We start from the raw sequence: 57,671 nt of genomic DNA on the forward strand, positions 1-57,671 counted from the left end.
ACGATTCGCCATGCGAACCTCACCCCCATTCCGCGCCGACCACGTCGGCAGCCTGCTGCGACCGGCCGCGTTGCTCCGCGCCCGCGACGACCTGACCGGTGAGGCGCTGCGGGAGGCGGAGGACGAGGCCGTCAGGGAGGTCGTACGCAGGCAGGAGGAGGCCGGCCTGCAGAGCGCGACGGACGGCGAGTTCCGCCGGGCCTCCTGGCACATGGACTTCATCTACCGCCTCGGCGGCATCGGGGCGGCCACCGACGAGAAGATCACGGTGCGCTTCCACAACGAGAGCGGGGACATCCAGTGGTCTCCCGCCGCGCTGAAGGTACACGACCGGATCAGGCTGCCCGAGCCGATCTTCGCCGACGACTTCGCGTTTCTGCGTGACACCGTGACCACGGCGGTGCCGAAGCTGACCATCCCCTCGCCCAGCATGGTCCACTACCGGGGCGGCCCGGCGGCCATCGACCCGAAGGTCTATCCGGACGTGGAGGAGTTCTGGCGGGACCTGAGCGCGGCCTACGCCGAGCAGGTGCGCAAGATCGGCGCGCTGGGCTGCACATACCTGCAGTTCGACGACACCAGCCTGGCCTACCTCAACGACCCCTCGCAGCGGGCCGAGCTCGCCGGGCGCGGGGACGACGCGGACCACATGCACCTGCGCTACATCAAGCAGATCAACGCGGCGCTGGCGGCCAAGCCGGCCGGGATGACGATCACGACGCACATGTGCCGCGGCAACTTCCGCTCCTCCTGGGCCGCCTCCGGCAGCTACGACTTCGTCGCCGAGGCGCTGTTCGGGGAGCTGAAGGTGGACGGCTTCTTCCTCGAGTACGACGACGAGCGCTCCGGCGGGTTCGAGCCGCTGCGCTACGTCCCGCCGGGCAAGATGGTGGTGCTCGGGCTGGTCACCACCAAGCGTGGCGAGCTGGAGTCGAAGGACACGCTGAAGCGCCGCATCGACGAGGCGGCCAAGTTCGTCGACCTCGACCAGCTCTGCCTGTCGCCGCAGTGCGGCTTCTCCTCCACGGTGGAGGGCAACGAGCTGACGGCCGACCAGCAGTTCGCCAAGCTCGCCCTGATCGTCGAGACCGCCCAGGAGGTGTGGGGCTAGGGCGGTTCATCCGGGGCATCGCCCACACCGGCGGCAAGGGCCGGCCGGGCGCGGACAAGAGCCAGGCCGGCACCCTGCCTGGGCTCTTGCGGCTCCGGTCAGCGCATGACGATCGTGGTGAGCGCCCGCGGCTGGAGCGTCACCGTACGGCCGCTCACGCGGGACGGGGTGAGTGAGTTGGCCTCGTCGGTGAGGTAGGCGGTGGCCCGGCCGTGCACGCCCCGCCAGGTGACCGGCGCGGTGCCGGTGTTGAGCACCTCGACGACCCGCGAGCCGTCCGGGTTGCGGAACGCCGAGACCTTCAGCGCCGGATCGGCCGCCGCCGCGTCCAGCCGTACCGCGCCGGGCCTGATGAACCTGCTGTAGGCCGCCAGCGCCCACAACCGCTTGGACACGCTGTACGTCCTGGCCACGTCGTCGAGCTGCAGCAACGCCCTGGTCGCGCCGCGCGAACCGCCCAGCCAGTAGATGTAGGCGCTGACGTTGCCGAGTGTGAGCGCGTCGTGCACGGCCTGCGCGATCGTGAAGCCGTCGTAGCCGCTGCCGTCGTCCCAGTTCACGTTCCAGGTCGTGCCGTTGGGGTTCCACTCCGACATCCAGGTCCGCCGGGCGGTCGGCAGCGGGCCGTCCACGGGGCTGGCGTAGGTGTGGCCGGTGTGCGTCTTCACCCAGCGGCGGGCCTCGCGGTCGGCCTCGATGGCCGCCGTGTACGCCTTCGACTCCGTCCAGCCGAACGAGTCGCAGCAGGCCACCTTGACCCCCTCGGCGATCGGGCCGAGCACCTTGGCGAAGTCGCGGGCCTGCTCGGGGGTGAAGCGCATGGAGGCGTACGTGGCGGTCCAGTCGGGCTCGTTCGTGAAGCCCAGATCGGTGATCTTGATGCCTTCCCTGGCGTAGAACTTCGTGTAGGCCACCAGGTATTTCGCGTAGGCGCGTTGCCACTCGGGTTTCAGCGTGCCGCCGTTCTTGTCGTCGCCGTTGTCCTTCATGTAGCCGGGCGCGCTCCAGGCGTCGGCGAAGAAACGCTTCACCCCGTACGCCTTGGCCTCCTTGGCCACCCACACCTGGCTGTTGTCGTCGCCGTCCCAGACGTACCGGGGCGGCGCGTCCGGGCCGCCCGGGTCCTCCGGCTGGATCGACACCATGTGGTCGTACGGGCTGCCGGCCGGGGATGAGCCGATGCCCAGGCGCAGGATGCTGAGCCCGGCTCCCTTGTCGCGGTCGAACCACAGGTCGAGGACTTCGCGCTGCTGCGCCTCCGGCAGGGCCTTGAGCAGCTCGTTGCGCCGGAATGCCTGGGAGATGCCGAAGCCGTCGATCTCCTGGTAGCTGACGTGCTCGCGGACGGTGACGGCCGGTTGGTCGGCCACCGGGAGGCCGAGCAGGGTGATCGCGACAAGTCCTCGTAACATGACGCCTCCGAAAGTTTCGGACATATGGCGATATGTTTCGCCTGTGGCCGGAACCGTAAGCGCCCGCACGGCCCGTCGTCAACCGATCGGGGCCGTACCGTCGAGATCGCGTCAACTTTTGGGTGGGGGCCTTATGGAAGCCGTCAAGAAGGGAAAAACCGCCCATTTCTGGGGGGCTGCTTTCCCTTCGGCCACCTGTCCTGATGGTCGGAGGGAATTCCTGAGCTGAGGAGTGGGGATGGCTGACGTCGTCTTCGTCGCCCTGACGATCGCGATCTTCGTGGTCTTCGGGCTGGTGGTGAGGGCGGTGGAGCGCCTGTGAGCGCGGTCAACGCCGCCGGCCTGGGGGTGGCCGTCGCCCTGGTGATCTTCATGGTCGTGGCGCTGCTGTCCCCGGAGCGGTTCTGATGAGCGCCACCGCCGCGGGGATGCTCTTCATCGCGTCCCTGGTCCTCGCCATGGTGCTGGTGCACAGGCCGCTGGGCGACTACATGTACCGCGTCTACACCTCCGCCCGGCACACCGTCGTCGAGCGGGTCGTCTACCGCCTGCTGGGTGTGCGGCCCGACGCCGAGCAGAGCTGGGGTGTCTACGCCCGTGGCCTGCTGGCGTTCTCGGTGGTCTCGATCCTGGTCGTGTACGGCATCCAGCGGCTGCAGGACAAGCTGCCGCTGAGTCTGGGCCGGCCCCCGGTGACCGATCACATCGCGTGGAACACCGCGATCAGTTTCGTCACCAACACCAACTGGCAGGCGTACTCCGGTGAGTCCACCATGGGCCACCTGACCCAGATGATGGCGCTGGCGGTGCAGAACTTCGTGTCCGCGGCCGTGGGTATGGCGGTGGCCATCGCGCTGGTGCGCGGGTTCGCCCGCCGCAAGTCCGGCACCCTGGGCAACTTCTGGGTGGACCTGGTCCGCGGCTCGGTGCGCATCCTGCTGCCGATCGCGTTCGTCGGCGCGCTGGTCCTGGTGGCCGGCGGAGTGATCCAGAACCTGTCCGGGGTGCACGAGGTCGCCACGCTGACCGGCGGCACCCAGTCGATCACCGGCGGGCCGGTGGCCTCCCAGGAGGCGATCAAGGAGCTGGGGACCAACGGCGGCGGTTTCTACAACGCCAACTCCGCCCACCCCTTCGAGAACGCCACCAGTTGGACCAACTGGTTCGAGATCTTCCTGATCCTGATGATCCCGTTCGCGCTGCCGCGCACCTTCGGCCGGATGGTCGGCCAGGTGCGTCAGGGGTACGCGATCGTCGCGGTGATGGGCATCCTCGCGCTGGCCAGCGTGCTGCTCACCAACGCCTTCGAGCTGGGCGGCGACGCCACCGTCTCGCAGGCGGCGGGCGCGGCGATGGAGGGCAAGGAGGTGCGCTTCGGCCTGTCCAACTCGGCCACCTTCGCCGCGGTCACCACCCTGACCAGCACCGGCGCGGTGAATTCCGCGCATGACTCGTACACGCCGTTCGGCGGCATGATGACGATGTTCAACATGATGCTGGGGGAGGTGGCGCCGGGCGGGGTGGGCGCGGGCCTGTACGGCATCCTCATCCTCGCCGTGATCACGGTGTTCGTCGCCGGGCTGATGGTCGGCCGGACACCGGAGTACCTGGGTAAGAAGATCGGCCCCCGGGAGATCAAACTCGCCTCGCTGTACTTCCTGGTCACCCCGGCGCTGGTGCTCACGGGCACGGCGTTCGCGATGGGCTCGCCGGAGCAGCGGGCGAGCATGCTCAACGGCGGCCCGCACGGCCTGTCCGAGGTGCTGTACGCCTTCACCAGCGCCTCCAACAACAACGGCTCGGCGTTCGCGGGCCTGACGGTCAACACCCCCTGGTACGACGTGGCGCTCGGGCTGTGCATGGTCTTCGGCCGGTTCCTGCCGATCATCCTGGTGCTGGCGCTGGCCGGTTCACTGGCGGCGCAGTCGCCCGTCCCCGAGGGCGCGGGCACGCTGCCGACGCACCGGCCGCAGTTCGTCGGCATGGTCGTCGGCGTGACGATCATCCTGGTCTCGCTGACCTTCCTCCCGGCGCTCGCGCTCGGTCCCATCGCGGAAGGACTGTCCTGACATGTCATCTCCGACGACGGGACGGGTGGGCGGAGGTCTGCTCGACCCCCGGCAACTGGTCAGGTCGCTCCCGGACGCGCTGACGAAGCTGAACCCGGCCACGCTGTGGCGCAACCCGGTGATGCTGATCGTGGAGGTCGGCGCGGTGTTCACCACCGTGCTGGCGATCATCGAGCCGTCGTTCTTCGCCTGGGCCATCGTGGTGTGGCTGTGGCTGACCGTGATCTTCGCCAACCTGGCCGAGGCGGTCGCCGAAGGGCGCGGCAAGGCGCAGGCCGCCACGCTGCGTGCGGCCAAGCGCGACACGACCGCCCGCCGCCTCAAGAGCCGCGCGTCCACCTCCGACTGGGACGTCGTCCCGGCCCCCGAGCTGCGGCCGGGCGAGCTCGTGATCGTCGAGGCGGGGGAGGTCATCCCGGGCGACGGCGACGTGATCGACGGCATCGCCAGCGTGGACGAGTCGGCCATCACCGGCGAGTCCGCCCCGGTGATCCGGGAGTCCGGCGGGGACCGGTCGGCGGTCACCGGTGGCACGAAGGTGCTGTCCGACCGGATCATCGTCCAGATCACCCAGAAGCCCGGCGAGAGCTTCATCGACCGGATGATCGCCCTGGTCGAGGGCGCGAGCCGGCAGAAGACCCCCAACGAGATCGCCCTGAACATCCTGCTGGCCGCCCTGACGATCATCTTCCTGGTCGCCACGGTCACCATGCAGCCGCTGGCCATCTACTCCAAGCTCATCAATCCGGGCGTGCCGGACTCCCCGGCCCTGAACGCGGACGGGGTCACCGGGGTCGTCCTGGTGTCGCTGCTGGTGTGCCTGATCCCGACCACCATCGGCGCGCTGCTGTCGGCCATCGGCATCGCCGGCATGGACCGCCTCGTGCAGCGCAACGTCCTGGCGATGTCGGGCCGGGCGGTGGAGGCCGCCGGTGACGTGTCCACGCTGCTGCTGGACAAGACCGGCACCATCACCCTGGGCAACCGGCAGGCGTCGGCGTTCGTGCCGGTGCCCGGGGTCAGTGAGGGGGAGCTGGCCGAGGCCGCGCAGCTGTCCAGCCTGGCCGACGCGACGCCCGAGGGCCGCTCGATCGTGGTGTTCGCCAAGGAGGCGTACGGGCTGCGCGAGCGGCAGGCGGGCGAGCTGGCGCGTGCCGAGTGGGTGCCGTTCACCGCGCAGACCCGCATGTCCGGAGTGGATCTCGACGGACGCGAAGTACGCAAGGGGGCGGCGACGGCGGTGATGAAATGGGTACGCGATCACGGTGGGCATCCCACCGACGAGGTCGGTCACATCGTGGACGGCATCTCCTCCTCCGGCGGCACCCCCCTCGTGGTGGCCGAGCGGGGCCGGGTGCTCGGCGTGATCCATCTCAAGGACGTGGTCAAGGCGGGCATGCGGGAGCGGTTCGACGAGATGCGCCGGATGGGCATCCGCACTGTCATGATCACCGGCGACAACCCGCTGACCGCCCAGGCCATCGCCAACGAGGCCGGGGTGGACGACTTCCTGGCCGAGGCCACCCCCGAGGACAAGCTGGCGCTGATCAGGAAGGAGCAGGAGGGCGGCCGGCTGGTCGCGATGACCGGCGACGGCACCAACGACGCCCCCGCGCTCGCCCAGTCCGACGTCGGCGTGGCGATGAACACCGGCACCTCGGCCGCCAAGGAGGCCGGGAACATGGTCGACCTGGACTCCAACCCGACCAAGCTCATCGAGATCGTCGAGATCGGCAAGCAACTCCTCATCACGAGAGGCGCGCTGACGACGTTCTCGATCGCCAACGACATCGCCAAGTATTTCGCGATCATCCCCGCGATGTTCGCGGCGGTCTATCCGGGCCTGGACGCGCTGAACATCATGCGCCTGTCGAGTCCGCAGTCGGCGGTCCTGTCCGCGGTGATCTTCAACGCGATCGTCATCGTGGCCCTGATCCCGCTGGCGCTGCGCGGCGTGCGCTACCGGCCCTCCAGCGCCGCCAAGCTGCTCTCCCGCAACCTCTACCTGTACGGCCTGGGCGGCATCGTCGCGCCGTTCATCGGCATCAAGCTCATCGACCTGCTGGTCCAGTTCCTTCCGGAGATGGGGTGAATGGACGGGATGCCCGGCTGGATCCGCCAGCACGTCGCCGCCGTCCGGGCGATCGTCGTGCTGACCGTGCTGCTCGGACTGGTCTACCCGCTGGTCGTCACCGGCGTCGCCCAGGTGCTGTTCCACGGCCGGGCCAACGGCTCGATGCTCGACGGCGGGCGTGGCGGCGCGCTGATCGGCCAGCGTTTCACCGGTGCCGACGGGAAACCGGTCAGAAAGTACTTCCAGTCCCGCCCGTCGGCCGGCGGCTACGATCCCCTCTCCACCGGTGGCAGCAACCTGGGTCCGGAGAGCGTGCTGGACACCCTGCCGCTGCCGGGTGCCAGAGGCAAGCGGTCGCTGCTCACCCAGGTCTGCGCCCGTTCCGAGGCGGTCGGCGAGTTGGAGGGCGTGAGCGGCGCCCGGCCGTACTGCACCTCCGACGGGGTGGGCGCGGTGCTGAAGGTCTTCCCCGACCGTGCCGTCAGCGTCAACCAGCCCTGCCCGACCGCCCCGTTCGTCGCCTCCTACCAGGGATTGCGGGTGGTGTGCGCGCGGCCGGGCGAGGACTACGCGGCCGGGCGCACGGTGCCGGTCCGGGGCGGGGCGGGAGTCCCGGCCGTACCCGCCGACGCGGTCACGGCCAGCGGCTCCGGGCTGGACCCGCACATCTCGGTCGCCTACGCCGATCTGCAGGCGCCCCGGGTGGCGCGGGAACGCGGGTTGTCGCCGGCTCGGGTGCGGGCGCTGATCGACGAGCACACCACCGGCCGGGCGCTGGGCTTCATGGGCGCGCCAGCGGTCAACGTGCTCGAACTCAACCTGGCGCTCGACCGCCCATGACTCGCCCCAGCGTCAGCGCGCTGATTCGGCCCGGGACTTGATCCAGCATCTGCCTGCGCATCGCCACGAAGTCGCTCAGGTCCATCGAGGCGAGGCAGGCGGTGCCGCGCAGGCCGGCCCGGGCGCGGATGCGCAACAATTCGCGGGTAAATCTGTTTTATGCGGATATGGCGGAAATGCCGCCCGTGCGAGGGTCAGATCTGGCTGGGCTTCCAGGCGGGAAGATCGTACGTTTCCGCGATGGGACGCCACGCCTCGGCGAACCGGCGCTTGGCCGTCTGCGCGGTCTCGGACCTGTCCAGGCCGCGCCGGTAGTCGCGGTCCTCGGTGATCTCTCCCGCGCAGTCCTCACTGACGTGCTGCCGTGCCCAGGTGAGGAACGCGGCGTCGGCGTCGTAGGAGGCGGACAGGGCGTCCACCAGGGCGTCCTTGAGCTCCGCGCCACCCGCCAGAGCGGTCACCGAGAGATCCTTGGCGGCGGCGAGCTGGTCGCGGCGGCTGGCGGTGATCTCCTGGATGGTGTCCACCCCGTCCGGCTCGCACCTGCTGGTGCTCGCGATGGCGAGGGAGAGGCTGGAACGGGCGGAGCTGCTGCTGGACAGCAGCTTGTTCATGTCCTGGGCCTGCCGGGCGGCGGCCGGCCCGGCCCGGTCCGGGGCCTCGTCGGTCTCCGGAGGGGTCTCGTTCGTTTCCGGGGCGGGGGATGCCGGGTCGGTGGTCGTACCAGGAGATTCCGCGTCGGTGGTCGGGTCGGGAGACGTCTCGTCCGTGACCGCGCCCGATGCGCCGTCGCCCTGCTGCGGGCCGGTGGTGGCGAGCACTGGTGCCTGGCCCTGCCGCGACTGGGCGGCCTCGTTCGCCGGGGCCGGGCGGACGGCGACGAACCACCAGGTGAGGGCGAGGGCGAAGGTGGCGGCGGCCAGACTGAAGAGCACCGATGGACGCCGCCAGGCCGGGGGGCGCGCCCGCAGCGTGGAGGGCTCCGGGTCCCAGCCGTCACCCGTCGCCGGTGAGGGTCCGGTGGGCGGGGGCGGCGCGGCCACGAAGGGCTCGAAGGTGGATGGCGCTCCGGCGCCGTAGGGCCTGGCGCGGGGCGGCGTTTCCCTGGGGTGAGGTGCCGCGGGAGGCGGCCACACCTGGGCGTATGGACGGCCCGTGGGGGAGTGCGGTCCTGCGGAGTGGGGCCCGTCGGCTGGCCGGGGGTTCGGGGGAGGAGCTGTGGGCGGGTGGGGGACGGGGGCCCGGCAGCGAGGACACTGGGGGAGGTTGCCGACGTGGGATCCGCAGCGCTCGCAGAGGCGGTTGGAGCCCGATCCGTGCACCAATGCACCCTCCCGGAAAAATCCAAGGATATTGGGACAAATCATCTATTTATGGACTCTCGGACAGCTCTTCGTTCTCCCTGCTGTGAACGAGACTATTTGCTGACAACCTACCTCTGACGTAATACTCGCCCATCGGTTCGGTTCGCACGTGAAAACGGTAGGAAAGAGTCAGGGCCCGCACCGCGGCACGGACCTGAGCCCGGCTCGGGATTCGCCGGACGGCCGGGACGGAGCCGCCCCGGCCGGAGGTGGCTGCTCGGGTTCGCGGACGGAGCCCCCCGGCCGGATCGGCGGCCGGGGCGGCGTGGTCAGCGGCCGAAGCAGATGGTGCTGCCCGCCTTGACCTGGTCCGGCTTGTACGTCACCCGGTCGATGAACGTGCCTCCGCGGTCCACCAGGATGATGGTGTCGCCCCGGTTGCCGAGCTGCACCTTCGCGTCCAGCGGCACCCGCAGGGTGGCCCCGCCTTCGATCGTGCCGGTCAGCGCCTTGCGGCCGCCGGCGGCGTCCGAGAGGGCCCAGCCCGTGAGGTCGATGCCGGTGGAGGTGACGTTCAGGAGGGTGACGGTTTCGTTGCCGCCGTCCGCACCCGACGGGTCCGGCAGGGCGGCGACGATCAGCAGGTCCCCGGCGGCGGCGAGCGGCGGCTGGGTGGGCGTGCCCGGCGAGGCCGGGTCGGGGCTGATGATGAACTCCTCCGGCCAGGTCGTGAGCTGGAGTTGCCGCCCGGCCCCCTTGACCACGTCGTGCAGGTTGCCCCGTTCGAGCCTGTCGATCAGGAACAGCTCGTCGTCCCGGTTGACCGCGTCGGCCCGCAGCCAGGCGTCGAAGCCGTCGAAGTCGGTGAACCCGGCCGCCAGGTACGGCACGATGCGCCGGAACAGTTTCGGCCAGATCACCAGTTGCTCGGCCGCGTCCAGGTCGGCGATCTCGGCCGGGCCGTCCGGGTCGGCGGTCGCGCGCGGCCAGATGCCGGTGGGCAGCGCCTTGGCCCTGGCCGCCTGCGACACCCCCGCCAGGTGCGTGCGCAACTCGGCGGGCAGCGTCGCGTAGAACGCCGGATAGACCAGCCCGGCCGCCATCAGCGTGGCGTTCACAGACGCGTCCACCAGTGGCGGGTCCAGGAACACCGTGGCCCCGTCGGGCCCCGTGTGGTCCCCGGCGTAGACGAACGCGATCAGCCGCCCGTTCGCGTCGATCCCGTTGGTGAGCACGTGGCCGCGGACGGAGTCCTGGTCGGCGGAGCGCACCTTGTTGGGGAGGTCGTCCCAGAAGCGTACGTTCGTGAAGCCGAGCAGCCGCAGCAGCTCGTCCCGCGCCGCGTTGGCTCCGGCCGGCTCCTGGTGGGTCTCCTCGAAGTGGGTCTCCAGCGCGTCCACGGCCTCCAGCCGTACGGAGATGCCGCGGTGGTTGATGTTCGGCGGCCGGCCGGAGCGCCGGGGCAGCCCCTCGACCAGGGCCGGAGAGTCGGGCAGGAACTTGACGGTGTCACCGTCGGGCTCGGGCCCCTGCCGGGGGAGATCCGGGTAGCGAATCACAAAAGTGCCGCGTAACAGCGTGTAACTCATTGAATTGCCCCCCATCTACGCGAAACAGCGTGAACTCAAGCCAGCGGAGCGTAACTCGCGTCGGGGGCATCGTCCATGTGTCGCGGCACATCACCGATAGACGGCGACGGCGGCCTCTCCGACCAGTGTGTCCACGACCGTGGTCACCTCTCCGATCGCGGGCGAGCCGTCCGCGGCGATCTGGCGCAGGCGGCCCACCAACCGGCTCGCCGGCTGGTCGAGATAGAGCTCCTTCTCCACCCGCAGCACCGCCACCAGCCCGCACAGCGCGGCGCACCGCGCGTCCGGCGGCTTCCATCCCTCGACCGCCGAGCGCACGCACGCCGAGGCCCGGACGACGGAGGCGATGTCGGCCGGGCGATAACGCGTGTACGGCAGCATGCCCAGGCGCCGCCCGCTCACCCGTACCAGCACGCCGGAGGTGACCAGGGCGTCGCGGACGCGCTCGTACATCCCGGCTGAGGCCCGCTTGATCAGGGTCCTGACGTCGACCGGGGCGCGCGCGAGGAGACCGGTCAGGCCGTCGGCGATCGTGTCGCCGGTACGGACGTGGCCACGGGCGGCGGCCCGGCCCTTCACGACGACCGCCTGGCCGCCGAGCGTCGCGTCCAGCAGCACGGCCCCGGTCAGTCCCAGCTCCATCGACGACTGGTGGATCAGCGGTTTGCCGGACTGGTCGTGGGCGATGAGGTACAGGTCGTGGTGGAGCGGCAGGGTCATGGGGGGTCCTTTGCTCGCTACACGCGTCGGGAGGGCATGCTCGGCCGGCGGCCCGTGGCGTACAGGCCGGTCAGCACCAGCGCGCCGAGGCCCAGCCAGATGAGGCCGGCCACCTGCGCCAGGAGGTTGGCGTTGATCACGACGAAGACCAGGACGCCCATCCCGATCAGCGGCGCGATCAGATGCGACCACATGTCGTCGGAGCCGAGCCGGAGCGAGTAGTGCACGATGACCGACGCGTGCAGCATCACGAACGCCACCATGGCCCCCATGTTGACCAGGCTCGTGAGCAGGTCCACGCCGTCGGCGCGGGTGGACGTCCAGAGCCCGGCCCCCACCGACAGCAGCGAGACCAGCACGATGGCGTTGGCCGGGACCGAGTGCCGGACCGACACCTTGGCCAGGAACGACGGCAACTGGCGGTCGCGCGCCATGGCGTAGAGCAGGCGAGACACGGCCACCTGGGCGACCAGGGTGTTGGCCAGTCCCCACGAGAGCGCGGTGGCGGTCGTGGTGACGTGCCTGAGCCACTCGCCGCCCGCGACGGCCGCGACGTCGTAGAACGCGGTGCCGCTGTCCTCGGCCAGCAGCCCGGCGGGGTCCGGCACGAGCAGGGCGGCCACCCAGACCTGCGCCACGAACAGCACCCCGGCCAGCACCAGCGCCACCCGCATGGCCCGGCCCACCTGGGCCGAGCCGCCGGTGGACTCCTCGACGAGCATGCTGATCCCGTCGAAGCCGAGGAACGACAGCACCGCCACGGAGACCGCGGCGAAGACGACCGGCCAGGAGAACGTCTCAGGATCGAACAGCGGAGTGAGGCTGAAGCCGCGTCCCTGGCCCTGCAGCAGCGCCCACCCGCCGACCCCGAGGAACGCCGCGAGCACGATCAGCTCGCCGGTGATCAACGCTCGGGTCAGCTTGACGGTCACCCTGATGCCACGCAGGTTGATCACCATGTTGATCAGTACGAACGCGACCAGCCAGGCCCAGACGGGCACCTGCGGCAGGCTGGAGTGCATGGCGAGGGACGCGACGAGGTACAGCAGGCTCGGGGCGAGAACGTAGTCCAGCAGGATCATCCATCCGGTCAGGAAGCCGACCGGCGGGGCGATGCCGCGCCCGGCGTAGTTGTAGACCGAACCCGACAGGGGGAACGCCTTGATCATCTGCGCGTAGGACGCGGCGGTGAAGAGCAGCACGACCATACCGACGAGGTAGGCCAGGACCGGCATGCCGCCGGAGCGGGAGTAGACGAGGCCGAAGATCGCGAAGGGCGCGATCGGCACCATGAGGACCAGACCGTAGGACACGAGGTCGGTGAGACCGACCCCGCGGCGTAACTCCTGCCGGTATCCGAACTGCTCGATGTTCTCTCGCGTGCGCACGACAGATCTCTCCAAGTCGCCATGCAGGTGCCGGGGGTTCGATGGGCGATCCTGCCGCAGCGCGCCCCCGCGTCGCAAGACCGGCCACACCCCTACCCGCACCTCCGACCGCCAAGGCGCCGCCCGGTCCCGCCCGGTCCCGCCGGGATGTCGCCCGGCGGGTCGCTGGGTCCCCGCCGATGGACCGCCCGATGGCGTGCCGCGAGGTGTCGCCCGGGTTCGCCGGGGCCTCGTCAGGTGGTGCCGGGGTCAGGGGAGGCGGGTTTGGAGGCCGTCGAGCACCCGCTGGAGGCCGTATTCGAAGGAGTCCTCGTTGGAGCGGGCCGGGTCGTCGCCCCGCTGCGCCGCGTACCGGGCGCGCAGCCTCGGATAGTCCTGGACGGCCCGCTCGGCGGCGGGCCACAGGCGTTCGGTCCACTCCCGCTGGCTGCCGCCGCTGCGGGCGATCATGGACAGCCAGGCGGCCTCGCTGGTCGAGACGCCGAGCACGTAGGCGACGAGCGTGCTCATCGCCTGGTCGGCCTCCGCGGGCGGGAACCCGGCCGCCTCGAAGAGACCGAGCAGGTGCTCGGAATGGCGCAGCGCGTTGGGCCCGAGGAAGGCCAGGCCCACCTCGGCGAGCTTGGCGGCGATCCAGGGATGGCGCAGGATGGTCGCGCGCAGGCCGCGGGCGACGTCGCCGGCCGACTCCCGCCAGCCGGCGGCGGCCGGGCCGGGCGGCGGCAACTCGCCGTAGATCGCGTCCACGGCCAGCTCGAACAGCTCGTCCTTGCTGGCCACGTGCCGGTAGAGCGAGGTGGCCCCGGCGTTGAGCCGGCTGCCCAGGCGGCGCATGCTCAGGGCCTCGGTGCCCTCCTCGTCGAGCAGCCGAACGGCCTCGGCCACGATGTGCTCCCGGCTCAGCGCCGGTTGCTCCCGCTCCCGGCGCGGTCGCGCCCACACCGAGGGGATCGGCTGCTCGTCTGCTGACATGCGGATCACCCTAGCGCACGGCGTACGCACCTGCGCACGCCGCACCTGGAATGCGCCGGGCACGTGCGGGTAGATGAAATCGGCTGGCTCAGGCCAGACGACCCCGAGTGTTTCTCCCGCCGCGGTGGCCGCCTCACTGCCTGGTGTGGGGGCGGCCCCCGGCCGCGGGCATGGTGGCCGCCGAGTTCCCCGGAACCCGTGCGGTCCCCGTGCCCCGCGTGCCCCCCGGAACCGAGCCTGCGCGGCGCGGCGTGCGGGGCGCGGCGGTGGATCCCCGGACCATCAGCGAGGCGGGGAGCAGGACGGAGCGGGCCGGGCGGTCCGGCTCGTCGATGCAGGCCAGGAGCATGCGCGCCGCCTCCGCCCCCAGCTCGTGGTGCGGCACCGCGACCGTCGTCAGCGGCGGGCGGAGCTTGTCCAGGAAGGGCATGTCGTTGAAACCGATGACGCTGACGTCGTCCGGGCAGGACAGGCCACGCTCGGCGAACACGTCGTAGCAGCCCAGCGCGATGAGGTCGTTCCCGGCCACGACCGCCGTGAAGTCGGTGGTCCGCGCCAGGAGCGCGCGCATGGCGGCGGCGCCGTCGGCCTCGCTCCAGTGGCCGCACTCCACCGTCAGGTCGCCGGGCAGGCCGAGATCGCGTACGGCGTGCCGGAAGGCCTGCGAGCGCACCCGGCCGGTGGAGGTGGACAGCGGCCCCGAAAGGTGGGCGATCCGGGTGTGGCCGAGGCCGGCCAGGTGGCGTACGGCCGCCGCCACGCCCGTGGCGTCATCGCCCGTGACCGCGGGGACGGACAGGTTCTCCACCTGGCGGTTGATCAGGACCATGGTGACGCCCTGCTCGTGGAGCCGCCGGAGCAGGGGGTGCTCCAGCTGGGCGGTGGCGATGATGAGGCCCTCGACCTGGCGGGAGCGCAGCGACTCGATCTTGGCGCGCTCGCGGTCCTCGTCGTTGTCGGTGTTGACGATCCACACGTTGTAGCCGTCCGACTCCAGCACGCTCTCCACGCCGCGCACGATCGGCGGGAACAGCGGGTTGGTGAGGTCGGGGATGACCAGGCCCACGGTGCTGGAGCGGGAGGTCTTCAGGCTGCGCGCGGCCGAGTTGGGCTGGTAGCCGAGGGCCTGCGCGGCCCGCATGACACGGCGCGCGGTCTCGGCGCTGATCTGCTGGCGGGTCTTGGGGTTCAGGGCGCGCGAGGCCGTGGCGGTGTGCACCCCGGCGGCCTCGGCGACGTCGCGCAGCGTCGGGGCCGGCAGCCGGTTGGGGTGGGTCATGGGCCGCGCTCTCCTCCTGGGTCGTCATCGGCCGCGCTCGCCTCCCGATCGAGGAGGCTGCTCGCCTCACGTGTCGAGGAGGCCGCGCGTGAGCAGGTCTCCGTCGGGGGCCGTACCGTAGCGCCGCCGCAGGTCTATGACCGTGGCGAGCGAGGGCGCGTCGGCGTGGCCGTCGGTGACGAGGCCCGCGTCGGGATCCGTCAACCGGTCAAGGTAGCGTGCCGCGGCGGCGCGCGGGAGGTTCAGCGCCGTCATGGCCTCCTCGACGACGACGTCGTCCGCCTCGCGCCGCAGGATCGCGCGGGCGGTCTCGCGCAGGTCGCCGGCCAGGGCCCGGACGGCCGGGTCGGCGCCCACCGAGCACACCACCGTCCCCAGGTACGGGCGCGGCACGCCGGCCAGCCGCACCGCCCCCGCGTCCTCCGCGCGCAGGTCGGACCCCGCGTTCAGCATGGTCGCCGCGCAGCGGCCGGTGAGCAGCGCGTCCAGGCGGCGTGGGGTGGAGCCGAGCGTGGCCAGCCCGTAGTCGCCGGGCCGCAGGCCGAGCCCGTCGAGCACGCCGTAGAGCGCGAACGCGAACCCCGAGTCGGGCACGTCCACGCCGACCAGCTCGCCCTTCAGGTCCGCCGCCGAGGTCACGCCGGGACGGGCGTACAGGGCCAGGCCGAGGCCGCGGTCCACGGCGGAGACGATCCGCACGTCGGCGGTCCTGCCGAGCGGGTTGTCCGGTACGAACCGGTAGGCGAGCACGTTGTCCGGGCTGGTCAGCGCGGCGTCGATGGCGCCGTCCAGCAGCGAGCGGAACTGGGCCGGCGACGACGGCACCGGCTCCTCGGCGACTTCGCACCCGAGCAGGCCGAGCCGGCGGCCGGTCCGCAGGACCACGGACGGGCTGAACGCCCCCACCACCAGACGTCGCGTCATCGCGGCCTCCCGCCTGCATTCGTTTGCGTCAGCCAAGATTGGCTCTTGACAGTAACTGCATTGAAACGGATGCTCCAAGCCAGCGCAATCGTTTGCGGGGAACGAGCGGCACGCGGCAGAGAGGCTCGTCGAAGGAGGGCTCATGACCGCACAACCCCCCAGACCACCCGCCCGACGTGTCCCAACCCTGACCATGACCCTGGCCCTGGTGGCCGCGCTGGCACTGGCGGCCTGCGGGCAGCGCCCGTCGGAGACCGCGGCGGGCCAGACCGCCAGGCCCATCGTCATCGGCGTCTCCCTCCCGCTGACCGGTGACTTCGCCCAGCCGGGCAGCGAGGCCAAGCGCGGTTACGAGATCTGGCGCGACATGGTGAACGCCAAGGGGGGTGTCCTGGGCCGGCAGGTCGAGCTCAAGATCGTCGATGACGCGAGCAGCCAGGACACCGTGGTAGCCGACTACACCAAGCTGATCACGCAGGACAGGGTGGACCTGCTGCTCGGCACGTTCTCCTCACTCCTGAACTACCCCGCCTCCGCCGTGGCCGAGAAGAACCGCATGGTGTTCGTGGAGCCGGCCGGCGGCGCGCCCGACATGTTCACCCGCGGCTTCAAATACCTGTTCTTCGCCCAGCCCGCCACCGCGCCGCGCCAGGCCGACGTGTTCGTGAACTGGGTCAAGTCCCTGCCGGCGGCCGAGCGGCCCAAGACGGCCGCGTACCCCAGCCAGGACGACCCCTTCGCGCACCCGGTGATCAAGTCGATGCAGGAGCAGCTCGAAGCCCTGGGCGTCGAAACCGTCTACAGCGAGCTCTACCCGGCCGACACCACGAACTTCCAGAGCGTGGCCGGCACCCTGGCCGGCAGGAAGCCCGACCTGGTCGCCCAGGGCGCGGTCTTCGAGGACGGCGTCGGGCTGGTACGCGCGCTCAAACAGCTCGGCTTCTCGCCCAGGATGCTCTTCCAGACCTCCGCGCCCAGCAACGCCGGCCAGTACAGCGAGGGCGTGGGCGTGGCCAACACCGAAGGCGTCTTCTACACGGTGAGCTGGAACGAGAAGGCGACCACGCCGCTCAACGCCGAGTTCGTGGCCGCGTACCGGAAGGCGTACGACGCCTCGCCCGCCGAGGACGCGGCGGACGCGTTCGCCGCCGCGCAGGTGCTGCAGGCCGCCGTCGAGGCGGTCGGCGCGATCGACCAGGACAAGCTCAGGGACTGGCTGCACGCCAACACCGTGCAGACCCTGCTCGGCCCGCTGAGCTGGGCGGCCAACGGCGAGCCGAAGGGCAGCTTCCTGCTGGCCCAGTGGCAGTCCGGCAAGGTCGAGGTGGTCGGCCCACCCGAGCTGGCGACGACCAGGACCGTGGTGAACCCCAAACCCGGCTGGAAGTGAGCGATGGCCCACCTCATCCAGGCGGTCGCGCTGGGCCTGCTGATCGGCGGGGTCTACGCCCTCATGGCCGCCGGGCTGACGCTGATCTTCGGCGTGATGCGGATCATCAACGTGGCGCAGGGCGCCTTCCTGGTGCTGGTGGCGATGGTGACCTGGTGGCTCTGGAACCGGACCGGGATCGACCCGATCGTGGCGTCGCTGGTGACCACGCCGATGATGTTCGGCTTCGGGTGGCTGACGTTCCGGCTGCTGATCGTGCGCCTCCGCGGGTCGTCGCCGTCGATGTCGGTGCTGCTGACGTTCGGGTTGGCGCTGGTCATCGAGGGGGTGCTGAACCTCACCGCGGGCAACAAGTTCAAGTCGGCCACCCCGCCGTACTTCGAGGAGTCCTTCCGGGTGGCCTCGATCTCGCTGCCGAAGGCGCAGGTGTTCGGGTTCCTGGCGGCGGCGGGGGTGCTGGGCGTCCTGTACCACGTGCTCAACCGGACGTGGACCGGGCGGGCGATCAGGGCGGCCACGCAGAACCCGGCCGGGGCGGCGCTGGTGGGGGTGAGCGCGGCGGGCACGGCGGCGCTGGCGTTCGCGATCGGCAGCGCCACGGCCGGGGTGGGCGGGTCCATCCTGTCGGTGCTGTATCCGTTCTTCCCCGCTTCGCACTACGAGTGGATCTCGCGGCTGCTCGGCATCGTCGTGCTCGGCGGGCTCGGCAGCCTGCCGGGCGCGGTGGCGGGCGCGGTCATCCTCGGGCTGGCCGAGACGCTGACCGCGACGTACGGCTCGCTGGGCTGGTCCACGCTGGTGTTCTACCTGGTGATCATGGCGGTGCTGCTGGTCAGGCCGCAGGGCCTGTTCGGGGCCCGGCTCAGGGAGGACGTCGCATGAAGCGCGCCCATCTGGTGGCGGCGGCCTGCCTGGTCGTGCTGCTGCTCTATCCTGTGGTCAACCCCTGGCAGCCCTACCCGCAGGGGGTGCTGCTGCTCGGGTTCCTGCTCGCCGTCCAGGCGACGAGCTGGAACATCATCTCCGGGTACGCCGGCTACATCTCCCTCGGGCACGGCATGTTCCTGGGGCTGGGGTCGTACACCGTGGGGATCCTGGCCGTGGAGCGGGGCGTCAACCCGCTGTGGGTGGCGCCGCTGGGCGGGGTGACCGCGACGGTGATCGCGCTGCTGCTCGGCACGGTCGTGCTCAGGACCCGCGGCCACGCGTTCGTCATCATCACGATCGCGATGCTGCTGGCCGCCCAGATCATCGCGGTGAACCTCCGGGGCCTCACACACGGCTCGGACGGGATCACGCTGGAGCTGCCGTTCTGGCACCGCGACTTCCAGAACATCCCCTTCTACTACGCCTTTCTGCTGCTGCTGGTGCTGACGGTGCTGTTCAGCGCGTGGATCAGGCGCACCAAGTTCGGCACCGGGCTGGTCGCGATCAGGGAGGACGAGGGCAAGGCGGCCTCCATCGGGGTGAACACCACCCGGTTCAAGGTCACGGCGTACGCGGCCAGCGCCTTCTTCATCGGGATGGCCGGCGGCGTCTACGCCTACTACCTGACCTTCATCAACCCCGTCGGCTCCTTCGCGATCCTCGGCAGCGTCACGATCGTGCTAGCGGCGCTGGCCGGCGGGCGCGGCACGCTCTACGGCCCCGTGCTCGGGGCCTTCATCGTCAACCTGGTCAGCGAGGCGGCCACGGTGTACGCCGGCGGCGTGCAGTCGCGGGTGCTGCTGTTCGGCGGCGCGCTCGTGCTCGTCGTGCTGTTCCTGCCCAAGGGCATCCTGCCGACCGCCGAGGCGTGGTGGCGCCGGCGGCATCCGGCGCCGGTGGAGTACATCGAGCAGCCCGCGGTGCGCGCCGTACGCGAGCGGGTGCCGCCCCCGGAGCCGGGCGAGGCGCTGCAGCCGGAGTCCGGCGAGGCGCTGCTGTCGATCCGCGGCGTGACCAAGCGCTTCGGCGGGCTCACCGCGGTCGACGGCGTCTCGCTGGACGTGCGCCGGGGCACGATCACGGCGCTGATCGGGCCCAACGGCTCCGGCAAGACCACGCTGTTCAACCTGGTCACCGGCGGGCTGCCGGCCGACTCCGGGGAGATCTGGCTCGACGGGCGGCGCATCGACGGGCTGCGGCCGTGGCGCCGCTGCCACCTCGGACTCGGCCGGTCGTACCAGGTGACCCGGCTGTTCAAGGAGATGACCGTGCGCGAGAACGTGGTCGCGCCGCTGGCCGACTCCCGCTGGCGCACCATGTGGTCCGACGCCGTACGTGGCCACGAGGCCGAACGCGCCCGCGAACTGCTCGACCTCGTCGGCCTCGGGCGCTTCGCCGAGCAGCGGGCGGGCGCGCTGTCGTACGGGCAGCAGAAGCTGGTCGAGCTGGCCCAGGTCCTCATGCTCGGACCCGAGCTGATCCTGCTCGACGAGCCCGCGGGCGGCGTGAACCCGAGCATGCTCGACCGCATCACCGAGGTGATCCGCGAGCTGAACGCGAACGGCGTCACCTTCCTCGTCGTCGAGCACAACATCCCGCTCGTGCTGGACCTGTGCGACCCGGTCGCCGTGCTCGCCGGCGGCCGGGTCATCGCCGAGGGCCCGCCGCGCGGCGTGCGCCGGGACCCGGCGGTGCTGGAGGCCTACCTCGGCCACGACTGGACTCCGGCGGTGAGATAGATGCTGCAGCTCAAGGCGGTCGTCGCGGGGTACGGCGGGGGCAGCGTGCTCCAGGGCGTCGACCTGGAGTGCGCCGAGCGCACGATCACCTGCGTGGTCGGCCCCAACGGCGCCGGCAAGTCCACCGTGCTCCGCGTCATCAGCGGCCTGCTCGCCCCGACCGGAGGCGAGATCCGGATGGACGGCGCGCCCATCGGCGGCCGCCCACCGGACGAGATCCTGCGCCGGGGCATCGCCCAGGTGCCGCAGTCGCACGCGCTGTTCCCCGCCATGTCCGTGCAGGAGAACGTGCTCATGGGCGGCTACCTGATCCGCAAGGACCGCAGGCTCCTGCGTGAGCGCCTCGACCAGGTCAAGCAGCGGCTGCCCATCGTCGCCGACCGCGCCCGCGACCACGCCGGCAACCTCAGCGGCGGCCAGCGGCGGATGGTCGAGATCGCCCGCTGCCTCATGCTCGACCCGCGGCTGATCCTGCTCGACGAGCCGTCGCTCGGCCTGGACCCGCGCGGGCTGGCCGGGGTCGCCGAGGTCATCCACGAGCTCAACCGGGCGGGCACCACCGTGCTGCTGGTCGAGCAGAACGTACGGCTCGGGCTGGGGCTGGCCACGCACGGCGTGGTCATGGAGGGCGGCAGGGTACGCCTCACCGGCACGGCCGCGGCAGTCCGGGACAACCCCGAGATCGCGTCGCTCTACCTGGGCGGCAGCCCGACTAAGGCAGGTGATTCACCTTGGACGAGCCCGTCGCACACCGGGGGCCTCGGTTCACCACCAACGGCGTGACCGCCTTCGACTCCGGCGCCCCGGCACCGTCCGTACACCGCCGACTGGCCGGCCCAGCGGCTTGCGAAAGGCGAAGCCCCATGACGTGGACAAGACAGCGGGCCGGCTGGACCGGCAGGGTGGCCAGGACCGGGGACTTCGCCATCCTGCTGGCCCCGCGGGCAGCCGCCGCGGGATTGAAACCGGAACCGGAGGCCGTACCGGTGGACGACGGGCTGAGCGCATGAACGGGCTGAACAGCGGGCCGCTGCCCGCCCCCGGCCACATGGGCGTCGACTACGAGCAGCGCGTCGACTTCGCCCGGCTCAGGGACCACCGGCTCAGCCGGGCCCGCGCCGCGCTGGAGTCCAGCGAGTGCGGGGCGTTCCTGCTGTTCGACTTCTACAACATCAGGTACGTCACCCAAACCTGGATCGGCGGCGCCCTCGGCGACAAGATGACCAGGTACGCCCTGCTCACCCGGGGCGGCCCCGCGCGCCTGTGGGACTTCGGCTCGGCCGCCCGCCACCACCGCCTCTACAGCCCGTGGCTGGACCCGGCCGACTGCCACGCGGGCATGCTGGGCCTGCGCGGCGCCATCGCGCCCACGGCCGGGCTGATGGCCGACGCGGTCCGCCAGATCAAGGGGATGCTGGCGGACGCGGGCCTGGCCGACGCCCCGGTGGGCGTGGACATCGTCGAGCCGCCGTTCCTGTTCGAGATGCGGCGGCAGGGATTGAGGGTGGTGGACGCGCAGCAGCTCATGCTGGACGCCCGGCAGATCAAGTCGTCCGACGAGATCATGCTGCTCACGCAGGCCGCGGCCATGGTGGACGGCGTCTACCAGGACATCGTGGAGGCGCTCAAACCGGGCATCCGGGAGAACGAGATCGTGGCGCTGGCCAACAAGCGCCTCTACGAGATGGGCTCCGACCAGGTCGAGGCGATCAACGCGGTCAGCGGGGAGCGCTGCAACCCGCATCCGCACAACTTCTCCGACCGCCTGATCCGGCCCGGTGACCAGGCGTTCTTCGACATCATCCACTCCTTCAACGGCTACCGGACGTGCTACTACCGCACGTTCAGCGTGGGCAGCGCGACCGCCGCGCAGCGGGAGGCGTACGTCAAGGCCCGCGAGTGGATGGACGCGTCCATCTCCATGATCAAGCCCGGCGTGCGCACCGACCAGGTGGCGGCGGTGTGGCCGGAGGCCACCTCGTTCGGGTTCGAGAACGAGATGGCGGCCTTCGGGCTGCAGTTCGGGCACGGGCTGGGGCTCGGGCTGCACGAACGGCCGATCATCTCGCGGCTCAACAGCATGCGGGAGCCGATCGAGCTGCAGGCCGGGATGGTGTTCGCGCTGGAGACGTACTGTCCGGCGAGCGACGGGTTCTCCGCCGCCAGGATCGAGGAGGAGGTCGTGGTCACTCCGGACGGGTGCCGGGTGCTGACGCTGTTCCCGGCCCAGGACCTGGTGGTGGCCAACGCCTACTGAGGGTGCCGCGCCGCTCGGCCGTGCTCAGGCAACACACCGCTGGACGGGGCTTGTGGAGAGCCCGGTGCCGGGACGACTGGCACGCCGGGTTCGGAAGGCGAGCCGGAGAAACCGCTGGTGTAAACACCAACTGGGCGCTCTGGTCCGACCTCACCTGATCTTCAATGACTGCCGGGATCCCAAGTGACGGTCTCCAGATCGCCCAGGTCGTCCACGGCCACGCGGTCCTCGCGGGCCAGAGCCTGGATCATGGTCGCGGCCTCGTCGCGCGTGACGTACCGGCCTCGGGAACGATGATGCGCGGGCTGCCCTGAAGGGCTGGTAAGGAGTTTGGTACCTGGAGTATGGTCGCTTGTATGGCAAGCAAGAAGGTAACGGTGACGATTCCCGAGGAACTCCTTGACGAGATCCGCGCGGATGCGGCAGAGCGGGGGCTCTCGGCGTACGTCGCCGAGGCTTTGCGCTTCAAGCGTGACCGGGACCGGTTGCTGGAGCTGGTGAACTGGTTGGAGGAGGAATACGGTCCAGTCACCGACGACGAGCGCGCGGCAGCAATGGAGGAGGTGGACGAACTCGATGCCGAGCACGAGCGCCGTCGCGCCGGCGGAACACGCAACAACGCAGGAGAGGCTGCGTGAGCAAGCGAAGCGGTGAGCACAGGCAACCGCCGCTGCGAATCTTTGTGCTCGATTGCCAAGCCTTGTCCCTGGCCGTGCGGGGCGACCGGAAGATGATCGCTTGGCTCGACCTTGCGGCCCGAGGCCAGGCGGACGTAGTGACGTCTCCCATGACGGTGGTCGAGGCGCACGACGGCAGAATTACCGACCAACGCTGGGACTGGGTCCTCGCCCGCCTCAACGTCCCCAATATCGGGAAGGATGAGGCCCGCCAGGCTCGCCGGCTCCTGGCTGACGCCAAACTACATGGCCACAAGTACGCAATCGACGCGGTCCTCGCCGTCATCGCAGGGCGACAGAAGGGGCAGGTCACCGTCCTTACCTCCGACGTAGACGACTTGGAGAAGCTCGTCCCGGACACGATCGTCGTCAAGAAGGTGTGACCTCCTATGCCCGTGCGTGCTCGCCTTTAGGAGACTGGGCGCTTGCGCAAGGTGCCTATTCGATGGCCTTCATCACGGCATCTCGGGTCAGGGGGAGGTCGCGGACGCGGATGCCGATCGCACTCGCCAGCGCGTTGGCGATGGCCGCGGCCACCGGGCCCTGGGCCGCCTCGCCCGCCCCCACGGAGGGCGTGCCCGGGTGTTCGACGAGCTCGACCGCCACCTCGGGTGTCTCGCTGAAGCGCAGGATCGGATAGCTCTCCCAGTCGCCGCTGGTGATCCGGCGCCGGTCGAACCGCACCCGCTCCTTCAGCGTCCAGCTCGCCGCCTGGGTGGCGCCGCCCTCGATCTGGTTGCGCACTCCGTCGGGGTTGACGACCCGGCCGACGTCCACGGCGATGGTCAGGCGGCGCACCCGTACGTCGTGCTCGGCCTCCACCTCGGCCACGACCGCGCAGTAGGCGCCGTTGCCCTTGTACCGGGCGAACCCGAGCCCGAGGCCGGGCCGCCCCCATCCGGCCGCATCGGCGGCCCGCCGCAGCACCTCGCGCCCGCGCGGGTCACTCAGGCGGTCCAGCCGGTACGCCAGCGGGTCCCGCCCGGCGGCCAGGGCCAGCTCGTCCATGAACGACTCGATGGCGAAGACGTTCATGAACGCCCCCAGCGAGCGCAGCGCCGACGACCGGATGGGCGTCTCCAGCAGGCGGTGACCGGTGACCTCGACCCGGGGGAAGTCGTAGATCGGCACCGCGTTGCGGGCCATGCCCGACCCAGCCGCCGGAGCCGGGTCGGCGGCGGGGGGATGCTCCCAGGGCTGCTCCAGGTGGGCGGCGGCGAGCAGCCCGGGAACGCCTCCCGCGTAGCCGGGGCGGCTCGTGTGCCCCTGGCTCCAGATGTCGTACGTCCAGGCCGCCACCCCGCCCGCCGCCTCCACCTCCGCCGCCACGTCCACCGACATGGCCGACCCGAACGGCGCCCAGGTCAGCTCGTCGTGCCTGCTCCACCGGACCTGCACCGGGCGGCCGGGGACCGCGCGGGCCAGCAGGGCGGCGTCCAGGGCCACGTCGTCGGCGGCGTTGTGGCCGTAGCAGCCCGCGCCCTCGACGTGGCGCACCTCGATCCGGTCCGCCGCCAGGCCGAGGACCCGGGCGAGCGCGGCCCGCAGCGGGTAGACGCCCTGGGTGTGGCTCCAGACGTCCAGGCTGCCGTCGGCGTTCCAGCGGGCGGCGGCGCAGCTCGGCGCGATGGAGGCATGGGCGATGAACGGCCTGCTGTAGGTGGCCCGGTGGATGGTCCTCCCGGCGGCCCCGCGGGCGGTCTCGCGGGCGGTCTCGTGGGCGGCCGCGTGCCCGGTGGTGGGGTCAGTCCGGCCCTCGGTCTGTGGGGTGGGGGCGTCGGGGGCGGGGTGCACCCTGAGGGCCTCGTGCGGGCCCTTGCGCAGATAGCCGTGCAGGTCGTGCTCGTCGGGGAGGGTGTCGTGCTCCTCCCACGCGGCGGCCCGGCGCAGCCGGGCGAGCGCCTGGTCGGCCTCCGGTTCGGTCTTGGCCAGCACCCCCAGGAACGAGCCGTCGCGCACCACGTGCAGGCCCTCGTGCGGGGCCAGGTCGGTGAGCCGGGCGGCGGGGGAGGGCGGGCGCAGGATCCGGCCGTAGAGCTGGCCGGGCAGGCGCAGGTCGTGCACGAAACGCGGCCGCCCGGCCACCTTGTCGGGCAGATCCAGCCGCGGGACGCTGACCCCCACGAACACGGGCGACTCCGCGGTCTGGCCGGTTGCGGGGGCCGCCGTCGGCACCCCGGTCTGGCCTGTGGCGGGTCCTGGGGCAGCAAGCCCGGCCTGGGTTTCGGGGTCGGGGGCGGCGGTGAGCACCGCCCTGGCCAGGTCGGCGTAGGTCGTGGTCTGGTCGCCGCAGCGGAACTCGCCGCGCCGTACCGTCACCTCGGCGGGGGAGACGTCCCAGCGGCGGGCGGCCTCGGCGACGAAGGCGGCGCGTACGCGGGCGCAGGTCTCGCGCAGCGCCGGCCCCGAGCGGGCGATCGACATGCTCCCCGCCGTGATCCCCTCGTCAGGCCCCTCACCGGTGTGCGCGGGCAACATCCGGACCTGCGCCAGGTCGGCGCCCAGCGCGTCCGCGGCGATCTGGGCGAGCGCGGTGATCACGCCCTGCCCGAGCTCCACCTTCCCGGCCCGCACCGAGATGACCCCGTCCGGTTCCACCGACACGCTCATCGCCACGTCCCTCCCCACACCCTCGTCCCACGGTGCCGCTCCGCGCGGGCGTTCATCCGGCGTCCTTTTCGGCGGCTGCCCCGCTGCGGTCTTTCGCCCGCGAGCCGATCAGACGGGATCCGGCACGGGTGCTCACTCGGCGGCCCTCAGGACGGCGCGGACGATGCGGCGGTGGACGCCGCAGCGGCACAGGTTGCGGTCGAGGGCCGCCACCACGGCCTCCTCGCTCGGCCGGGGTTCGTCGGCCAGCAGGGCGGCGGCGCTGACCATCATCCCGGACAGGCAGTAGCCGCACTGGCCCGCCTGCTCCGCCAGGATCGCCCGCTGCACCGGGTGCGCCTCGTCGCCGGGAGCCAGCCCCTCGACGGTCACCACCGCGCCGCCGGCGGCGGCCGACAGGGGGGTGTCGCAGGCGGCCGCCACGCGCCCGTCCAGCAGCACGAAGCAGGCCCCGCACATCCCCTCGCCGCATCCGAACCGGGTCCCGGCCAGCCCCAGCTCCCCGCGCAGCGCGTCCAGGAGCGGGGCCTGCGGGTCGGTCGTGACCTCGACAGGGGTGCCGTTGACGGTCAGCCGCGTCACCGCCGCACCCCCTCCTCCGCGTAGACCTCGGGATGCTGGGACAGCTCCACCCGGGTGCGCCGGATGTGGCCGGTCAGGTGGCGCTCGGCGTCCACGACGTCACGCCGCTCGATGGCGTCCAGCAGCAGCCGGTGCTCGGCGTTGACCACCCAGCGCCGGGCGGGCCCCGTCAGGCGCATGAAGGCCCGCCGGTAGTGCTGGGTCGTGTTCCACAACCGGACGACCATCGAGGAGAGCTCGTCGATCGCGCAGCCGGTGTAGCTCAACAGGTGGAACTCCCGGTCGAGGGCGAGGAACTCGCCGATGTCGGTGTTGGCCTCGATCTTGTCCTGGATCAGCCCCAGGCGCTGGTGGTCGGCGCCCGTGAGATGCGGGATGCTCTCGGCCAGGGCCAGGGGTTCGAGCCGCTCGCGCATCTGGTAGATCACGTCCACCTGGTGCATGCCCAGCCGGGGCACGCGGGCGCCCCGGCGCGGGTGGTGCTCCGTGAGGCCCTCGGCCGCCAGCATGCGCAGCGCCTCGCGCACCGGCAGGCGGCTGGCGCCGAGGCGCTCGGCCAGCTCCTCCTGCCTGATCCGCTCCCCGGGCGCGATCGCGCCGCTCAGGATGGCCGCGCGCAGGTGCGCCGCCACCCGCTCGCTCTCAGGCGCCCGCACGGTCGAACGCCTTGCCGTCCGGGTACGACACCAGCTCGAACTGCATCCCCCACGGGGCCACGAAGTAGACCCAGCGCTGCCCCTCGCTCGGCCCCCTGCTGGCCGTCGGCTCCCCGAGCACTTCGACACCCCGCTCGCGCAGGTAGGCCACGGCGGTGTCGAGGTCGTCCACATAGAGAGCCACGTGGTGGCCGCCGATGTCGCTGTTGCGCGGCAGTTCGGTGTCCTGGTCGGGCGCGGCGTACTGGAACACCTCGAAGACGGCCTGCCCGCCGCACCGGAAGAAGTGCAGTTGCTCCATCACCGCCCGCGGGTGCACGTTGAGGTGCTCCTTCATCCACGGGCTGTCGTCGTGCCGGAACGGGCCGAGGGAGTACATGTACTCGCAGCCGAGCACGTCGACCAGGAACGTCCTGGCCTCCGCCAGATCGGGCACCGTGAAGCCGATGTGGTCCAGCCGGCTCAACCCCGGGAGTCCGCTCATGCCGTCCCTTCCCCTTGGATCCAAAACACGCTACTCCACTGTCAGTGGCTCGGACAGGGGTGTCTTTTGGATCCATTACATGTAAGGCTGAGGGATGCCTCAGCATCACCGGCTCGAAGCGAGGGTGCCCTGGGTCGAGGTCGTCGCCACGGAAGAGGACTGGGACGCGGCCGACCCGCTACTGCTGACGAGCATGCTCGGCCAGCTTCTGCTGATCAGGGCGTTCGAGGAACACGTGCTCGACCTCGCCAGGTCCGGCCTGGTGCACGGCCCGGCCCACTCCAGCATCGGGCAGGAGGGCGGCGCCGTCGGTTCGATCCTGCCGCTGACGAGCGCGGACACGGTCAACGGCTCGCACCGGGGGCACCACCAGTTCCTGGCCAAGGCGCTGGCGTACGTGGAGCCCAAGGGCATCGACCCCACCAGGGACTTCTCGCCCGAGGTGGGCGAGGTGCTGCTGCGTACGCTCGCCGAGATCTGCGGCCTGGACCGGGGCTTCAGCCACGGTCGCGGCGGGTCCATGCACCTGCGCTGGAAGGAGGCGGGCGCCATCGGCACGAACGCGATCGTGGGCGGCGGCGTGCCGTTCGCGGCCGGGTCGGCGTGGGCGCACCGGCAGGCGGGCACGGGAGCGGTGGCGGTGACGTACTTCGGGGATGGCGCCGCCAACATCGGCTCCACCCTGGAGACCCTCAACCTGGCCGCCGCCTGGCGGCTGCCGCTCTGCTTCTTCGTCGAGAACAACCGCTACGCCGTCTCCACCGGCGTCGAGGAGGTCACCGCCGAGTCCCGGCTGTCGGCCCGCGGGCCCGGCTTCGGTGTCGCGAGCTGGAAGGTGGACGGCATGGACGTGCTGGCCGTGCACCTGGCCATGCGCGAGGTGTTGCGGCACATGAGGGCGGGTGAGGGGCCCGCTGTCATCGAGGCGGACGTCTACCGATATTTCCACCAGAACGGCCCCTTCCCCGGCAGCGCGTTCGGCTACCGCACCAGGGAGGAGGAGCAGGAGTGGCGCGCCCGCGACCCCATCGAGCAGCTCTCCGGTCACCTGGTGCGCCGCGGCCTGCTCGCCCGGCCGGACATCGACGCCGCCGTGGCCCGGGCCGCGCGGCTCATGACCGGCATCGGCGACGTCCTGCTCGAACCGCTGCCCGGCGGCAAGCCGGGACAGCGCAGGATCAGGCCCGCGGAGTGGCCCGACCCGGGCTACGCGCACGTGGGCGTGCGTGGCGACCTGGGGGAGTTCGCGGGGGCGCGACTGGCCGACCGGGACACGTTCACGGGGGAGCTGGCCGAGCAGAAGTTCATCGACGCCGTGGCCGGGGTGATGGCGCGGCGGATGCGTACCGACCCATCGATCGTCGTGCTGGGCGAGGACGTGCACCGGCTGAACGGCGGCACCAACGGCGCCACCCGCGGCCTCAAGGAGGCCTTCCCCGACCGCGTCCTCGGCACCCCGATCAGCGAGAACGCCTTCACCGGCCTGGCCGGCGGCATCGCCTCCGACGGGCGGCACCGGCCGGTGGCCGAGCTCATGTACGCCGACTTCATGTGGGTCGCGGCCGACCAGCTCTTCAACCAGATCGCCAAGGCCAGGCACATGTACGGGGGCACGGACGCCATGCCGCTCGTGCTGCGCAGCAAGGTCGCCATGGGCGCCGGCTACGGCTCCCAGCACTCCATGGACCCCGCCGGCATCTTCGCCACCGCGCCGGGCTGGCGCGTCGTCGCCCCGACCACCCCGTTCGACTACGTGGGGCTGATGAACAGCGCTCTGCGCTGCGAGGACCCGGTCGTGGTGCTGGAACACGTGGACCTGTACGCCTCGACGGGTGAGGGACCGGTGGACGACCTGGACTACTGCATCCCCGTCGGCCGGGCCGCCGTCCGGCGCGCGGGCTCGCGGCTCACCGTCCTGACGTACCTGGCCATGACCTCGTACGTGCTGCGGGCCGTCGAGTCTCTCGGCCTGGACGCGGAAGTGATCGATCTCCGCTGGCTCGACCGGGCCAGCCTCGACTGGGACACCATCGGAGCCAGCGTGCGCAAGACCAACAACGTGCTGATCGCCGAGCAGGGGCCGGTGGGGACGTCCTACGGCGGGTGGCTGGCGGACGAGATCCAGCGGCGCCTGTTCGACTGGCTGGACCAGCCGGTGCAGCGGGTGACCGGGGGTGAGGCGTCGCCCAGCATCAGCAAGGTGCTGGAGCGGGCGGCCATCGCCATGGAGGACGAGGTGGCGGCCAAGCTCGCCGAGATGGCGGCGTCCTGTTGACCACGCTGCGGTGCATTGCCGTGTTTCCCGCCCAGGGCTGAAGCCCGGGGTCTCCACGCTGGAAGGAGTCTTCGATGACCCGGCTGCTGCGCATGCCGGAGGTGGCCGCGAACGCCACCGAGGCCGTCCTGCAGGGGTGGGCGGTCGCGGTGGGCACCTCGTTCGCGGCCGGGGATGTGATCGCCACGATCGAGACCGACAAGGCCGTGGTCGACGTCGCGGCCGAGGCCGACGGCGTCCTGCTCCGCACGCTCGCCACCGAAGGCGCCACGGTCGCGGTCGGAACGGCGATCGCCGTCCTGGGCGATCTCGGGGCGCGGGCGGATGACGCGGATGCCCAGGGCGATCTCGGGGATCGGAGGGATGACGCGGATGTTCCAGGCGCAACGGGCGACGACCTAGACGACCTGCCCGGACCCCTTCCCACGTCACCTGCCGTCGCGCCCGCCCAGCCCGCCGACGGGTCCGGCCCTGACCGGCCCGCACGGATCTTCTCCAGTCCGCTGGCGCGGCGGCTGGCCCGGGAGGCGGGCGTACCGGTCGAGGACATCACCGGCACGGGCCCCAACGGGCGCATCATCCGGCGGGACGTCGAAGCGGCGATAGAGCGACGTGCCCCGCTCGCCCTGCCCGACACCCTTGCCACAGACGGTCGGCCGCCGGGTGTGGCCGGTCCCGCCGTCGCCCCGAGTCAGGGGGCCGAGGGCGGGGTGGTCGGCGAGGTGCCGCACTCGCGGATGCGGCGGGCCATCGCGGCGCGGCTGACCGAGAGCAAGCAGACCGCCCCCCACTTCTACGTGCGCGGCACCGCCGACGTCGGCAAGCTCCTCAAGCTCCGCCGCCGCCTCGACACGGACGCCCGGCAGCGCGTCACCATCACCGACCTGGTGCTCAAGGCCGTCGCCCACGTCCATCAGCGCGTCCCGGAGATGAACGTGGTCTGGACCCCCGAGGCGACCCGCACCTTCGGCACGGTCGACCTGGCGGTGGCGGTGGCGACCGAGCGCGGGCTGGTGACACCCGTTCTGCGCTCCGTCGAGCACCAGTCCATCACGTCGGTCGCCGCCGCCACCCGCGACCTCGCCGATCGGGCGCGGGCCGGGCGGCTGCGGCAGGACGAGTTGGAGGGCGGCGTGCTGACCGTGACGAACCTGGGCATGTACGACGTCGAGGAGTTCGCCGCGATCATCAACCCGCCCCAGTCCGCCATCCTGGCCGTCGGCGCGGTCCGTCAGGAGCCCGTAGTCCGGGCGGGCAAGGCCATGGGGGGAACGGCCAAAGGGGGAAAGATCAAGGTGGGCGAGGTCATGAGGGTGACGCTGTCCGTCGACCACCGCCCGATCGACGGGACGGTGGCCGCCGCCTGGATGAGGGAGTTCCTGGCGCTGCTCGCCGACCCCATCCATATCCTCGCGTGATGTTCCCGGAGCTGCTCACGCGCGTCGTGGCGTGATCTAGGGGCAGGTCTGGCCTCGCTCGTGTCGGTCCCAGAGCTGGACGCGGTCCGTCGCCCCGAACCGTCCAGCGGCAGCCGGGCCAGGGGCCGCCGGGGAAAACCCGGGCATGTCGGACTCTTGATCGGTCGGGGGCGCGCAAATAGGGTGTTAATCGATTCACATCGCGGAGAGTCGCCCAGTGATCGACACTCCCCATCCCAACAGTCTGCCGAGATCCTCGGCTCCAAATTCCCCATATCCCCATAGGGAATGCTAGGTTATTCGACTAACATGAGACCAACAGTGCGACAAGTGGCCGAGCTGGCGAACGTCTCGGTCGCCACCGTCTCCTACGTGCTCAGCGGCCGGGACCGTCCCGTCGCCGCCGAGACCAGGCAGCGGGTGCTCGACGCGGCCAGGCAGCTCGGCTACACCCCCAACCAGGCCGCCCGGAGCCTGCGCAAGCGCCGGACCCAGCGGGTCTGCCTGGTGCTGAGCACGTTCGGCGGAGTGCCCAGCGACGAGCGGCTGGCCACGGACCTGCACGAGATGGCCGACGCCCGCGGCTACTCCGTGGTCACGCTCGCCGTCTACTCCGAGGCCCGGGCGGGCGCCGCCGTCGACATGCTGCGCGGCGGGATCGCCGACGGCGCGCTGATCAACGTCGTCGGCGACCACCTGGCTCACGACCTGCTCGCCGGGCTCGCCGCCACCGGGCTGCCGATGGTGGTGCTGAGCAACGAGAGCGGCCTCGCGGATTGCGACCTCGTACGCACTCCGGAGGCGGAGGCGTCCGCGGAGGCGGTCGAGCACCTGCTGGCGCAGGGCAGGCGGCGCATCGCGTTCATGGCCCACCGCCACGAGCTCTACCGAGACAGGCCCGTGGGCCGGCTGCTCGGCTACACCGCGGCCCTGGACCGGCACGGCGTGGACCAGCGCATCGTCACCTCGGGAGCGGACGACCGGGTGGCGGCCTACCAGACCGCCACCGAGCTGCTGCGCTCGCCCGACCGGCCCGACGCGATCTTCGCCGCCTCCGACAGGGCGGCGATCAGCGCGATCTGGGCGGCCAGGGACCTCGGGCTCGGCGTTCCCGGCGACGTCTCCATCGTCGGCTCCGGCAACATCGACGAGGGCCTCATCAGCAACCCGCCGCTCAGCACCGTCGGCCCGCTCAGGCACGACTACACCGACGTCGTACGCCTGCTCTTCGACCGCCTCCAGGCCGAGGAGCCGCCGCCCGCCCGCGAGATCGTCCGGTCCTGGACCTTCGTGCGGCGGGGCTCGTCCTAGAAGGGAAATCCGAGATGACCTCCCCCCTCTCCCGTCGTGACCTGCTACGCCTGGCCGGGGCGGCCGCCGCCGTACCGGTGCTGTCGTCCTGTGCGGGAGCCCCGCCCGCGCGGACCGCCGCGCCCGGGACCTTCACCGTCTACTGGAACGCGGGCCACGACTACCAGGCCTACCGCAAGGTGATCGCCGAGTTCGAGCAGGCCAACAAGGTCAAGGTCAACCTGCAGAAATACCAGTGGCCCGACCTGCGGACCCGGCTGCTGGCCGACTTCGCCTCGGGCACCGTGCCCGACCTGGTCGAGGAGCCCGGCGGGTGGGTGCAGGAGTTCGCCCTGTCCGGCAACGCCCGCTCGCTGCAGGACTACGTCGACCGCGACGGCGCCGCGATGGGCTTCCCCGGCGACTGGCGGCCCGTCACCGTCGAGCGCAACTCCTACCAGGGCAAGATCTACGGCGTGCAGCTCCACCTGACCTGCAACACGCTGCTCTACAACAAGGCCATGCTCCGGAACGCCGGCCTGGAACCGCCCACCACCTGGGAGGAGTTCCTGGCCGCGGCGCGGAAGCTGACCAAGGACGGCGTGTACGGGGTCGCGCTCAACCAGGACTACACCTACGTCTGGCCCTGGCTCACACAGGCCGGCGTCACCCCCTACGACCCGAAGACCGGCGGGATCATGGAGCCGGTGGCCGACGCGGTCGAGGCGCTGCAGTTCCAGGCCGACCTCATCCACAAGCACAAGGTGGCCCCCGTGCCGGTGTCGAGCACCGACTACTCGGGCCCGCAGAAGCTGTTCTCCGCCAAGCGTGCCGCCATGATCTTCACCGGGCCCTGGGACCTCGACCCGATCGCGAAGACCAGCCCCGACATCGAGCTCGGCATCGCGCCGCCGCTGCGGCACAAGCAGCAGGCCACCCAGGCGGCCGGCGTCAGCATGTTCGTGCCCGCCAAGGCGCCCCGGCCCGACCTGTCGTGGGACTTCATCAAGCGCATCACCGACCTCAAGGTCGAGCAGGCCGCCACCAAGGAGACCGGCATGCTCATGCCGCGCGTCTCCTGGGCCGACCTGCCCGAGGTGCAGTCGAACCAGGCCATCAAGGTCTTCGCCGACGCCCTGCCCTACGCCCAGGACTCCTCCCAGCAGGTGCGCCTGACCGGCCGGCTCGGCAAGTGGGAGGACCAGCTCAAGGTCATGTACCAGCAGATCCTCATCCAGAACGAGCCGGCCGCGGACGCGCTGGCGACCTTCACGAAGGCCGCCGAGGGTTTCCTGAAATGAGGCCCCGCACCCTCGCCGGCCGGTACGCCCTGACCGCCTACCTGTTCCTCCTTCCGGCGATCCTGTTCTTCGGCGCCTTCTTCTACCTGCCGATCGGCAACGTGATGGCCACCAGCCTGCGCACCGGGCCGCAGGCCGACCAGTGGAGCGGCCTGGCCAACTTCGGCCAGGCCCTGGCCGACCCGGCGGTGCGGCACTCGTTCCTGGTCACCGCGGGTTTCGCCGTGCTCGTGGTGGCCGGGTCGCTCGTGCTCGGGCTGGCCCTGGCGCTGGCGATCGACCAGCCGCTCAGGGGGCGGGTGGTCTTCCGGGTGCTGCTGCTGGTGCCGTACCTGACGTCGGTGGCGATCGTCGGGCTGCTGTGGCGCAACATCCTCGACCCGGAGCTCGGCGTGCTGAACCGGGTGCTGGCCGCGGCCGGGTTGCCGGGGCAGCAGTGGCTCAACACCGACCCGCTGCTCACGATCGCGGCCGTCACGCTGTGGCAGAGCGTGGGCTACACGATGGTGCTGTTCCTGGCCGGGCTGCAGGGCATCCCGGAGACCTACCACGAGGCCGCCAAGATCGACGGCGCGGACGCCTGGCGCCGCTTCTGGCGGATCACGCTGCCGCTGCTGGCCCCGACCACGCTGTTCGTGTCGGTGATGGCGGTGATCTCGGGACTCCAGGCGTTCGGCCAGGCGTACATCATCACCAACGGCGGTCCCGGTGACGCCACCGACCTGTCGGTCTTCCACATCTTCAACGTGGCCTTCCGCACCAGGGACTTCGGCTACTCCTCGGCGCAGTCGGTGCTGCTGCTGGTCGTGATCGTCGCGTTCACCCTGATCCAGCTCAGGGCGGGCCGCCGCTCGGAGGTCGTCTACTGATGCGCAAGGCACTGCTCTACACGCTGCTCGTCGTGGCCTCGCTGGTGACGGTGCTGCCGCTGCTCTACATGGTGTCCCTGTCGCTGCAGACCGAGGCGGAGACGCTGTCGGGGGAGGCCGTGCTCGTGCCGGACTCGCCCCAGTGGGGCAACTACGCCGAGCTGTTCGCCCGCGCGCCGTTCGGGAGCTTCATCGTCAACAGCCTCGTCGTGGCCGGCGTGATCACGCTGGCGCACCTGGTGTTCGACCCGCTCGTCGGCTACGTCTTCGCCAAGTTCCGCTTCCCGCTGCGCAACACGCTCTTCGTGGCGCTGCTGGCCACGCTGATGGTGCCGTTCTTCGTGCGGATGATCCCGCTGTACGTGCTGATGGCCAACCTGGGATGGCTCAACACGTACCAGGGGTTGATCACGCCGTTCCTCATGGACGCGTTCGGGATCTTCCTGATGCGGCAGTTCATCCAGCCCATCCCCGACGACCTGATCAGCGCGGCCCGCATCGACGGGGCCTCCGAGCTGCGCATCTACCGGCGCGTCATCCTGCCGCAGACGCGGCCCGCGCTGGCGGTGCTCGGACTGTTCACCTTCGTCTTCCAGTGGAACGAGTTTCTCTGGCCGCTCGTCGCCACCTCGACGCCCGAGATGCGGACCATCCCGGTCGGGCTCACCCTGTTCAACCAGGAGTACTTCACACTGTGGCATCTCACGGCCGCCGGGTCGGTGATCCTCTTCGTACCCACCGCCGTGCTGTTCGTCCTCACCCAGCGATACTTCGTCCGTGGCATCGCGCTGACCGGACTCAAATAGTCACTTCGTTAGGAGATTTCCTTTTGCGCCCGAACGTGATCGTCGTCTTCACCGACCAGCAGCGGTGGGACACCGTCGGCCCTCTCACCCCTAACCTCGACAGGATGGCCAGGCACGGCACGCAGGCGACGGTGGCGATCACCCCTCAGCCGGTGTGCGCGCCCGCCCGGGCGGCGCTGCAGACGGGCCGCTATCCGACCACGACCGGCGTCCACCGCAACGGCCGCCCCCTGCCCGCCACGGAGCGCACCCTGGCCCACCACTTCGACGCGGCCGGCTACGCCACCGGCTACATCGGAAAGTGGCACCTGGCCGACACCGAGCCGGTGCCGGCGGAGCAGCGCGGCGGCTACCGGTCGTGGCTGGCCGCCAACGCGCTGGAGCACACCTCCGACGCCTACCGCACGATCGTCTACGACGAGGCGAACGACCCCGTCCTGCTGCCGGGTTACCGCTCCGACGCCCTGCTGGACGCGGCCGTGCGCTTCGTGGCCGACCACCACGACGAGCCGTTCTACCTGTTCGTGTCGCTTCTGGAGCCGCACCACCAGAACGAGGTGGACGACTATCCGGCCCCCGACGGCTACGAGGAGCGCTATCAGGGCACCTGGATGCCGCCGGACCTGGCCACTCTCGGCGGCACGGCCCACCAGCACATGGGCGGCTACCTGGGCCAGGTCAAGCGCCTGGACGAGGGGCTCGGCCGGCTGCTGGACGCGCTGCGCAGCCTGGACCTGCTGGACGACACGATCGTGGCCTACACCTCCGACCACGGCAACCACTTCAAGACCCGCAACGGCGAGTACAAGCGCTCCTGCCACGACGCCTCGCTGCGGGTGCCGCTGGCCCTGCGCGGGCCCGGCTTCGACGGCGGCGGCGCGATCTCCCGCCCGGTCAGCACCATCGACCTGCCCCCGACGCTTCTGGAGGCCGCCGGGCTGCCGGTGCCCGAGGAGATGCAGGGCCGCTCGTTCCTGCCCCTGGTCCGTGACTCCCGCGCCGACTGGCCCGAGGAGGTCTTCTTCCAGGTGAGCGAGTCCGAGGTGGGGCGCGGTATCCGCACCTCGCGCTGGAAGTACTACGCCGTCGCCGAGGACGCCCACCCGTGGGACGACCCCGCCGCCCCGCGCTACCGCGAGCAGGCCCTGTACGACCTGGAGCACGACCCGTACGAGCTGGTCAACCTGGCCGGGTTCCCCTCGCACGCCGGGGTGGCGGCCGGGCTGCGGGAGCGGCTGCTGCGCAGGATCGTGGCGGCCGGCGAGGCGGAGCCCGCCATCGACCCCGCGGCCGAACGCTCCTCCCGCGCGCAGGCGATGACCGACCCGGAGGTGCGGTTGCGGGCTCCCAAGCCGGTTCGCTTCGGTCACCAGCCTCCCCGGGATCGGTGAGCCCGGGCCGCCGATCCCGGCGGGCGGAGCGTTAGCTCTCGCTCAGCTCGCTCAACTGCTCCGGCGTCAGCGAGACGGTGGAGGCGGCCAGGTTCTCCTCCAGGTGAGAGACCGTCGAGGTGCCCGGAATCGGCAGCATCACCGGGGAGCGGGCCAGCAGCCAGGCCAGGCTGACCTGCGCGGGCGTGGCGCCGGCGGCTTCGGCGATGTGGGCCACCGGGCCGCCGGGCGCGGCCAGGGCGCCGGCCGCGATCGGGTTCCACGGGATGAAGCCGATGTCGTGCCGCTCGCAGTGCTCCAGCACGTCCTCGGAGGAGCGGTCGGTGAGGTTGTAGCGGTTTTGCACGGTCACGATCTCGGTGACGCGGCGCGCCTGCTCGATCTGCTCGACGCCGACCTCCGACAGGCCCACGGTCGCGATCTTGCCCTCGTCCTGGAGCTGCTTGAGCTCGCCGATCTGCTCGGCCAGCGGGTAGTGCGGGTCGACGCGGTGCAACTGGAGCAGGTCGATGCGCTCCACGCCCAGCCTGCGCAGGCTCATCTCGACCTCCTGCCGCAGGTAGGCGGGGTGCCCGAGGGCGACCCACCGGTTCGGTCCCGGGCGCAGGAGGCCGGCCTTGGTGCCGATCAGGAGTTGCTCCGGGTAGGGGTGCAACGCCTCGCGGATCAGCTCCTCGCTGATGTACGGGCCGTAGGAGTCGGCGGTGTCGATGAAGTCGACGCCCAGCTCGACGGCGCGCCGCAGCACCCTGATCGCCTCCGGACGGTCCGGCGGCGGCCCCCAGATGCCCGGCCCGGTGATGCGCATGGCCCCGAAGCCGAGGCGGTGCACGGTCTTGTCCCCGATGGCGAAGGTGCCGGCGGCCCGGAGCGATATGGACATGAGAAATCCCCGTTCCCGTCTCAGGTGCAGCACGTTCCAGGTCCGTGATGCGACAGATAGGGGCCATCTTCCCACCACCGGATCCATCACTACGTTTCGGGTTGTCCCTCAGCATTCCGGACCGTCGGCCGGCCCTCGGAGGTGAGGGCCGGCCGCTGTCGATGATCAGCCGAGGCCGTTCTTCATGGCCGTGATCAGCTCACCGTTGGTGGTGTCGCCGCTGAGCTCCCAGAAGAACGCGCCGCCGAGGCCCTGGTTCTTCGAGTAGCCCATCTTGCCGCCGATCGTGGCCGGCGTGTCGTAGCTCCACCACTGGTTGCCGCAGTACGCGTACGCCGTGCCGGCGACCGTACCGGTGGACGGGCAGCGGGTCTTGAGGACCTTGTAGTCCTCGATGCCCGGCTCGTACGTCCCCGGCGCCGGCCCCGACGCCGTGCCGCCCGGCGCTGACTGGGTGACCCCGGCCCAGCCGCGGCCGTAGAAGCCGATGCCGAGCAGCAGCTTGCCGGCGGGCACGCCCTTGCTCTTGAGCTTCTGGATCGCGTTGTCGGAGTAGAAGCCCGCGGTCGGGATGCCGGTGTAGGAGGTGAGCGGCGAGTGCGGGGCCGTCGGACCCTGCGGGGCGAAGGCACCGAAGTAGTCGTAGGTCATGACGTTGTACCAGTCGAGGTACTGTGCCGCGCCGCCGTAGTCGGCCGCGTCGATCTTGCCGCCGTTGTTGCCGTCCGCGGTGATGGCCGCGGTGACCAGGTAGTTGGAGCCGAAGCGGGTGCGCAGCGCCGACATGAGGTTTCTGAACGCCGCCGGGCCGCTGGAGTCACAGGTCAGGCCGCAGGCGTTCGGGTACTCCCAGTCGATGTCGATGCCGTCGAACACGTCGGCCCAGCGCGGGTCCTCGACCAGCCGGTAGCAGGACTCGGCGAAGGCCGCCGGGTTCTGCGCGGCCTGGGCGAAGCCGCCGGACCAGGTCCAGCCGCCGAAGGAGAACAGCACCTTCAGGTGCGGGTGCTTCGCCTTGAGCTTGCGCAACTGGTTGAAGCTGCCGCGCAGCGCGCCGGCGTCCCAGGTGTCGGCCACGCCGTCCACGCTCTCGCCCGCCTGGTAGAAGCGGTCGTAGTCGGCGTAGCTGTCGCCGATGGCGCACTGGCCGTTCTGGACGTTGCCGAAGGCGTAGTTGATGTGGGTCAGCTTGGCCGCCGAGCCGCTGGTGTCGATGTTCTTGACGTGGTATCCGCGCTGGTAGACGCCCCACTGCACGAAGTACCCGAGGACCTTGTTCCCGCCCCCGCCGTTGCCGCCGCCCGTCGTGGTGGCGGTGGCGGTGTTGCTGTTGGCGGAGCGGTTTCCGGCGGCGTCGCGGGCGCGGACGGTGTAGCTGTAGGTGGTGTTGGCGGTGCGGCCGGTGTCGGTGTAGGTGGTGCCGGTCACGGTGGTGATGAGGGTGCCGGCGCGGTAGATCTCGTAGCCGGTGACGGCGACGTTGTCGGTGGCGGCGTTCCAGGCCAGGGAGACGCTGCTGTTGGTGACACCTGTTGACCGGAGGTTGCCGGGTACGGACGGCGCCGTCGTGTCGGTGCCGCCGCCGGTGGCGGGCCGCCACAGGGCGGGCACGTTCGGGGGCTCCCAGCCGGGCTGGGAGGTGTGGTTCTGGACGCATTCGTACTCGACGCCGTTGTACGTGACACGGGTGCCCGCCGTGTACGCCGTCCACGGGGCCCAGGCGGCGAAGGCGGCACTGGCGGACGCCGTGGCCTGCGGTGGGGCCACGACCGCGGCGGTCAGGGGCAGGACCAACGCCGCCAGACCGGCCACGGCCTTGCTCAGGATCTTGTGTCTCATGATGCTCCGACATCCGGTTGGGGGGTGAACGTGGGGTGGGGAGCGTGGGAACTATTAGGAAAGTTTCCTTTAAATTATGAAACGACCGTAGCTTCTGCCTGTGGAGGCGTCAATACATATCCCTCAGCCCGCAAACCGGCCCGGTCAACCCGAGCGCGGCCCGCACCGAGCCTCGCCCCGCGGCACCCGCCGGCGACGGACGGAGGCGCTGCCCGGTGGCCTTCAGGCGCCCGGGCCGGTCGGTCGGGTCGCCTGTGTGGGTCGGCCACGTGGGGCGGATGAGGTCCTGGGGACTGGAGGGGTGCCAGTGGGTGGCGTGGCTGATAACGGTTGCAGAACGGACGCTGACGTGGCGGCATGCCGTGCCTCAGCATGGGGCTGTGGCAGGAATTACCGTCAGGCGACGGGCGGCTGAACGCCGGGGGCCCTATGTGGCTCGCGCGGTGGCGGAGTTGCGATCATGGCCGGCGCTGGTGGTGAGCGACACTCGGCGTGGCGTGGCCTTCGCCGTTCGCGGTACCGAGATCCTGCGGATGACCGGGGCGGACGAGGTGCAGGTGCGCCTGACCGCGCCGGCGATCGACCGCCTTGGGCCCTACCTGCGGGACTGCGGCCAGGTGCAGGCCTGCTCCGACCGTGCCTGGGTGGCCGTGCTGGTGGACGCCGAGCCCGACCTGGAGTTGCTGCTCGCACTCACCAGCGTCGCCATCAAGGCGCACGTGGCCTGAAACTTCCGCACGTGAACGTCAAGGCGCACGTACGCCCCGCCTGGCGGCCTGAAACGTCGCTGCTTTCGCGCCTGTGGGAGGCATGATCGTCCCGGGTGCGGGGCAGGCCACAAGGTGGCGACGAACCAGGGCGCGAAGGAGTGTCAGGCATGGCTGTCTTGCTGCTGGGGACCTTCGACACCAAGGGCGAGGAATACGCCCACGTCCGGGACCTGATCATCGGCACCGGACAGGAGGTCGTGCTCGTCGACGTGGGCGTCATGGGGACGCCGGCCCTGCCCGCCGATGTGGGCCCCGCGGCCGTCGCCGAGGCGGCCGGGACGAGTCTGGAAGCTCTGAGGACCGCCGCCGACCGGGGCGCCGCCCTGCACGCCATGGCGGCGGGCGCCGCGGCCGTGGCCCGGGACCTGTACGCGGCCGGCCGGGTGAGCGGCATGCTGGCCCTCGGCGGCAGCGGCGGGTCGTCCGTCGCGGCGGCGGCCATGCGGGTGCTGCCCGTGGGCCTGCCCAAGCTGCTCGTCTCGACCATGGCCGGCGGCGACGTGTCGGCCTATGTCGGGCAGAGCGACATGACGCTGATGTACAGCGTCGTGGACGTCGCCGGGATCAACTCGATCTCGCGTCAGATCCTCGGCAACGCGGCGGCCGCGATCAGCGCGATGGCCGCCGCGTACGACATCCGACGCGCCACCACCGCAGCGTCCGGTTCCCGGCGCGCCACCACCACCGCGGCGTCCGACCCCCTGAGGGCCGCCGCAGGAGACGCGACGGGGGCCGGGGCGGCGGGGGGTGGGGAGCGGCCGCTGGTTGCGGCCACCATGTTCGGGGTCACCACGCCCGCCGTGAACGTCGCGCGCGCCCGGCTGGAGGACCTCGGCTACGAGGTGCTGGTGTTCCACGCCACCGGCTCCGGCGGGCGGGCGATGGAGGCGCTGGTCGCCGGCGGCTACTTCGCGGGGGTGCTCGACCTCACCACCACCGAGCTGGCCGACGAGCTGGTCGGCGGTGTCCTGTCCGCCGGTCCCGAGCGCCTGACCGCCGCCGGCGCCGCCGGGGTGCCGCAGGTCGTCAGCCTCGGCGCGGTGGACATGGTGAACTTCGGACCGATGGACACGGTGCCCGACCGGTTCCGGGACCGCACGCTGCTGGTGCACAACCCGACCGTGACGTTGATGCGCACCACTCCTGAGGAGACCGCCGAGCTCGGCCGCGTCATCGGTGCGAAGCTGGTCGCCGCCACCGGGCCCACCGCGCTGTTCGTGCCCCGGGGGGGCGTGTCCGCCGTGGACGTGGACGGCGGGCCGTTCTGGGACCCGGTCGCCGACGCGGCCTGTTTCGACGCCGTACTGGCCGCCGTGGCGGGAAGTGACGTCGAGGTGGTGGAGAGCGAGCTCGACATCAACGCGGAGCAGTTCGCGGTGGCCGCCGCCGACCGGCTGCACGAGCTGATCCAGAAGGCTTGAGCCTCCGAGAGGCATGAGCCTCCAGGAGGCATGTGCCGCTCCATCGAAGAAGCGGCGCCCATGAGACGGGCACTGACACGGAAAGGCGCAGTATGAATCGCGATGAGGCGCTTGGCAGGCTTCGCGCCGAGCGGAAGGCCGGACGGCTGGTCATCGGGGCCGGCGCGGGCTCCGGACTGTCCGCCAAGGCGGCCGAGACCGGCGGCGTGGACCTGCTCATCATCTACAACTCCGGCCGGTTCAGGATGGCCGGGCGCGGTTCGCTCGCCGGTCTGCTCCCGTACGGGGACGCGAACGCCATCGTGGTCGAGATGGCCGGCGAGGTGCTCCCGGTCGTCAAGGACACGCCGGTGCTGGCGGGGGTGTGCGGGACGGACCCGTTCCGGCTCATGCCGCAGTTCCTGGACGAGCTGCGCAGGATGGGCTTCACCGGCGTTCAGAACTTCCCCACGGTCGGCCTGATCGACGGCGTCTTCCGGGCGAACCTGGAGGAGACCGGCATGGGCTTCGACCTTGAGATCGAGATGATCAGGCTGGCCGCCGAGCGTGACCTGCTCACCGCCCCGTACGTGTTCACCGCCGAGCAGGCCACGGCCATGGCGCGGGCGGGCGCCGACATCCTGGTGCCGCACATGGGCCTGACCACCAAGGGCAGCATCGGCGCCGTCACCGCCCTCTCCCTCGAGGAGTCGGCCACCCGGATCCAGGAGATGCACGACGCCGCCGTGGCGGTGAACCCCGACATCATCGTCCTGTGCCACGGCGGCCCCATCGCCGAGCCGGACGACGTGCGCTACATACAGGAGCGCACCTCCGGGATCGCCGGCTTCTTCGGCGCCTCCTCCATGGAACGCCTGCCCGCCGAACGCGCCATCGCCGACCAGCTCCGCGCCTTCAAACACCTGCCCGCCTGAGCGGACCCAGGACGGATGAGAACGGATCCCAGGGAGGACCACTGTCATGCACCGCGAACCTGACTCCGTGCCCACGATGCTCTTCGACTGGGGATCCATCAAATGGCACATCACGCCGGGCACCGTGCCCGGCGCCTCGTCCACGTTCGGCGAAGTGGTGATCAACCCGAACAAGGGGCACGACCGTCACCAGCATCCCTTCTCCGACGAGGTGCTCTACATCATCGAGGGGGAGGGCCGCCAGACGGTCGGCGACGAGCCGGAGTTCGCCGTCAAGGCCGGGGACGCGGTGTGGATCCCGATGGGGACGCCGCACTCCACGTTCAATACCGGGTGGCGGCCGTTGCGGATCATCGCGACGTACACGCCGGGTGGCGCCGAGGACGCGCTGCGCGACCTGCCGGACTTCGTGGAGCTGGCCCCCGGCGTGCATCCGACCTGGGCCGCGGCCGACGTCAAGCCGGAGTGATCCGAGGCCCCGGCTCGCGCTTTGATCGTTCAAGCCCGTTCTGTCGGTGAGGTCGGGTAAGTTCCCGGATCATTGATCAGCCGGCCGCGCGGGAGCGGGCAATTCCGCCTGCTCCTGCGAGCCGGCCGGGGCGGGAGGTTCTGGGGTCGTGGACGCGGACAAAACCGCGTGGGAGCAGCGCAGCCTGGTACGGGTGGTGCCACCGGTCGAGCCACGCAAGCTGGCCAAGGTGCCGTTCGTCGAGTTGGCCGACGGCCGGTTGCAGGGCGTCGTGTCGAGCGGGTCCGACATCGAGCGGGTCTACGTGTCGTCGATCGACGCCGGCAGTCACGCGTTGAGCTGCAGCACCAACAACAACCGGCCGTGCGGCGCGCTGCACGGCTACGCGTGCAAGCACATTCACCTGCTGGCCGGGGAGGCCGTCGTGCAGTACGGCCTGGACCGGGTGGCCCGCTACCTGCGGGTGGAGGTGCCCACCGGCGATGATCTGATGAGACATCTGAAGGGGAGCCCCACGCGCACGCCGGCGGCCGTGGTCTTCAGCCGGTTCCTGCGCCACCTGGCCTACCTGGAGGTGGCCGACAGCACGGAGCCGCTGGCCGAACTGCACTGGTTCCCGGCGATGGGGGCGGTGCGCTGATGCTCGACGTACAGCTTGGAGAGCTGCTCGGCGGCGAGCCCGCGGGGGTGGGCGAGGCGCTCGGACTGATCACGGGGTTCGACGGCGCGCTCGCGCTGGGCTTCGCGCGGGTCGGGGAGGAACCGGGCGCGGCGCTGGCGGCGCTGGCGGGCGGGCTCGCGGCCAGTCCGATCGGTGAGCGGCTGAGCGAGGCCGTGGACAAGGTGGCGGCGGGGTCGGTCGCTGACGAGCACCTGGCGGCGCTGGCGGGTGGCCGGGCCGCGCTGTTCGGCGCGGTCCACGACGCCCTCCTCGGCCGCCTCGACGAGGCACTGGGCCGCACGCGTTCCCCCTGGGCTCCCGCGCAAGAGGCCGCCTCGCGAAGCGGATCGAAGCAGGGCGGCCCCGCGCAGGGCGTCGCGGGCGGGGACGGCAAGGCGGAGCAGTTGCTCGGCGGGGTCCGGGTCTGGTTGCGGGAGCTGGCCATCATGGGCTGGCGCGGCGTCGAGGACGACCTGCTGTCCACCGCCGACCAGACGATCGAGGCGCTGCTCACCCAGCCCGCACTGCGCGGGCCGGCGGTGCTGCTCGACGGCCTGGCGGCGGAGCTGCGCGCCTCGTCCCCGATCGCCGCGATGGAGCACCTGCCCGCTCGCCGGTGGGCCGACCTGTGGACGCGCGCCATGCTGCTGTCCCAGCGGGGGCCGTGGCATGGCGGGGGCGCGGAGCAGGTGTCCGGGCGGCTGCTGATCCTCGGGGCGGACGTGCACGAGCACGCCACCGTCGTACGGGTGCAGGTCCACGGCCTCCTCGAACCCGCCGGCGGCGCCCCCGCCAGGCTGGTACGCACGAGCGTGGCCGCGGCCAAGGTGGACACCATCGTGGGCCCGGCCACGTGGGCGCTGCTGGGCGGCCACCCCGCACTGCTGGCCGCGCTGGCCGAGCACCGCGCCGTCGAGATCGCGGACATGCCGCTGCTGCCCGGCGGTGACCTGGTGTGGCACGACGACCGGGCCACGGCGGGCGAGGAGGCCGACCCGTTCGCGACCGCGCGGGTCCGGCTCGCCGCCGCCGTCGCGCCGTCCACCCCGCCGCTCGACCGCCATCCGGTACGCATCGCCGAGCCGGTCCTGATCGAGGGCTACAAGATCGACGGCCGGACGCTCGACCTGGGCGGCAACACGCTCACCGTCGACCTCGACCGGTTGCCGGCCGGTGGGCCGCTCACGCCCGAGCTGGTCGCGGCGTCCTCCGCGTGCCTCGGGCTGATGCGCTGGGACGGGGAGTGGTCGCTGCAGCCGCTGGCGGTGCAGGCGACGGTCAAGAAGAAGCCCGTCACGGCGCACAACGGTGACTGGGCCCTCGGCCCCACCGATCCCAAGGTGGTCAAGGCCCTGGCGAAGTCCGGCGACGCGGTCGCCGTGCTGCGCGAGCGAGCAGGACGGCTACTGCGCAAATGAGCGAATCCCCGACAAGCAACAACGAACCCCCAACGGGCAACAGCGATGCCGCCGTGGGCATGAGCGAGTCCCGGGCGGGCGTGAGCGGTTCCCTGGCGGCCAGGGACGAGTCGCGGCGGCAGGTGCTCTACTGGCGGCTGCTGTCGCGGTTGTTCGGCTCCGACGAGCAGCCCGCCCTGGAGACGGCCAGCGTGGCCGTCGTCGACGACCTCGGCCTGCCGCCCGCGCTCCTCAACCCCGGCGTGTCCGTGGACAACCTGGTGCAGCGCTTCCCCGAGCTGGGCGTCGAGCTGCAGGACCTGATGGCGGACAAGGAGCACGAGGACGGAGCCGAGGTGCGCCGCGCGGCCCTGGTCTCCAAGCTGCTGCTCAACGTGTTCGCCACCGGCTCGGGCAACGTCACCGCCACCCAGCTCGAACGCTGGAAGCAGGACGCCGCCTGGTTCGAGCGCGGCATGGGCTGCGAGCCCGGCGGGCTGCGCCACAGCCCCGGAGACGAGGATCTGGCCGCCTGGCTCGCCTCGATGGAGGGCGACCTGGTCAAGCGCATGCACCTGCGCGAGGTGCTGGCCGACCCGGCGCTGGCCAGGCAGCTCACGCCGAGCATGTCGCTCATCGAGCAGCTCCTGCGCGACAAGTCCAACCTGTCGGGCGTCGCGCTGGCCAACGCCAAGGCGCTGATCCGCAGGTACGTGGACGAGGTCGCCCAGGTGCTGCGTACGCAGGTGGAGAAGACCAGCGTGGGCGTCATCGACCGGTCGGTGCCGCCGAAGCGGGTCTTCCGCAACCTCGACGTCGAGCGCACCATCTGGAAGAACCTCACCAACTGGAGCCCCGAGGACGAGCGGCTCTACGTGGACCGGCTCTACTACAAGCAGACGGCTCACCGCACCACCCCCGCCCGCCTGATCGTGGTAGTCGATCAGTCGGGCTCGATGGTGGACTCGATGGTCAACTGCACCATCCTGGCCTCCATCTTCGCCGGGCTGCCGAAGGTGGATGTGCACCTGATCGCATACGACACCCGCGCCATCGACCTGACCCCTTGGGTGCACGACCCGTTCGAGGTGCTGCTGCGTACCAAACTCGGTGGCGGCAACGACGGGCCGGTGGCGATGGCCATGGCCCGCCCGAAGATCAGTGATCCGCGCAACACCGTGATGGTGTGGATCTCCGATTTCTACGAGTTCGACCGCTCCCAGCCGCTCTACGACGGCATCGAGGCCGTGTACCGCTCGGGGGTCAAGTTCATCCCTGTCGGCTCGGTCAACAGCTCGGGAGTCCAGAGCGTCGAACCGTGGTTCCGCAAGAAATTCAAGGACCTGGGCACCCCGGTGATCTCAGGTCACATCCACAAGCTCGTCTTCGAGCTCAAGAACTTCCTCACCTAGGAGATCCTCGAATGAGTGACGATATGCTGCGCGCCCCCGCGGAAATGAAGTACGCGGAGGAGCTCGACTGGCTGGAGTCGATCGACGACGGCCCCAAGCCGTTCTCGTGGCGGCTCAGCCCCCGCATGATCAGACTGTTCATCCTCGGCTCCGAACGCTCCGACGGGCTCGACCGCGAGATCCCGCAGAAGTGGTTCGGCGACCGCAGCTTCGTCGAGCGCAGCATCGTGACCCTGGCCTCTGACCGGGGCTTGCTGCTGATCGGCGACCCGGGCACGGGCAAGAGCTGGCTGGCCGAGCTGCTGGCCGCAGCCATCTGCCGCAACTCCACCCTCGTGGTCCAGGGCACGGCGGGCACCACGGAGGACCACATCAAATACTCCTGGAACGTCTCCATGGTCATCGCCAAGGGCCAGTCCCGCCAGTCGATGATCCCCTCGCCGATCATGACGGCGATGGAGGGCGGCGTGATCGGCCGGTTCGAGGAGCTGACCCGCTCGACGAGCGACGTGCAGGACGCGCTCATCTCGATCCTGTCGGAGAAGTACGTCTCCATCCCCGAGCTCGACGACGACAACATCGTCTTCGCCCAGCCGGGCTTCTCCATCATCGCCACCGCCAACAGCCGTGACCGGGGCGTCAACGACCTGTCCTCGGCCCTCAAGCGCCGCTTCAACTTCGTCCGCATCCCCGTGGTGACGAACAAGAAGAGCGAGGCGGAGATCGTCCGCTTCCGTACCGAGGAGCTGCTGCGCCGGCACCGCATCGAGCTGGACCTGCCGCCCACGCTGCTGGACATCCTGCTGCAGAGCTTCGCCGACCTGCGCTCGGCGGCGGGCGCGGCCACCAGCGACGACGAGAAGCTGGAGTCGGCGCTGTCCACCGCCGAGCAGATCGGCGTGCTGGAGGACGCCATCCTGCACAGCCACTTCTTCGGCGACCGCACCCTGCGTGCGCAGACGCTCGCCGGCTCGCTGGTCGGCTCGCTGGCCCGGCGGAGCCCCGAGGACCTGGCGATTCTCAACAAGTACTGGCACGGCGTGGTGGAGCCGCGCAGCAAGAAGGAGGGCGGCGACTGGCCGGAGTTCCTCGAGGGCGGCCGCGAGGCCATCGCCACGCTCTCATGATCGACCAGACGAGCCCGTTCGGCTCGCTCCGCGAGCAGCTCCTCGACGCCGCGGCGAAGTTCGCGGGCGGTCCCGTGGCCGTGTCGGAAGTGCTGTCCGGCCTGGTCGACGACGTGGATCGGGCGTTGCGCGAGGAGCTGGAGATCTTCCCGGTCTGCCACCACTCGCCGGCCTCCGCGCTGGCCATGGTACGGCGGCTGCGGGAGAAGCAGCCGAAGGTCATCTACCTGGAGCTGTGCGAGGACCTGCAGCCGCTGCTGACCGAGCTGCGCAACTGCAAGCTGCCGGTGGCGGTGCAGGCGTTCGCGACCGAACTCGACGGCTTCCCGAAGAAGTGGGCGCCGCTCAGCGTGGTGGCGCCCATCACGGAGGCGTCGGCCGAATACCAGGCCATCTCCTACGCCCTGGAAACGCCGGGCGTGGAGCTGGTGCTGGTCGACCGCTCCGCCGACCACGTCTACCAGTGGATGCCGGACGAGGAACCCTCCGGCGACAAGCCCAAGGAGCCCGAGGAGGAGGCGGGCCTGCACGGCGACGCCGTGGGCGTCGAGATCGGCGACCTGCGCCCGCGCTTCGCCGAGCTGGAGGAGCACCTGCTGCACCACGGCAAGGTGCGCCACTGGTCCGAGTGGTGGGACCAGTACGTCGAGCAGCCCCTCTCCGGCGCGGACCACGACACCTACCGCCAGGTGATGGTGCTGATCGGCAGCCTGTTCCGGCGCCTCAACCGCGACCCGGAACGGCTGGCCCTGGACGAGGACCGCGAGCGCTACATGTGGACCAGGATGCGCGAGCACCTGTCCGCCACCGGCGCCGACCCCGCCGACTGCCTGTACGTGTGCGGCGCGTTCCACGCCGCCAGCCGCGTCGAGCAGTTCGGCCTGAAGTCCACGGCCGCCTTCGAGATCACCCCGCGCACGGCCACGAAATGGCTGTACGGGCTCATCCCGTCCAGCCACTCGGCCATCGAGGCCCAGTTCGGGCTGGCCTCCGGCTCGGTGTCGATCGCGGCGGCGACCTGGGCCAAGGCGCTGACCCGCGACGGGCTGACCCCGTTCCAGCTCGCCGGGCAGAAGGGCGCGCGCAAGCGGGCGGCCAAGCTGCCCGCGCCCGTCCCCCGGGCCGAGGCGGCCGACAAACTGACCGGGTTCCTGTCCGCGCCGCCCACCCTGGACGGCCTGGACGAGGCCGAGCTGCTCGGCTGGTCCGTCGACATCGTCCGGCTGGCCCGCCGCAACGGTTACCTGGCCAGCACCGCCGACGCCATCGCGGTGTTCGAGACCTCGATCCTGCTGGCCGGCATGCGCAACCGGGCCAGGCCCACCCCGTACGACTTCCAGGACGCGGCCGTCACCTGCATCGAGAAGGACGTCGTACCGGGCCGCCGTGACGTGCGGCGGCTGTGCGAGATCCTGCTCGGCGGCGACCGGGTCGGCGAGGTCGGCTATGACGCGCTGCCTCCGCTGGCCAGGGACGTCCACGACCGGCTCGCGCCGCTCGGCCTGGACCTGGAGAAGCGGACGATCCAGCGGGCCCTGCTGGACCTGAACGCGAACCCGGAGCTGGTGCCCTGCTCAGACCTGCTGTGGAAGTTGCGTTACCTGCTGCCGTCCGACGCCGTCCGCCCCATCATGGGCGAGCGCCGGCTGGGGGAGCGCTCGATCCAGGAGAGCTGGGACCTCGCGCTGGGGCGCAACCAGCGCGCGATCATCGAGCTCGGCTACGAGGGCGTCACCATCGAGCAGGTCCTGGAGATGCGGCTGCGGCGCTCGGTGTGGGACCCGCGGGCCACCGCGGCGGTCGCGCTGGCGGCGGTCGAGGACTCCGTGCTCTACCTGGGCAGCAGGCGCTTCACCGACGAGCTCGGGGCGCGGGCGGTGGAGCTGCTCGCGGCGGAGCGCACCGTGGACGACGCGCCCGAGGTGCTGCGCAGGATCCGCCGCCTGCTGGCCTACTACCGGGCCCACGAGCCGGAGCTGCCGGCCTGGTGCGAGGCGTTCGTGACCGGTGGCTACGCGCATTACTGCACGTTGCTGCCGACGGCGTTCGTGGACGACGACACGGGCGTGCGGCAGGTGGGGGCCATGCTGGGGTTCCTGTTCACGATGGAGAGCCTGGCGCTGGCGCTGGGCTGTGACCGGGCCCAGCTTGAGCTGGCGGTGCAGCAGTCGCATCCGGAGGCGCCCGCCAAGGTGGCGCTGCTGTGGGCCGCGCGGCACCAGCTCGGGCTCCTGCCGCTGGCCGACCTGCGCGCGCGGTGCGACGAGCTGCTGGCCAACCCGCTGGTGATCCCGTCGTTCCCGCACTACATCACGGGGTTCGTCCAGGCCGTGGAGCTGGCTCCGGGGCTGTCGGGTTTCGTGGTGGAGGTGATCTCGAAGGCGTTCGGGCGGCTGCCTGACCGGGTGCTGCTGCCCTGGTTGCCGAAGCTGATCACGACGTTGCGGGATCAGGCGGGGGAGCTGATGCCGGCGCTCGTCCGCGAGGCGGGGCGCACCTTCCCCGGCTCGCTGGCGGCGCTGGACGCCTGGGCGCCGCCGTGGTCGGCGCGTCCCAAGCCGGTCCCGACGCGCCCGGTCGCGGCGGGACCGGTGACGGAGCTGCTCGCCGGGCATCCATCGGCCTGTGACGCGGTGGCCGAGCTGCTCGGCTGCGCGGGGGAGTGGCGCGCCCCCGGCGGCGCCGGGAATCGCGAGGTCAGCGCCCTGCTGGCCGGCCACCCGGAGCCGACCCTGGCGGTGGCGGCCCTGCTCGGCTGACCTCCGGCGGCCCGCTTCCCGCGAGGCGGGCCGCCACATCCGCGGAATCGCCGATCAATGAATGATCGGGAAATGGCGAATGGCATTCGGGTGACGAACTCGCCGGTCCCTTCATGTCGCCTCTCCGGGTAATCCATCACGGCCTCCCGGCTCGTAGTATCCAGTGCTGAGATCGGTGCGGATTTGATGGGGTGTGGGCATTGTCGCGTTCCCAGCCGGGAGAGGATCTCGGCCAGATCGCCGATTACCGGGTCACCGGTTTTCTCGGCGAGGGCGGGCAGGGTGCCGTCTACCAGGGCATGAGCCCGTCCGGCGCCCCCGTTGCGATCAAAGTGCTGCACGACCGCCTGTCCGACGACAGTGAGGCCCGGCGGCGATTCTTCCGCCAGGTCGATCTGGCCCGCCGGGTCGCCCCTTTCTGCACCGCCCGGGTGCTCGACATGGGAATGCACGACGAGCGGCCGTACATCGTCAGCGAATACGTCTCCGGTGATTCCCTGCAGCGGGTGGTCAGGCGGGACGGGCCGCGGACCGGGGGCGGGCTGGAGCGCCTGGCCATCGCGACCGCGACCGCGCTGGCGGCCATCCACCGCGCCGGGGTCGTGCACCGCGATCTCAAGCCGGGCAACGTGATCCTCGGCCCCGAGGGCCCGGTCGTGATCGACTTCGGCATCTCCCGCGCGCTCGACCACACCGCCACCCTGTCGGGGGCGCTCGGCACACCCGGCTACATGGCCCCGGAGCAGGTCTCCGGCGGGGAGGTCGGTCCGGACGCCGACGTGTTCAGCTGGGCCGCGACGATGGTGTTCGCGGCCACGGGGCGGCGCGCCTTCCCCGGTGACTCGGTCCCGGCGGTGCTGCACGCGCTCCTGTACGACCCGCCCGACCTGACCGGTGTGCCGGAGTCGCTGCTGCCGCTGGTGACGGCCTGCCTGGACAAGAACCCCGAACGGCGCCTTTCCGCCGACGAGCTGGTCCGTGCCCTGACCGGCGACTCCACGGCGCCCGCCGGACCCGCGACGACCCCGGTCGGCCCCACGACGGCGCCCGCCGCCCCCGGCACGGCCCCGGCCGCCTCCGGGACGGCACCCGCCGGTGGCGCGGCGGTGCCCGACGGCGCCCCGACGGTGCCCGCCGCGGAGCCGCCCCGGCGGCGGCTGCCGCGCCGCGCGCTCCTGGCGGGCGCGGTGGCCGTGTGCGCCACGGCCGCGGTCGTCGCCGTGGCCCTGTGGGCGCGGCAACCACGCGGTACGACCCCCGCGCTCACGGCGGTCACCGTCGCCACCGCCCCCGTCACGGCACCCGCGTTCGGCACGGAGCTCGGCGACCCGCTCGCGGCCCACGGCAACGACGTACGGGCGGTGGCGGCCGTCGGCTCGCTCGACGGCGTGCCCATCGCGCTGACCGGCTCCGACGACGAGACCGCCAGGGTCTGGAGCCTGCGTACCTTCCAGCCGATCGGCCCGCCGCTCGCCGGCCACACGGAATGGGTGAGGTCGGCCGCCCTCGACCAGCTCGACGGCGTGCCGATCGCGGTCACCGGGAGCGACGACGGCACCGCCCGCGTCTGGGACCTCACCACCGGGAAGGCCCGCGTCCTGACCGGCCACCGCGGCGGCGTCAAGTCGGTGGCGACCGGCCGCATCGGCAGCCGGCACGTCGTCGTGACCGCCTCCGCCGACGGCACCGCCCGGGTGTGGGACCTGCGCTCGGGCAAGGAGTTCGGCGAGCCGCTGGCCGGCCACCGGGGCGCGGTGTGGGCGGTGGCCGTGGCCCAGATCGGTGGCGCGCCCGTGGCGGTCACCGCGGGTGACGACGGGACCGTGCGCATGTGGAGCCTGGACGACCGCAAGCAGCTCGGCGAGCCGATGACCGGGCACCAGGGCTGGGTGCGTTCGGTGGCGATCGGCAACGTGGACGGCAAGCCGGTGGCCGTCACGGGCAGCGAGGACACGACCGTGCGCGTCTGGGACCTGACCAGGCGGAAGGAGCTCGGCCGGGTACACGGCGGCGTACGTGCTGTTCGGCGGCACGGCCCCGTTCGTGGCACCGGGCTGGTGTCGGCCTCGGGCAACGCGATCGCGCCTGGCTTCTTCATGGTGGCCGTGGCGGTGGTGTCCACGGTCGTGGTGCTGACCCTGTTCAGGGAGACGCGCGGCCTGCCCCTGGAGCGCGCCGCGGACGCGGTCCCGGAGCACGCCTGATCACGTTACGGGCGGGCGCGATCACGACCGCTGCGCACCCTCGCCATCGGCGCCCCACGTATGATCGGTGCCGGGAACACGGCCCAAGCCATCCGCCACATTTCTCGCGACGCCACGCCCACCCTCACCATCCTCGACCTCGCACGATCGAAAATCATGACAAAACTCCATTTCGCTGGAGCCCTGGTGATCCGGGGGGCCTTGCCGCTGAACGACTTGACGGGTTGTTTAGGTTTGCTGAGGTGCAGGCGATTGCCTTCACGGGCATATCTGATGCTGTCCGGATGCCCATCGATATAAGGCATCGGATTTTCGCGACCGATTCACTCATGAATGGAAACGAAACCACGTGAATACTGAAATTCGGCAATCGCGGACACCGCGCCACGGGCGTATCGCGACGCTAGCTCTGACCACTGCGGCAGCCGGTGTCATGTTCGGTCTGCTGCAGGTCCAGGGAGTGGCGAGCGCGGACTCCGCCTCCCCTGCGTACATCGCAACGGACGACTTCGACCACGACAGGTATCACCACCACCGGTTCTGGCCCTCCCGGGGGAACCATCACCACCGGTCCAGGCCCGACCACGAGAATCATCACCACCGATCCTGGCCCTACCACGGGAGTCACCACCACTCCTGGCCCCGCCATCACGGTTGGTAGCCTGTGGCGCACGGGTACGGACGAGAAAAGGCCCGCCCGGGGATGGGCTCGGTGACGACGCCCCTAACCGGCGGGCGCAGGCGTCTCAATAAAGCTCTGATCGGCGATTGAGTCGAAATCTTTCTCGCCTGCTCGAAAAGGGGTGGACGACGAATGCCGTGGCAATTTTTCGCCACGGCATTCGATGATCCGCCTCGACACCTCACACTGAAGGCTGGTCTTCGCACCTGGCAGCCGCCCGTTTGAGCTTGCGCCGATGCTTCAAGATGCCGCCGGGACGGTGACGGCGGGTACGGTCACCGGGCCCAGGAGCGGGTTGAGCACGTCGGCCTGGGACCGCCCGGCCGGGACGAGCACGTCGAGCGCCTTCGGCACCGTGCCGGGGTCCACCGCGCACAGCGGATCGGCGCCGCCGGCGGCGCAGACCCCGAACTGGAACGGCTGCGGCGTGACCGCGAAGCCCCTGGCCTGGTCGGGGCTGAAGCCGTCCTGCCCGGTGAGCACGACGGCGAACCGCCACCCCGGCCCCGGCGTGCCGAACGCGGCCCTGGGCAGCGCGATCGTGATCGTCCGCGTGGTGCCCGACGAGCGCACCGCGGCGCCCGCCTGGGCCGCGCCCGCGGCGGTGACCCAGACCGGGGCGGCGAAGCCCTGCACCTGCGGTCGGTGCTCACCTGGTAGGTGGTGTCGCGGGCCTGCGACTCGGTGAACGTCCTGCCGTCGGTCACCACGAACTGCATCGTCTCGACGTTCGTGTTGTCGATCGTGGGCTCGTACACGTCGGACAGGACGCCGCCCGCCACGGTGTACCAGACCTTGGACGCGCGGCCGGTCGCCGTGCCCACGCAGTCCTTGCGCGCGAGCCCGAAGTGGGAGGCGGTGCCGGGCGCGCCCGGCGCGGGAGCCTGGGCGCGCGCCGGATCGACCGGTCGGTCACCAGCGCGGCGGAGACGACCAGGGCAAGGACGGACCGTCGAACGGCAGGCATGCAGGCTCCCCTTCCCGACCCCGATGGGTTGAGAGAAGTCCAGCCCGGCCCGCCTGTCAAGCCCGCCTCAGGCGAACCGCTCGATCGTGACCGGGATCAGGCCCAGCCCGCGGATCGCCTGCCGGTGGTGGTGCAGCAGCGCGCCCAGCGCGGTGACGTCCTGACCGCCGCCGGGCCGCGTGGTCACGTCCACGCACCACGCGATGTCCGCGCCGATCCGGCGCAGCTCCCACATGAAGCCGTCGGCCCCGGCCGTGCCGGCCACCCGCGGGTCGGCGGCCGGCTCCAGGCGCAGCGCCGCGCGGGCGTCCGCCAGCTCGCGCTCACCGAGCTGTCCCGCGAACAGGATGCGGTAGCGCCGGGCCGCGGGCCCGGAGCCCAGGTCGAGCGGCGACTCGGCGGGCAGCGGCTGCCGCTGGAAGTGCGCGCGCAGCCCCGCCTCGTCCGGCAGCTCGCCCCCGCCCAGCAGGGCCAGCGCCTCCGCCGCGGCGGGCCGGTCCACGGCGGTCACCCGGGCGCGCAGCCCGGCGTCGGAGCGCAGCTCCCGGGTCAGCGCCGGGGCGCCCGCCCACGACCCGGCCCGCCAGGCGGCGCTGTCGATGCCCGCGGCGGTGTGGTCGTCGTTGAGGACGAACTCCTCCACCAGGATCTCCGCCGGCTCAGGGTCGCCCGCCGCGGCGGAGATCAGGTAGTAGTCCATCCGTCCATGATCGCGGCGATCGGACGGACAAGGCAACCTCACCCGCCAACGCGGACGCTCTCCGGCGGGCCCAGATAGCTGGGCAGCAGGCCGCCGGTGTCCACCACGATGCGCTGGAGCACCACAGTGGGGTCGACCATCCAGAACTTCACCGTGTGCACGCCCGGGGCCGCGATCGTGTGGGCGGTCGTGGTGACGATGACGTTCTCGGAGGTGTTGCGCTCCCACTGGCGATTCATGGTCGTGTCGTTCGCGCCGGTGACGGCCGTGACGTTCACCCGCTGGAGTGGCTGGTCGTCGACGGAGACGGCGTAGGTGAGGCCGTCGGTGGGCAGCACGTTGTTCCTGGGGGACAGGTGCACCGACACCTTCACCTGGCCGGTCGTGTAGAGCGTCGTGGTGTACTCCAGGCGCGGGCTGCCGCCGCCCGGCGTGCGGCGGGCCGATGTCACCGGCAGCGGTGTCACGCCGTCGGAGGTCCTGCCGAGGTCGGGGATCGTCATCCAGGTGCCGACGGCCCTGCTGTGGTGCCCGGCCTCGATCGCGACGTGGCCGCCCGCCTCGACGTACCCCCGGGGCCGCCCGTCCGGGTTGTCGACCACGGCCCGCACGGTCACCTGCCGCCCGGCGGGGCCGGTGACGGTGATGGGGACCTCGGTCCTGCCCTTGGGCGCCCGCGCCCAGTCCACCCGTACGGTCGCGCGCACCTGGTCGGTGACCCGGCCGGCCTTCGGGGTGACGGTCAGCCAGGGCCGGCCGGTGGTGACGGTGTAGTCGAACGGGGTGGTGCCGCGGTTGAACACCTCGATGTACTGCCGCGGATAGGCCTGGTACGGGCTGAACGCGGGCAGCACCGCCGGCCCCGTCGCCGCCGGCCACCACTGGTCGGAGCCGTCCACGGCCACGCCCATGTCGGCGCCCGCCGGGACCTCGGTGCGGACCAGATGGGGGTAGAACGCGTCCGGGAGTGCCACGTTGTCCTTCTCCGGCTGCTGCCAGGGGGCGTTGGGGCCGTACCGTTCGACGTCGCCGTACCCGATCTTGGGCTGGAGCTGCCAGTCGCGCCACTTGCCGCCGCTGATCTCGCCGTAGTGGGCGTTGAGCGCCTGGTCCTCCTCGAACCTGGATTGGGCGAGGTCGGCCTGGGCGTTGGCGGCGGCGCGGCCCTGCCGGGCGTAGAGGATGTTGGTGAACTGGGCGCGGCGCAGCTCGTAGAGGTTGGCGGGGGCCTGCACCTGGTAGTCCACGAGCTGGTAGTAGGCGTCGTGGTGACGCTCGTCCAGGCGGCCGCGGATCTGCTCCGCCCGGCTCGCCAATTGCTGCCACTCGGCCACGACCCGGTCCATCTCGTGGTAGCCGGTCAGGCTGAAGGGGGTGTCCCGGTCGTCGTAGGTGACGTTCTGCGGGTTGGCGGGGTCGGTGGTGATGCGGCGGTTCAGCAGCTCGGGTTTGCGGCGGGCCTGGAGCCGGCCGTATTCGTGCAGCACCTCGGCGATCTCGGCGGCCTGCTCGGGGCCGAAGTTCTGGGCCGCGTACGCGCGCTCCCAGTCGTCCAGCCTCTCGATCGGCAGCCGGTCGGGGTCCCAGGCGTAGTCGAGGAAGAACTGCAGCGGCAGCTCCTCGTTCTTCATGTCGCCCACGTTGACCACCCAGAGCCGGTCCACGCCGTAGCGGTAGGTGAGGTTGAGCTGCTCCCACGTGGAGGCCAGGTTGATCGTGTCGGCCCACTTGTAGTTCCGGCCGCCGCCGACGTAGTCGAAGTGGTAGTACATGCCGTAGCCGCCCTGCCGCGACGGGAGCGTCTGGTCGGGCAGCTTGCGCATGTTGCCCCAGTTATCGTCGCAGAAGACCACGGTCACGTCGTCCGGCGGGCGCAGGCCCTGGTCCCAGTAGCGCTGCACCTCCTTGTAGAGGGTCTGCACCTGGGGGATGCTCTCCAGGTCCTCGCCGCTCTCCTGGGCCAGGATTTCGCGCTGGGCGGCCAGGATGGACTCCATCAGCTCGATGCCGTCGCCGTCGGGCAGGCTCACGTCGCCGTTGCCGCGCATCCCGAGCGTGACGACGCCCTCGAAGCCCTGCTCGCGCATCCGGCGGATGCCGTCGGCCCAGTATTTCTTGATGGCCTCGCCGTTGCGGCGGAAGCTCCACTCGCCGGTCCCGCCGTACGGGTCGCGGCCCGGGGTGACGATGGTGCCCTCGCTGTCTCGTACGGCGGCCACGGCGTGCCGGTTCCACTCCTCGATGCCACGCATCATGGGGGCCTCGTGGGAGGTGCCCATGACGACGCCGTACCGGCTCGCGACCCGGTGGTTGTCCGGGTCGTCCTCGGCGAAGGCCCGGCCCCAGACCGCGGGCCACAGGTAGTTGGCCTTGAGGCGGAGCATGACCTCGAAGACCCTGGCGTACATCTTGCTGTTGAAGCCGCCCGGGAAGCCCTCGGCCAGACCGGGGCCGAAGTAGCGGGGGGCCCAGGTGCCGAGGTTGGGGTTCTCGTCGTTGATGAAGAAGCCCCGGTACTTCACCTTGGGCGTGCCCTGGGTGTGCCGGCCTGGCAGCACGTAGAGCGCGTCCTGGTGGCGGGTGGGGACGTCGTCCCACCAGTACCAGGGCGAGACGCCGATCTCCTTCGAGACGTCGTACGCGCCGAAGATCGTGCCCCGCTGGTCGCTGCCCGCGATCACGAACGCGCGCCGCACGCCGGGCAGCGGGTTCCGCACCACCTGCTCCAGCGAGGTCTCCCACCTGCCCGCGATGCCCGAGACGTCGAGCTTGCCGGCCCGGATCAGGCCGTCGATGAGCGGGCTCCTGCCGATGGTCCCGACGAGCACCACGTCGTCCCGGCGCGGGACCCGGTCCCTGACCAGGTCGGGCCGTACGCCGGTGACCCGTTCGAGGTCGGCCTGGAGGTCGCCGGCGACGCGGACGACGCCGGCGTGGTCGCTCGCGCTGACCACGATCGGCGCCGCCCGCCCGGCGGCCACCAGGGGGAACCGGCCGGGGCCTCCGGAGCTCAGGATGTAGGTGCCCGGCCCGGGCGCCCGGGCCGCCGTGGCGGTGGCGGGTCCGGAGGCGGCGGCGGGCCCAATGGTGGGCACGGTGATCGCCACCGCGA

General features: G+C 71.2%; 47 protein-coding genes and 1 pseudogene (1 of these 48 running past the window's edge). 30 read left to right on the forward strand and 18 right to left on the reverse strand.

Annotated elements, in window-relative coordinates; genetic code table 11:
* Nucleotides 1-10: 10 nt before the first annotated feature.
* Complete coding sequence (locus ABGB18_RS06850) at nt 11-1,111, forward strand: 5-methyltetrahydropteroyltriglutamate--homocysteine S-methyltransferase (protein WP_347694503.1); 1,101 nt, start codon at nt 11-13, stop codon at nt 1,109-1,111.
* 98 nt (nt 1,112-1,209) lie between these two features.
* Here the strand turns inward: ABGB18_RS06850 and ABGB18_RS06855 are convergent, their stop codons facing one another.
* On the reverse strand, nt 1,210-2,523 hold the full coding sequence (locus tag ABGB18_RS06855; protein WP_347694504.1) for a glycoside hydrolase: 1,314 nt from the start codon (nt 2,521-2,523) through the stop codon (nt 1,210-1,212).
* Nucleotides 2,524-2,841: 318 nt separating this feature from the next.
* Here ABGB18_RS06855 and kdpF point away from each other — a divergent pair, with 318 nt between their 5' ends.
* The 4 genes from kdpF to ABGB18_RS06875 are packed head-to-tail and all read left to right on the forward strand — an operon-like array spanning nt 2,842 to nt 7,506.
* Nucleotides 2,842-2,931 carry a K(+)-transporting ATPase subunit F gene (kdpF, locus tag ABGB18_RS06860; RefSeq protein ID WP_347694505.1) on the forward strand — a complete coding sequence of 30 codons (90 nt, stop codon included), beginning with the start codon at nt 2,842-2,844 and terminating at the stop codon, nt 2,929-2,931.
* Nucleotides 2,931-4,592, forward strand: a complete 1,662-nt coding sequence (gene kdpA, locus ABGB18_RS06865; RefSeq protein ID WP_347694506.1) for a potassium-transporting ATPase subunit KdpA — start codon at nt 2,931-2,933, stop codon at nt 4,590-4,592. Before kdpF ends, kdpA begins: the two co-directional genes overlap by 1 nt.
* Before the next feature lies 1 nt (nt 4,593).
* Nucleotides 4,594-6,684, forward strand: coding sequence for a potassium-transporting ATPase subunit KdpB (gene kdpB / locus ABGB18_RS06870; protein WP_347694507.1), 2,091 nt, complete (start codon nt 4,594-4,596; stop codon nt 6,682-6,684).
* Nucleotides 6,685-7,506, forward strand: coding sequence for a potassium-transporting ATPase subunit C (locus ABGB18_RS06875; protein ID WP_347694508.1), 822 nt, complete (start codon nt 6,685-6,687; stop codon nt 7,504-7,506).
* A 194-nt stretch (nt 7,507-7,700) separates the two neighbouring features.
* Here ABGB18_RS06875 and ABGB18_RS06880 read toward each other — a convergent pair whose 3' ends face one another.
* The 7 genes from ABGB18_RS06880 to ABGB18_RS06910 form a co-directional block, all read right to left on the reverse strand.
* On the reverse strand, nt 7,701-8,441 hold the full coding sequence (locus ABGB18_RS06880; protein WP_347694509.1) for a hypothetical protein: 741 nt from the start codon (nt 8,439-8,441) through the stop codon (nt 7,701-7,703).
* Nucleotides 8,442-9,139: 698 nt separating this feature from the next.
* Entirely contained in the window at nt 9,140-10,399 is a 1,260-nt protein-coding gene (locus tag ABGB18_RS06885; protein ID WP_347694510.1) for a lamin tail domain-containing protein, read from the reverse strand.
* A gap of 90 nt (nt 10,400-10,489) precedes the next feature.
* Entirely contained in the window at nt 10,490-11,119 is a 630-nt protein-coding gene (locus ABGB18_RS06890; RefSeq protein WP_347694511.1) for a GPP34 family phosphoprotein, read from the reverse strand.
* Between the two features lie 17 nt (nt 11,120-11,136).
* A complete protein-coding gene (locus ABGB18_RS06895; protein WP_347694512.1) occupies nt 11,137-12,507 on the reverse strand; it encodes an APC family permease in 1,371 nt (456 codons plus the stop codon).
* Nucleotides 12,508-12,756: 249 nt separating this feature from the next.
* On the reverse strand, nt 12,757-13,479 hold the full coding sequence (locus ABGB18_RS06900) for a TetR/AcrR family transcriptional regulator (RefSeq protein ID WP_347694513.1): 723 nt from the start codon (nt 13,477-13,479) through the stop codon (nt 12,757-12,759).
* 133 nt (nt 13,480-13,612) lie between these two features.
* Nucleotides 13,613-14,758 (reverse strand): LacI family DNA-binding transcriptional regulator, encoded by a 1,146-nt coding sequence (locus tag ABGB18_RS06905; RefSeq protein ID WP_347694514.1) that lies wholly within the window; start codon nt 14,756-14,758, stop codon nt 13,613-13,615.
* Nucleotides 14,759-14,824: 66 nt separating this feature from the next.
* Nucleotides 14,825-15,682 carry a hypothetical protein gene (locus ABGB18_RS06910; RefSeq protein ID WP_347694515.1) on the reverse strand — a complete coding sequence of 286 codons (858 nt, stop codon included), beginning with the start codon at nt 15,680-15,682 and terminating at the stop codon, nt 14,825-14,827.
* Nucleotides 15,683-15,824: 142 nt separating this feature from the next.
* Between ABGB18_RS06910 and ABGB18_RS06915 the strand changes: the two genes are divergently transcribed.
* From ABGB18_RS06915 to ABGB18_RS06950, 8 genes are all read left to right on the forward strand, one after another.
* Nucleotides 15,825-17,072, forward strand: a complete 1,248-nt coding sequence (locus tag ABGB18_RS06915; RefSeq protein ID WP_347694516.1) for an amino acid ABC transporter substrate-binding protein — start codon at nt 15,825-15,827, stop codon at nt 17,070-17,072.
* Nucleotides 17,073-17,075: 3 nt separating this feature from the next.
* Nucleotides 17,076-17,954: a branched-chain amino acid ABC transporter permease gene (locus ABGB18_RS06920; protein WP_347694517.1), complete on the forward strand. Its 879-nt coding sequence runs from the start codon at nt 17,076-17,078 to the stop codon at nt 17,952-17,954.
* Nucleotides 17,951-19,738 (forward strand): branched-chain amino acid ABC transporter ATP-binding protein/permease, encoded by a 1,788-nt coding sequence (locus ABGB18_RS06925; protein ID WP_347694518.1) that lies wholly within the window; start codon nt 17,951-17,953, stop codon nt 19,736-19,738. Before ABGB18_RS06920 ends, ABGB18_RS06925 begins: the two co-directional genes overlap by 4 nt.
* Nucleotides 19,739-20,521: an ABC transporter ATP-binding protein gene (locus ABGB18_RS06930; protein WP_347694519.1), complete on the forward strand. Its 783-nt coding sequence runs from the start codon at nt 19,739-19,741 to the stop codon at nt 20,519-20,521.
* Nucleotides 20,522-20,601: 80 nt separating this feature from the next.
* Nucleotides 20,602-20,748, forward strand: coding sequence for a hypothetical protein (locus tag ABGB18_RS06935; protein ID WP_347694520.1), 147 nt, complete (start codon nt 20,602-20,604; stop codon nt 20,746-20,748).
* Nucleotides 20,745-21,995, forward strand: coding sequence for a Xaa-Pro peptidase family protein (locus ABGB18_RS06940; RefSeq protein ID WP_347694521.1), 1,251 nt, complete (start codon nt 20,745-20,747; stop codon nt 21,993-21,995). The genes ABGB18_RS06935 and ABGB18_RS06940 overlap by 4 nt, the downstream gene beginning before the upstream one ends.
* Nucleotides 21,996-22,351: 356 nt before the next feature.
* Complete coding sequence (locus ABGB18_RS06945; RefSeq protein ID WP_347694522.1) at nt 22,352-22,633, forward strand: CopG family transcriptional regulator; 282 nt, start codon at nt 22,352-22,354, stop codon at nt 22,631-22,633.
* Nucleotides 22,630-23,055, forward strand: coding sequence for a hypothetical protein (locus ABGB18_RS06950; RefSeq protein WP_347694523.1), 426 nt, complete (start codon nt 22,630-22,632; stop codon nt 23,053-23,055). Before ABGB18_RS06945 ends, ABGB18_RS06950 begins: the two co-directional genes overlap by 4 nt.
* 55 nt (nt 23,056-23,110) lie before the next feature.
* On the opposite strand, the gene ABGB18_RS06955 is transcribed toward ABGB18_RS06950, so the two are convergent.
* From ABGB18_RS06955 to ABGB18_RS06975, 5 genes and pseudogenes are all read right to left on the reverse strand, one after another.
* Nucleotides 23,111-24,922: a molybdopterin cofactor-binding domain-containing protein gene (locus ABGB18_RS06955; RefSeq protein ID WP_347694884.1), complete on the reverse strand. Its 1,812-nt coding sequence runs from the start codon at nt 24,920-24,922 to the stop codon at nt 23,111-23,113.
* Nucleotides 24,914-25,306: pseudogene (locus ABGB18_RS06960) on the reverse strand (molybdopterin cofactor-binding domain-containing protein); the annotation flags it as partial. The pseudogene ABGB18_RS06960 and the gene ABGB18_RS06955, both read right to left, overlap by 9 nt.
* 108 nt (nt 25,307-25,414) lie before the next feature.
* Nucleotides 25,415-25,864, reverse strand: a complete 450-nt coding sequence (locus ABGB18_RS06965) for a (2Fe-2S)-binding protein (protein WP_347694524.1) — start codon at nt 25,862-25,864, stop codon at nt 25,415-25,417.
* On the reverse strand, nt 25,861-26,520 hold the full coding sequence (locus tag ABGB18_RS06970; protein WP_347694525.1) for a GntR family transcriptional regulator: 660 nt from the start codon (nt 26,518-26,520) through the stop codon (nt 25,861-25,863). The genes ABGB18_RS06965 and ABGB18_RS06970 overlap by 4 nt, the downstream gene beginning before the upstream one ends.
* Nucleotides 26,507-27,004: a VOC family protein gene (locus tag ABGB18_RS06975; protein WP_347694526.1), complete on the reverse strand. Its 498-nt coding sequence runs from the start codon at nt 27,002-27,004 to the stop codon at nt 26,507-26,509. Before ABGB18_RS06975 ends, ABGB18_RS06970 begins: the two co-directional genes overlap by 14 nt.
* A gap of 94 nt (nt 27,005-27,098) precedes the next feature.
* On the opposite strand from ABGB18_RS06975, the gene ABGB18_RS06980 reads away from it, so the two are divergent.
* From ABGB18_RS06980 to ABGB18_RS07010, 7 genes are all read left to right on the forward strand, one after another.
* On the forward strand, nt 27,099-29,279 hold the full coding sequence (locus ABGB18_RS06980) for a thiamine pyrophosphate-dependent enzyme (protein ID WP_347694527.1): 2,181 nt from the start codon (nt 27,099-27,101) through the stop codon (nt 29,277-29,279).
* Between the two features lie 74 nt (nt 29,280-29,353).
* Nucleotides 29,354-30,697: a dihydrolipoamide acetyltransferase family protein gene (locus ABGB18_RS06985; RefSeq protein WP_347694528.1), complete on the forward strand. Its 1,344-nt coding sequence runs from the start codon at nt 29,354-29,356 to the stop codon at nt 30,695-30,697.
* Between the two features lie 330 nt (nt 30,698-31,027).
* Nucleotides 31,028-32,008 (forward strand): LacI family DNA-binding transcriptional regulator, encoded by a 981-nt coding sequence (locus ABGB18_RS06990; RefSeq protein ID WP_347694529.1) that lies wholly within the window; start codon nt 31,028-31,030, stop codon nt 32,006-32,008.
* 14 nt (nt 32,009-32,022) lie between these two features.
* Nucleotides 32,023-33,288, forward strand: coding sequence for a sugar ABC transporter substrate-binding protein (locus ABGB18_RS06995; RefSeq protein ID WP_347694530.1), 1,266 nt, complete (start codon nt 32,023-32,025; stop codon nt 33,286-33,288).
* Nucleotides 33,285-34,157, forward strand: a complete 873-nt coding sequence (locus ABGB18_RS07000) for a sugar ABC transporter permease (RefSeq protein ID WP_347694531.1) — start codon at nt 33,285-33,287, stop codon at nt 34,155-34,157. The genes ABGB18_RS06995 and ABGB18_RS07000 overlap by 4 nt, the downstream gene beginning before the upstream one ends.
* Nucleotides 34,157-34,963, forward strand: coding sequence for a carbohydrate ABC transporter permease (locus ABGB18_RS07005; RefSeq protein ID WP_347694532.1), 807 nt, complete (start codon nt 34,157-34,159; stop codon nt 34,961-34,963). The genes ABGB18_RS07000 and ABGB18_RS07005 overlap by 1 nt, the downstream gene beginning before the upstream one ends.
* Before the next feature lie 23 nt (nt 34,964-34,986).
* Complete coding sequence (locus ABGB18_RS07010) at nt 34,987-36,354, forward strand: sulfatase-like hydrolase/transferase (RefSeq protein WP_347694533.1); 1,368 nt, start codon at nt 34,987-34,989, stop codon at nt 36,352-36,354.
* Nucleotides 36,355-36,385: 31 nt separating this feature from the next.
* Here the strand turns inward: ABGB18_RS07010 and ABGB18_RS07015 are convergent, their stop codons facing one another.
* Both ABGB18_RS07015 and ABGB18_RS07020 read right to left on the reverse strand, forming a co-directional pair.
* Nucleotides 36,386-37,237, reverse strand: a complete 852-nt coding sequence (locus tag ABGB18_RS07015) for an aldo/keto reductase (RefSeq protein WP_347694534.1) — start codon at nt 37,235-37,237, stop codon at nt 36,386-36,388.
* A 165-nt stretch (nt 37,238-37,402) separates the two neighbouring features.
* A complete protein-coding gene (locus ABGB18_RS07020) occupies nt 37,403-39,076 on the reverse strand; it encodes a glycosyl hydrolase family 18 protein (RefSeq protein ID WP_347694535.1) in 1,674 nt (557 codons plus the stop codon).
* Between the two features lie 380 nt (nt 39,077-39,456).
* Here ABGB18_RS07020 and ABGB18_RS07025 point away from each other — a divergent pair, with 380 nt between their 5' ends.
* From ABGB18_RS07025 to ABGB18_RS07070, 10 genes are all read left to right on the forward strand, one after another.
* A complete protein-coding gene (locus tag ABGB18_RS07025; protein WP_347694536.1) occupies nt 39,457-39,804 on the forward strand; it encodes a luciferase family protein in 348 nt (115 codons plus the stop codon).
* Nucleotides 39,805-39,953: 149 nt separating this feature from the next.
* Nucleotides 39,954-41,267 carry a Tm-1-like ATP-binding domain-containing protein gene (locus ABGB18_RS07030; protein WP_347694537.1) on the forward strand — a complete coding sequence of 438 codons (1,314 nt, stop codon included), beginning with the start codon at nt 39,954-39,956 and terminating at the stop codon, nt 41,265-41,267.
* Between the two features lie 92 nt (nt 41,268-41,359).
* Complete coding sequence (locus ABGB18_RS07035; protein ID WP_347694538.1) at nt 41,360-42,181, forward strand: phosphoenolpyruvate hydrolase family protein; 822 nt, start codon at nt 41,360-41,362, stop codon at nt 42,179-42,181.
* Nucleotides 42,182-42,227: 46 nt separating this feature from the next.
* Nucleotides 42,228-42,650 (forward strand): cupin domain-containing protein, encoded by a 423-nt coding sequence (locus tag ABGB18_RS07040; RefSeq protein WP_347694539.1) that lies wholly within the window; start codon nt 42,228-42,230, stop codon nt 42,648-42,650.
* Nucleotides 42,651-42,798: 148 nt separating this feature from the next.
* Nucleotides 42,799-43,290, forward strand: a complete 492-nt coding sequence (locus ABGB18_RS07045; protein ID WP_347694540.1) for a hypothetical protein — start codon at nt 42,799-42,801, stop codon at nt 43,288-43,290.
* Nucleotides 43,290-44,729 carry a hypothetical protein gene (locus ABGB18_RS07050; RefSeq protein WP_347694541.1) on the forward strand — a complete coding sequence of 480 codons (1,440 nt, stop codon included), beginning with the start codon at nt 43,290-43,292 and terminating at the stop codon, nt 44,727-44,729. The genes ABGB18_RS07045 and ABGB18_RS07050 overlap by 1 nt, the downstream gene beginning before the upstream one ends.
* On the forward strand, nt 44,726-46,120 hold the full coding sequence (locus tag ABGB18_RS07055; RefSeq protein ID WP_347694542.1) for a VWA domain-containing protein: 1,395 nt from the start codon (nt 44,726-44,728) through the stop codon (nt 46,118-46,120). The genes ABGB18_RS07050 and ABGB18_RS07055 overlap by 4 nt, the downstream gene beginning before the upstream one ends.
* A gap of 11 nt (nt 46,121-46,131) precedes the next feature.
* Nucleotides 46,132-47,247, forward strand: a complete 1,116-nt coding sequence (locus ABGB18_RS07060; RefSeq protein ID WP_347694543.1) for an AAA family ATPase — start codon at nt 46,132-46,134, stop codon at nt 47,245-47,247.
* Nucleotides 47,244-50,006: a DUF5682 family protein gene (locus ABGB18_RS07065; RefSeq protein ID WP_347694544.1), complete on the forward strand. Its 2,763-nt coding sequence runs from the start codon at nt 47,244-47,246 to the stop codon at nt 50,004-50,006. The genes ABGB18_RS07060 and ABGB18_RS07065 overlap by 4 nt, the downstream gene beginning before the upstream one ends.
* A 200-nt stretch (nt 50,007-50,206) precedes the next feature.
* Nucleotides 50,207-52,210: a serine/threonine-protein kinase gene (locus ABGB18_RS07070; protein ID WP_347694545.1), complete on the forward strand. Its 2,004-nt coding sequence runs from the start codon at nt 50,207-50,209 to the stop codon at nt 52,208-52,210.
* Between the two features lie 922 nt (nt 52,211-53,132).
* Here ABGB18_RS07070 and ABGB18_RS07075 read toward each other — a convergent pair.
* The 3 genes from ABGB18_RS07075 to ABGB18_RS07085 form a co-directional block, all read right to left on the reverse strand.
* Nucleotides 53,133-53,528, reverse strand: coding sequence for a glucodextranase DOMON-like domain-containing protein (locus ABGB18_RS07075; protein ID WP_347694546.1), 396 nt, complete (start codon nt 53,526-53,528; stop codon nt 53,133-53,135).
* Between the two features lie 398 nt (nt 53,529-53,926).
* Nucleotides 53,927-54,559 carry a hypothetical protein gene (locus tag ABGB18_RS07080; protein WP_347694547.1) on the reverse strand — a complete coding sequence of 211 codons (633 nt, stop codon included), beginning with the start codon at nt 54,557-54,559 and terminating at the stop codon, nt 53,927-53,929.
* A gap of 38 nt (nt 54,560-54,597) precedes the next feature.
* Nucleotides 54,598-57,671, reverse strand: partial view of a glycosyl hydrolase 115 family protein gene (locus tag ABGB18_RS07085; protein WP_347694548.1) — the 3' portion only. The gene runs 31 nt beyond the window's last position; only the last 3,074 of its 3,105 coding nucleotides appear in the window; its start codon lies beyond the right edge, outside the window; it ends in the stop codon at nt 54,598-54,600.

Source organism: Nonomuraea sp. B12E4 (assembly GCF_039871825.1).
GTDB lineage: Bacteria > Actinomycetota > Actinomycetes > Streptosporangiales > Streptosporangiaceae > Nonomuraea.

Bases quoted from the DNA above. Each gene is read 5' to 3' on its own strand.
- ABGB18_RS06850 (WP_347694503.1), top strand. From the start codon at position 11: ATGCGAACCTCACCCCCATTCCGCGCCGACCACGTCGGCAGCCTGCTG.
- ABGB18_RS06855 (WP_347694504.1), bottom strand. From the start codon at position 2,523: ATGTTACGAGGACTTGTCGCGATCACCCTGCTCGGCCTCCCGGTGGCC.
- kdpA (WP_347694506.1), top strand. From the start codon at position 2,931: ATGAGCGCCACCGCCGCGGGGATGCTCTTCATCGCGTCCCTGGTCCTC.
- kdpB (WP_347694507.1), top strand. From the start codon at position 4,594: ATGTCATCTCCGACGACGGGACGGGTGGGCGGAGGTCTGCTCGACCCC.
- ABGB18_RS06875 (WP_347694508.1), top strand. From the start codon at position 6,685: ATGGACGGGATGCCCGGCTGGATCCGCCAGCACGTCGCCGCCGTCCGG.
- ABGB18_RS06885 (WP_347694510.1), bottom strand. From the start codon at position 10,399: ATGAGTTACACGCTGTTACGCGGCACTTTTGTGATTCGCTACCCGGAT.
- ABGB18_RS06890 (WP_347694511.1), bottom strand. From the start codon at position 11,119: ATGACCCTGCCGCTCCACCACGACCTGTACCTCATCGCCCACGACCAG.
- ABGB18_RS06900 (WP_347694513.1), bottom strand. From the start codon at position 13,479: ATGTCAGCAGACGAGCAGCCGATCCCCTCGGTGTGGGCGCGACCGCGC.
- ABGB18_RS06905 (WP_347694514.1), bottom strand. From the start codon at position 14,758: ATGACCCACCCCAACCGGCTGCCGGCCCCGACGCTGCGCGACGTCGCC.
- ABGB18_RS06910 (WP_347694515.1), bottom strand. From the start codon at position 15,682: ATGACGCGACGTCTGGTGGTGGGGGCGTTCAGCCCGTCCGTGGTCCTG.
- ABGB18_RS06915 (WP_347694516.1), top strand. From the start codon at position 15,825: ATGACCGCACAACCCCCCAGACCACCCGCCCGACGTGTCCCAACCCTG.
- ABGB18_RS06920 (WP_347694517.1), top strand. From the start codon at position 17,076: ATGGCCCACCTCATCCAGGCGGTCGCGCTGGGCCTGCTGATCGGCGGG.
- ABGB18_RS06925 (WP_347694518.1), top strand. From the start codon at position 17,951: ATGAAGCGCGCCCATCTGGTGGCGGCGGCCTGCCTGGTCGTGCTGCTG.
- ABGB18_RS06930 (WP_347694519.1), top strand. From the start codon at position 19,739: ATGCTGCAGCTCAAGGCGGTCGTCGCGGGGTACGGCGGGGGCAGCGTG.
- ABGB18_RS06935 (WP_347694520.1), top strand. From the start codon at position 20,602: ATGACGTGGACAAGACAGCGGGCCGGCTGGACCGGCAGGGTGGCCAGG.
- ABGB18_RS06940 (WP_347694521.1), top strand. From the start codon at position 20,745: ATGAACGGGCTGAACAGCGGGCCGCTGCCCGCCCCCGGCCACATGGGC.
- ABGB18_RS06945 (WP_347694522.1), top strand. From the start codon at position 22,352: ATGGCAAGCAAGAAGGTAACGGTGACGATTCCCGAGGAACTCCTTGAC.
- ABGB18_RS06975 (WP_347694526.1), bottom strand. From the start codon at position 27,004: ATGAGCGGACTCCCGGGGTTGAGCCGGCTGGACCACATCGGCTTCACG.
- ABGB18_RS06980 (WP_347694527.1), top strand. From the start codon at position 27,099: ATGCCTCAGCATCACCGGCTCGAAGCGAGGGTGCCCTGGGTCGAGGTC.
- ABGB18_RS06985 (WP_347694528.1), top strand. From the start codon at position 29,354: ATGACCCGGCTGCTGCGCATGCCGGAGGTGGCCGCGAACGCCACCGAG.
- ABGB18_RS06995 (WP_347694530.1), top strand. From the start codon at position 32,023: ATGACCTCCCCCCTCTCCCGTCGTGACCTGCTACGCCTGGCCGGGGCG.
- ABGB18_RS07000 (WP_347694531.1), top strand. From the start codon at position 33,285: ATGAGGCCCCGCACCCTCGCCGGCCGGTACGCCCTGACCGCCTACCTG.
- ABGB18_RS07005 (WP_347694532.1), top strand. From the start codon at position 34,157: ATGCGCAAGGCACTGCTCTACACGCTGCTCGTCGTGGCCTCGCTGGTG.
- ABGB18_RS07015 (WP_347694534.1), bottom strand. From the start codon at position 37,237: ATGTCCATATCGCTCCGGGCCGCCGGCACCTTCGCCATCGGGGACAAG.
- ABGB18_RS07020 (WP_347694535.1), bottom strand. From the start codon at position 39,076: ATGAGACACAAGATCCTGAGCAAGGCCGTGGCCGGTCTGGCGGCGTTG.
- ABGB18_RS07030 (WP_347694537.1), top strand. From the start codon at position 39,954: ATGGCTGTCTTGCTGCTGGGGACCTTCGACACCAAGGGCGAGGAATAC.
- ABGB18_RS07035 (WP_347694538.1), top strand. From the start codon at position 41,360: ATGAATCGCGATGAGGCGCTTGGCAGGCTTCGCGCCGAGCGGAAGGCC.
- ABGB18_RS07040 (WP_347694539.1), top strand. From the start codon at position 42,228: ATGCACCGCGAACCTGACTCCGTGCCCACGATGCTCTTCGACTGGGGA.
- ABGB18_RS07050 (WP_347694541.1), top strand. From the start codon at position 43,290: ATGCTCGACGTACAGCTTGGAGAGCTGCTCGGCGGCGAGCCCGCGGGG.
- ABGB18_RS07055 (WP_347694542.1), top strand. From the start codon at position 44,726: ATGAGCGAATCCCCGACAAGCAACAACGAACCCCCAACGGGCAACAGC.
- ABGB18_RS07060 (WP_347694543.1), top strand. From the start codon at position 46,132: ATGAGTGACGATATGCTGCGCGCCCCCGCGGAAATGAAGTACGCGGAG.
- ABGB18_RS07065 (WP_347694544.1), top strand. From the start codon at position 47,244: ATGATCGACCAGACGAGCCCGTTCGGCTCGCTCCGCGAGCAGCTCCTC.
- ABGB18_RS07080 (WP_347694547.1), bottom strand. From the start codon at position 54,559: ATGGACTACTACCTGATCTCCGCCGCGGCGGGCGACCCTGAGCCGGCG.